We start from the raw sequence: 57,671 nt of genomic DNA on the forward strand, positions 1-57,671 counted from the left end.
CCTCAGACAACCTCAGACAACCTCAGACAACCTCAGACAACCTCAGACAACCTCAGACAACCTCAGACAACCTCAGACAACCTCAGACAACCTCAGACAACCTCAGACAACTATGTGAAAGGCTTTTGAAAAAAATTTCCTCATTGAAAATTTTTACAAGGTATTTTTTTAGATTATAGTCTGTTTTCCACCTAAAATGATGATTTTATCACCTGAAACCAAAGAAAAATGCATGTCACCTTGCTGCTTTGTTGGCTTTCCCCAAAATGACAAAGCCACGCCCACCGGTCTTCAAACAATGCCAATCGATAAACAATAGTCTGTAAACAATCTGACTTCTTATCTAATGGATTTGACTGAGCTTCCCCTTCAAATGCAGCCTTGTCTAGAGTTATTCTACAAAAAACGCTGCTTTAAGAATACGCACAGACGAAAAACATCCCAATGCATAAAGTTTTAACCGCATCTCAAACAATGGTATTTTACGACACAACGGGATAAACCATTGTTTTACAGATTTTCTCGTATCACTCTCATTCTGTTTCAAGAAGTTTCCTAACAAGTAAAAAATGCCATCTAAGAGAGTTCAATTACTCACCATGTGTTAAACGCATCGCCAATCTGCTCTAGCCAATAAAATGCCCATTTTGAAAGAATGAACGCTTTTTGCATACACGCTCTACCCAAAAGAAGGAGAGCACCATTTTGCCTTTTCTCTCTTTAAATAAACATATCCATTGATCTCTTCCCGCCACCTAAAAGGACGAAGATTTTAGCCCCACATCGGTTTGAAACAATCCAACTACTCTGAAGAGATTCCGTCTGCTGCTCACCTTATATAATTCACTTGCATAAGGCTTAACGAAGCACCCCATCCCCTGAATAGATGTCTCTTCAATACTTAAATGGATCAAGTATTGTATGTCTTATTTTCCTTATATCACCATATCACCAGCTTCAATAATAGTGTTTTAATGACGGTGTTTTACGGTATAACAAGATAAAATTTTATCCATGGGCTTTTTGTCATCGCCCACCAGTGCTTTAAACCCAGCACCTTAAACAATGTATCACGATACCACAAGAGGGAGCCTTTTGGATAAAATCTTTATTCCTCAGAAAAAAACTCTATGAATAAAGGAAGATTTTTTGTTCTCTTTTACCCCTACCTTCAATAATTACTGTCTTGATCCTCTAAAGAACAATAGGCAAACTTACCTTTAGACATCCAACAAAGGCAGCACAAAAAATAAAATAATAAAGAGAGTTCAGTTTTTTTCTAAAGCGCCTCAAAACTTTCTGCACAATATATTCTATAAGACTTTATATTCTATAAGACTTTTTCTCATAACAGATATTTTGCTCATTTTTATCTTTCTCTCTCAAAGCTTTCATTCTCAGGCTTTGACAGCATAAACCACCGCCATATTGACGGGGCGTGTTTCATCCCCCCCTGTTTTTTGCAACAAGACCTTATGTTCATGCTCTCCCGCAGCCTTCGTTAACCGATCTTTATTGTAGACTTGAGCCAGATTTCTATAATATTCACCGTGATTCATATCCCAAACTACCTTGTCAATCATTGGATAACTATGCTGGTGGTTACCTGTTGAATCTGTTTTTCCTTCATGGGTATGAGATTTAAAAGACTCTTCTTGTCGACTTCCCAAGCGACGTCCTTTATCAATTGCTTTTCCACTATCGAGCCCCCGTAAAAACATTCCACGCAAATCGGGAACATTGAATGTTGTTCTCCCGTCTCCTTTTCCCCACGTTTCCCCCAAAACAGCAAAGAGATTGGCATAGTTCTTTCGCGAATATTCTTTACCATCACAGAGTAACCATCCAGAGGGTATTTTTTCTGTAGCAAAAGTCCCAATAAATCCAGAAGAAAAAGTTTCAGGCAAAGGAGGAAAGGGCGGAATTTCAGGAAGTTTTATAGTAGGATTGGTTAAAAACCATCCATCAGCATTTTTTCCGGCAATATCACACGTATAGACGATTTCATAAAGCCCCCCCTTTTGAATTTCCCCCCCTTTTAAAGGCATAATACCCTCTGGCGTTGCCATATAAGTTGGTCTTGGCGGCAATTGATTTAAAGAAACATTTGTTATTCCTCTGTTGACGCCTTGTGCTTTAAAGCGCACAACAATGCCATCCATATAAGTCTCAAAAAAAGACTTTGTCGCCAAACGAAGTGATGTCCTCTCGTTTTCCACATCGACAGTAAACTGTGTTTCAATCCCGCCCCCATTATCCAACAAATATTCTTTGATGCGTTGCATCATAGCGCGAGCACTATCATTGACTGTACTTGGCGGTTGCCCTTCTGCCCAGTTTATACTCTCATCGACATAAGCATTTTCTGATGCGATAATTGACCAATCATAAATCGAACTCATAGAAGATACTCTTTTTTCAAAAAGGGAAAACGAGCAAAAAATGAAGAAAAGAAAGCCGCAATTTTATTTTTAGATGCCGGTATTTTGTCCATTTTCAGTCCTATTTTGTCATAATCAACATGCAATAACTTTGTTTTTGCATTGACATAAACAGCTTCAGGCTTCACACGCAATACGTCTTGCGCCATAACGCCCTGATAACGTTGTGGATTTCCTTTATAATTAAAGATATAAAGTGGATATCCCTTTTTCTGCCCCACAGGGATAATATTTTCTTTTGCTCTCACATCACAAAGCCCTAAAATTCCTCCTACCAATCCAAGTACTTGCTGCGCATCACGCAATGGATCTTTTGTCACAGAAGGCATTGTCGTAGATTTTCCTGAAGTCGTTCCGTAATTTCCAGCAGCCTGTGTTCCTATCTGTAACAAGCTTTGCAATCGGTTCCAATCTTGATTATCTTTTTCTGACCATTTTTGGCGTTCAGCATCTAAGATATTTTGACGATTTACATCTTGAATCATGCCCCCTTTCAAAGCATTGCTTTGCACATTACTCTGTCCTTGATAATAGCTATTTGCCGCATTAACCTGATCATTCTGAGAGCGATCAATCATCTGGTTTGCATTCATCATATTGTTAATATCTTGATTATATTGCTGTGCTGCAGCATTTGTTGCTAAAGCGCCTAGTTCATCGGCCAGCACACCGGTGTGAGCCCCAGAGCCATAACGTCCTGCCCCAGACATCGACTGATTAATTGCATCGGAAGTTTTATTCAGGGCATTTTGCAATGCAGTATTAAATTTACTATTGCTTCCAATCCAGCTTCCCTTAGCCATACTGGAAAGATTTGTAGCGCTGTTGGTTGGTGCATTCAACCATTGCGTTACCGTTGGATTGTTATAGAGCCCTGCTGCTTGTTGTAAACCGGTCAGAGCATTTTTTGTCATATCGCTAAGACCAGCGACTCTGTCTCCCTGATAAACGTTGCCGCCAATTCCTTTATTATAAAGTCCTAGTGCATCAGCACTGGCTTGTTTAAAAATATCAGCCGCCCAAGCAGGTGGAGCATTTGTTTGTGTTGTTGTCTGCACTTGAGGTGTGGTTTTTCTACTCATGGCTTGAGAACCTTTCTATATTGAATAAGATTACGAGAATATCCGTGATGAGCGAGCCTTTTCGCCCATCCAGTTCTTCCAAACATGTGCATTTCTTCAGCATTAATTGTTCGCGCCCATTTTTCGACTTCATCAATCAATTTGACCAATTTCAGCCCTCCCTCTCCAGCAAGATCTGAGAGAACGACGCATTTTTTCCCTGTATGGGTTATTTCAACTTTGGTTATTGCAAAAGCACTAAATTGGATTTTATTTTTTAAGACCAGCCACAATTGTGCTTGTCCTGTAGCGATTTCTTCAGCAATTTTTTCCAGACAAACATCATCAGGAAAGCGCTGAGCATATTTTTTCAATGCAGCATTGAGTGCCTCTTGATAGGGAGCGATTTTTTCCCATGGCCATTGCTCTGTCAAATGAGCAGAATACAAATCTTGACTCTCTTGCATCATAACTTTGGCTCTTTTAGCTTTATCACTCATCTCCCCTTAAATAACATCCCCCTACGCATTTCTCACGTTCCATACTTACCGCACAACTTTCAAAAAGAAGAATAAAACAAAAGAAAAGAAGCCCCATCATCCCTTTGTCATAACAAATAGGAAACTTTCTTCTTTATAAAAATAAGCCATTGTGCAGACTATTTTTCCTTTATCGCAGAAAAGCATGAAGCATAACGCACCACCTTGTTCCTTTGTTTATAGAGGCTTTGGCCTATCGCATACCGGCTCGCGTCAATTCCACATCAAATCCAGTGACATGAGTCCAATTCACCCCTTCAGGAATGCGCAATTTAAAGCGATAAAACCGTGCCCTTGCGCGACAATGAATTTGTCCAGTATTATAAGAAGGCTGTTTTTCTGGCAACCAAACAGTTTCCTCTTCAAGAGATTGTCGAAAGCGCATTCCCACAGACAAATAAAACTTTCCACTATTGACTTGAGGCATAATATTTTTCACCCGTGTTATCATGCCATTTGTCTGCCCCATTTCTTGTGATGTCACAACACAAGCCATAGCCCCCCCAGAAAACGAACCCAGTCTCCCCTGTTGATCAAATGCCCCCAGAATAGGCGATTCATTTTTCCAAGCTTTACTATCGAGAGAAAAGGACAAATCATCAATATTCTTAGTCACAAAATCAAGACCTTCTAGGGTTGTTCCTGCTAAGAAAATAGGCAATATCATTTTGATATCCACGAGAGCTTTTGTCCATTTTTGCAATCCCCAATCATAAATGAGCAAGATACGTTTATGAAGGTTCTCATCAGAATCAACCATCCAATAAACACGATTATACACCCCATCGATAGCCGCAGACATGGTATACAGATTATCCTGCCTTGATTTTGCGGTCATCGTTCGATCGACTTTTTCGAACCCAATAGGGATAATCTGTCCCTCATTTGTTATTTGATAAAAACCGCCCTCATCGGCAAAGAATGCTAAATCGCCTCTACAAACAATCGATTCAGCATTTTTTGCACCTCGTTTATCGTGAATTTTTTGGAAACTAAAAATAATCTTAGAGCCAGGGATAAAAGAACCAGCATAGATTGCAGAACGCATAAAGATAATTGGATTTGTTGTCTCGGTTGCCCCTTGGACGAATCCGCCATCAGGAAAATCTTGATAATCGCAACTTTTTTTCCCCACGGTCCAAAATTCAGCATCATTTAATCCAGACCAATGAACCCGCCTTGGATGCTCGGTTAATTTCATCAAACAAACGAAATCTCCCCAGATTCGAACAATCCCTGCTTGTGGTGGATTTCCCCCTAAATTTCTAAATTTTTTATCATGATTAATATCAATCACTTGTGGTTTATCATTGGCATTCACTGCAATGATAAAATCACCAAATAAAGCAAAAGACCACGGAGCATCAACATTAGCAAGATAAGATTTTCCTTTTTGGCTAATATCCTTCCACTTCATTGTTGTATTATCAAGCAAGAATATTTTTTCTCTTGTCCCAACAATAATAGAAACCCCATTTTTTGTTTTAACCGCAAGAGCACCTAAAATTGGCTCAGGACAAGGCTCTGATAAAGGTTCAAAACTTGGCATAGGAATATAGGAGCCATCAGCCGGTAGCACATTAACAAGTTCATCGGTAAAAATTCCATTGATATCCGCCACATCGGGTCGATAATCAGCGATTGGGAAAAAAGCCATCAAGACCCCCATAAAATCTTTGAAGAGCCTAGTGCCATTCAAAACACCAAGGCTTATTGATAAAAAACCACAAAAGCCCTTAAAACTCTAAAGGCATAAAATTCAACAAAACACACAACCTTAAGTTGATCAACGCATCGAAAAAAAGATACCATAAATAATGGCATACCCAGCGCCATCCACCAGCGCCCGACCAAAATCAACCGCCCGCAATCACCCCAACAACTGGGAAAAAGCCTTTAAACTCTCCATAAATCTTTGAAGAGCCTAGTACCATTCAAAACACCAAAGCTTACTGATTGAAACCACAAAAGCCCTTAAAACTCTAAAGGCATAAAATTCAACAAAGCACACAACCTTAAGTTGATTAACACGTCGAAAAAAAAAGATACCATAAATAATGGCATACCCAGCGCCATCCACCAGCCCTTCACCATCAATCCCCAGCGCTTATCCAACCATAAGGGACAAACCAGCCATAAACGATTTGGAACAAAGCCTTTTAAAAACTCATTGGGCGAATCTTTGAGGAACCTTTTCGGCGCGATGTTTCAATGCGCAAAGCTTGAAGCTGTTCTTGAAAATCTCTGAAAGAAACGGCGGCATATTCAGGATCTTTAAGAATATTTTTATAAAGTTCATATTTTGCCCGTGCTTTAATAAGATCAAAAGCATAAATCAACCAAGGATTATCGCTTTCTTTCAGCTGTTCATCGGCAAAATGAACAGGAGCATAAGAAAGCTGCATAGTTTCCACATGTTCTGGTGTTGGAAAGAGTCCTATTTTTTGATCAAGGCACGTATAAAAGAATGGCGTTCCTAGCGCAGGATGCATACCATATTGTTGATGCAACACTTCCAAGGGCTTAAAGAACAACTTTGTTGGTGTTGCATTCTTTGTTGCTAAAAAGACGCCTTCCAAGCTCTTTTCTGATTCAATAAAAACTCCCTCTTCTTGCCCATACCATGTTTTACCACTTTGTGTTTTAAAGGTCCTTTCTCTTTTTTCATTAAAGAAAAAGGGTTCGCATTCACACACACGCAAAGCCGTAAAAATTGAATCTTGAATTTGCAGGGAATATTCCGCTGTTGTATCGTCAATTTCATCTTGAATAAGCGCGACCATATAAGCAAAAGTTTTAGAATGGTCTGAATGTGTAAGGTTTAGATTTTTGGGATCAGTGTATAAAGTGGTCATAATCCTGTCCTTTTTCTGGAAGCATTTTAAATTTTTCCCCCAACAGATCCCTCTTGTTGGGGGAAGTTAGCAAACATTCGCTTTAAGCAGGTGCTCCATAAGTTGGGATGACAATAGTGCCAAAATCCTGAGCCCCTTGCGTACTTCCTGGCAAGGTAAAGCAAGTTTTTTTCATACCCATAATGGTTTTTGCCGCGACCCCGAATTCTCTTTCATAATCGAAGAGTTCTTCCACCAATTTATAGCGTGTCGCCCCTCGATCTTTACCAAAAGCAATCACAGCACTCTGTGCACCAAGGAGAACAGCACGACGCACATTTGGTACAGCTTTATTTGCCGTCCCAGATTCGACTCCTTCGGTAATATGTTCAGCTTCGCGCAAAACCACTCCATTATACATGCCCAAAGATCCATCATAGAGCGGATTTTTGATACGACTTCCACTATAGATTGCCTTGGTAATGTCGAGCCATTGCCCCGCATCTGTATTGGTTCGCAATTGCGTCACTTGGGTTGGATGAAGATAAAGCACATAGACATTTTCCCCATCAATCCGCACGGGTCTAATTTTTGGATTTGCCAATTTAGCTCGTTCAACAGCTTTATCAATGAGCTTGAGATCAAAAACATCGTCTTCTTTTAAGTCCTCATCTTTTATTTTTCCATTAGGGCGCACGATGCGTTTATCGGTTGGCGCCGTTGGTGCATTAAAACCATAATGGACAGGTTTAAGAGTAATCGTACGTCCCTCAAAGTTAATAGCTTTTGCAGTATATCCACACACTTGAATGAAGAACATCATACTCAGACGATCTGCATACCAATCAACCAAACCATTTTTTGCCTCGGTACGCAAATCATGGAGAATTCGTTGTTGATCAATCGTTCCCTCATTTTTGACACGCACAGCATGAACGAGTTCATTAATTGCCAAGCGATCATTGAGAAACTGTAAGGCTTCTTCATTGCCTTCCAATGTCTGCCCTTCACTCACCCCATCGCCTAGCAACTGCACACGCAAATTAAAGCTAATGGCATCCCCACTTGCTTTCGTGGTTTCATCCTTTAATTGTACGATACTGTTTGAATCATTTCCAATCAACGGTGCAATCGGAATTGCTTTTGAGACTTCTTGGTTTAGTAATTTAGACCATGTGCGCACTGCCATTGGGTCATTAAGTCCGATATAAGTTACAGTCATTTTATCCTCTAAAAGTTTTATTGACATAAAAAACCCGGCAAAGCGCCGGTTGTTAAAACACCACATTTCATTTCAAATGGTGAATAGGTTGTTCGTGAGTTTTATCTAATTTCTGTTAGCGTCTGCCTCCCCCTTATAAGAGCTCTCCTCACCACATCCGTGCTTTGAGAAATCCCCCGCATTCCCTGCGCTAAAAGCCTCTCCAAGTTCCCGCAAAAAACACCCCCCGCATTTTTATTTTTAAAATTCTCTTCCCCCCATTAAACGATTAAAAGCAGCTTTATTTTTAGGATCAGAAACCCAAGCGCTAAACTCTGCTTCTGACATTTTATCAAGCATCTCCAAAGAAATCGGCCCATTTGGCGTCAAGCCGTTATAAGCAGCAAGTGTACGTGCAGAATTGTGTCTTTCCTGTAAATTTTCATCCATGTTATTGGGAACATTTGTGTAGCCAATTTTTTGTGCAATAGAGTAAATCACTTCAGCCGGATTTTGATTTTTTTGCGCACAATCGCGCAAGATCTGCTTCAACTCATCGCCAATCAACGCATCAATATTTTTGGGATCTGCCATCTCAGGATAGAGCGAAGCGCAAGCTGCCAACTGTTTAGCCCGCGTTTCATAAATAAAATCAGCTGCTTGATCAAAATCATGATGCTTTTGTTTAACACTTGCAACAGACTGCTGAAAAAACGCATGCAACTGTTCTGCTTCGCGAGCCAGAGAAGGTTGTTGTTTTTCATTAACAAGTCCTTGTTTTTGGAGTGTTTTTCCCAACCATTGCATATAGCCCATAAAGTCTTTTTGCGGATCTGGCGGAGCATCTTCTCCCCCTTGAACCTCTTTTCCAGCCTTTTGCGAAGAATACTGTTTTTGATGCGTTTGCCCTTGAAAATTATCTTCAAGAGTTTTTTCTTCTCTTCCAATTTCACCGTCTTCTCCCTCTTGTGTTGAGAGCAGATAATCCTGTTTCAATTGGTTTTGTTCTGCCGGCGTTAAGTGTTCTTGATCCATGACATTAGCCTTCTCTTTTTTTAACAATAAAATTAAATTTTTCAGATAAAACAGCCTGAGAGCATTTATCCCCTTAATGCTTACCCATCATTTTGGCTCCAACATTTCCCCCACATGGCTCCCCCACCATGACGACAAAACACTATCGAACATTTTCCCCAATACACACTGTCCAATAAAACAGCTCTTCTGAGATAAAGAGAGGCGACATTGCACGACATAAGCAACATGGGTAACTATGGAAATTGTTTAGATAAGCAACTTCTGATAGATGAAATTCATCTGAAAGAGCGCATCATAAAGCATCCTATTGTTGAGCCTTTACTGTCTGCAACATCTGCATTATCTGCTCTGTTCCCATATTACCCCCCATCTGCGCTGAGGCATTTTGCTCTTCTTGAAGAGAATTTTGCGCCTTTATCGCAATTTTATGAATGAGTGAGGCTGGTAAAGGCGAATAGCGTAAGAGATCGAGCATAATCTCAGGCGTTGCAAAATTTTGCATCAAAGGAAGCAGTTGCATGATCAGTGCAAAAGTACGCTCTTTTTCATTAAGACTTGTTGGCGCATCATCCACAACAATATCATATTCCAAACTTGTCACCATTTCGCGTGTCAGTGGAACATACTGGGCATTTTCATCACCAGCAATACGGACCAGCCGCCCATCGGACAGATAATTTTGAATAAGATAGAGAATAATTTTCCCCTGTCGTTGCCGATATCGACGCAACCCATCAAAAAAGGAAGCCAAAAGATTAAGTGACGATTGTCGCCGTTGTTGTTCAAGAACGCCAGGCTGATTGACAGCTCTTGTCCCAATAAATTCAGAAGACAACCCCGTCACCTGTTCGAGTGCGCTCTTTGCTTCATTAAACAATTGGAAAAACCCTTGCGGAAATTGTGCCACGGGTTTAGGCTGAATTCTTCCCCCAGACACAGCACCACTTTTCAACCAAGTAATACTATCGGCTCTAGCCCAACTCTCGAGGGCTTGTCGATCATCATCAAAAGCATCGCGTTCTGCCATAATTCCGCCTTTTGATTGGCTATTGAGCAAATGCATCACTTGACTAAAATATTTGTTTGCCCACCGTTGGGGATCTTTTGTAGGGCGCACAAGTCCGTAAAAGTGCCGGCTTAACTTATCAAAAGTACCGGTAATACATTCCCATCCCAATTGATTGTGTGGGACCAAGGGCTTATCAGGCGCTTCGAGCAGCTTTCTGCCCAAAAATGCCCGTTTGACAATTTTTCTGTTCAACCTTGTTGCTTGAACATGAGGAAAGGTTTTGCTTAAATTTTGGAAATCCTGCTCTGAATAATCGATAAACTTTCCACTTTGAGGCTCGAGAACTTTATAAATCACCTCGCGTTCAAACCAGCGACATTCTACCAATGTCACCATTTTAGGACGTTGATAGGTCCCTCCCTCTTCCCACTCTCCTTGATATCCCCTCTCAGCTTGATAACTTTGTGTCATCCCATTGCTGGATGAATGTAAAAAACTCTGATGTTTAACCCAATCAGCATTAAGATCACTCCAATGAACATTAGGAAACATTTCCTGAGCCACAGCAAGAGGTTTTTCATCAATATACCACAAGCGTTGTGCATCAATAAGATTAGGCTTGACAGCACTCGCATCCCACACCATTTTCATAGGATCTAAGCGTGCAATAATTGGTTTTCCCTGTGGATCTTCTTCATAATCAAGGCGTGTATCTGTCCACCCCATTCCGCAAATAATTGCATCTTGAAAGGCATCGGAATCTTCGTATTCCCCATCGGCTTCATCACGAAACCACTCAGCTGCCCCTGTCAGAATCTGGTTTGCAAAGGCTGCTCCTTCTTGTCGTGGAATAAATTGAACTTGTCTTTTATTATTGCGCTCAGCCCCAATCACGGCATTAATTAAAGGCGCAATACGGTTAAAAGTCATGACCGGTCTGTTTTGTTCGTTCAAGACAGCAAGGTCTTGCTCATTCCATTGCCGTCCATTATAAAAATCGTAATCTTCTTGGGCATTTTTTCGCCATTTTTCGACATGGGCAATATCATCCTGATACCACCCCACGAGTTTTTTAAAGAGTGCTTGATTTTCAAGCGTTTCGATTTGATCAAAAGAAGAATCTGTAGAAATATTCATTAAAAAGCCATCCATGAAGTTTGAGAATGGTGAAACGAGCGATAAGGTTTTTTTCGCGCTCTAGCATTTGGTTGTTCATAAGCCACACACATCAGTCCAAAGGCATCGGCCCCATGGCTAGCCCAATCATGTTCAGCCCCTAGTCCGATATTGCGCTGTTCGTCGCGCTTTTCATGATACCAAGCGAGTGCTTTTCTGCCCGCACATGTCGTTTCACGATTAAACCATAGTGCAGGAAACAATCGCCTTACGGCTTCGATACGCATTTTCACAGCGCCTGTTCCTTGATTAGGAATCACTTTAGTTTGAAACCCAGCTTGTTGAAGGGCACTTTCAAAACTCACATTATAAACACGATCTTTTGTTGCGCCATCATGGGGCAAAACCATGAGAGCCTTTTCATATCCCCTTTGAAAGACCCAGCCCACATGCTCTGAGAGAGGCTGTCCTTGGGCTTCATAATAATCGAGCACTCGAATTTCCCGTCCAATAAATTGCGCAACCCACAATGCGGTAGCATCAGCCTTTGCTCCTGTTCCCCCGATATCCCAAAAGATTCTCACCTGCATCAAAGGATCACGTGGAACGGTGGTAATCCGCCCTTCCATTTCAGCTTCGAGAAGACATTTCTGATAATAAGCCCCTTGGACAGCTTGGAGATATTCGCCTTCCCAAATATGGTTATACTGCTCTGGTCTTTGCTGCAAATCGTCCATTCGATCACGATTGAGTTTTTCAGGAAATTGCGGATTATCACGCCAATTAATTTCTGCCCCTTTGATATGAGGATTATCGACATTTCGGAAACGTTTTTCCACGGGTGCATTTTCATGGCACGGGTTCCATGTGACCCATAATTCTGCATTCCAATCTTTTCCTTCTTCGCGCAAAGTTGGAATGAGGGTTTGCCAAGCAGTTTCTGTCACGGGCTCGGCTTCATCGACCCAACAAAGGAAAACGCGCCCCATTGATTTAATACTTGCGATATTGCGATCAAGCCCAGCAAACACATAGACAATCCGTCCATCTTTTGATTTAATATACTTATCGCCAATGTCATAATAGTCTTGTAAAAAAGGATAAGATTCGATAGCGCGTTTAATTTCTTCCAAAGAACTGTCATTGAGAGAATTTTGAAATTGCCTTGCACAAAGAATAATCCCGCGTTCTCCAGCCATTCCATGGCGATATCCCACAACAGCCGACATCAAAGCAAAAGAACGTGTTTTTCCAGAGCCCCGTCCTCCCCAAGCGGCTCGCACATCTGCTTTTCCAGTAAAAACAGGAATAAGCTTTGGAATAAGAGCCACTTGAGCCGTTTTCTGCTCTATTTTTTGAGAAATTTTCTGAACAATTTTCATTATAAATTTTCATACTTTAGCAATAATTGCGCTTCACCCTTTTGCTTATCCCAAGTTTAATTATCCCAGAACAATTGAAGGAAAAGAGAAATTGGAACGAAAAACGCCCTTCTCAAAAGCAGCGCTTTATCTTCTCTTCATCCTAATACGCAATGAATTTCACTTTTTTGCATGAAGCCCCCCCTTTGACCGCGTTGACCGCTTTGACCCCGCATATACACGATATGCGCCCCCCAAGGGTCCTTAAATCCCAAGGGTCCCCACCCCTCAAACACCGCGCCCTGTCATCCCCCAACCAAAGCACGGCATCCCCCCACCAAATCATAGCCTCAACACATGGCTCTCAGGCATATCCAAAGCCCAACATCCTCCAATATCATGCCTCTCAAGCATCACCAATCCTCACACTTGTCTATCCCCCAAGATACCCCCACCAAAACACATGCATCCCGCAAGCATAATACTTCTCTCAAGTTTCACGCCCTTCGCCCATCAAAACACTATCCCATATCCACCACACAAACATCCTGCACCAAATCTCCTCCAACACATGGCTCTCAGGCATCATTCACCCAAGCCAAGTATCACGAGCGCCTACAAGCACGATAGCCTCTGCTTCAATCCCCTCAAGACAAGCAATCACCAAAGCAACCCCCTTCCAAGATGTCACCCCGCATCATCCACCTCAGCCTAACATTTTTCAATATCACAAACCTCCGTTGCTGAAGGATCACGCTTCTCCGGTTCAATACTTTTTGCATTCACTGGTACAATCTCAATACGCGAAACTGTTTTAACCTCCCCTTCTCCAGTCCCCTGAAGAGGCAACACTTTTGCAAGCAGCGAAAAAAACGGTACGGGATTATTCAGAGCATGATACTGAAGATAAGACACCAGCCCATCTTCACCATAGTGATAGCCCGCCTGCTCCGCCGCTGTCAAAAGAGCTTCATTAAATCGCTTTGTTGTTTTATTCAAAGCCCCTTTTTTCCGCCCTCTTCGACGTAAGGGAAGACAATGTTCATCTACCATCATCATGTTCCTTCCAACTAAAGAGAAACCAAAACCTCAAACACAAAAAAATGACATGAAAATCAGGAATGAAACCTCAAAAGCAACCAGCAATTAAAAAAATGGGACACACCCTAAAAGATAAAAAACACGCACAAAGCACAAAGCCTCTGCTCCTTTTTTACAGATCAACGTTTTTACGCTTTTACATCATTACAGAACAAAGCCAAATGAAACTCCCAAACCATTACCCCGCATCGCTCTATAAACACGGGTCTGTCAACAATCTGATTTCTCGTCTATCAGATTCCCCTGCTAATTATTTCATATGGCTATCCCACACTTCAAAGATTGGTGTTTCATCAAACACGCCAGATAAGCTCTGATCTACAATTTGACTTCAAAAAGCAAATTTTCCTCTGCAGGATAAAGCTTCCACCCCGCACCGGTTTTAAACTATAATCCAACCTCTTACCCAATAAATTCCCCTACTAACATCAGATTACTTACCCTACTAACATCAGATTACCGCCCCCAAACATCCCTATTTTACAGTATAACCGTATAGCAAACATTTTAATTTTCTTGCCAATCTTCTGAAACTACTTTATTGATGAGCTTGTGTTTTTGATCGTCCACGCAACGGTCAAATAGGGATTTGAAAGCCCGAAAACTCAAACGTTAATTTACCCCACTTTGTAGGTATCTCGGAGTTCCGGGAGTTTTTGCTATGTCCAAGTGCTTGTCAGCACTAAAAGCAAAAAGCTGATTCGAGTTCAGTATTTTCAACCTCCCGGAATACCAATGCGAGGGCGCTCGCCCCCAGCGGGGGGCTTAAAGTGCCAACTAAAAATCCAGATTTCGCACTTTTTTAAAAAGTACCCAATCTTATAGTCTTTGAAATTATTTTGATTTTTCTTGCCAATCCCTTGAAATTACTTTATCACTCAAAGGATATTTTGGTCGTCTACGCAGCGATCAATAAGGGATAGTAAAGCCCTAAGCTCTAGCGTAAGAATGAACCCACTTTGTGGGTGTCCCGGGATTCCGGGAGTTTTTGCTATGTCCAGGTGTGATAAGCACTAAAAGCAAAAATGCTGACTAGAGCTCAGTACTTTACTACTCCCGGAATACCAATGCGAGGGCGCTCGCAACCGGAGGGGAGCTTGAAGTGCAAATTAAGAATTCACATTTCAACGACATTTCAATAGGTAAAAAAATCCGTCACAGACGCATTTCAATGGGGCTTTCTCAAAAGGAATTAGGAAGCCATTTAGGTGTCAGTTTCCAACAAATCCAGAAATACGAAAAAGGCTCCAATCGTGTAAGCGCAGGGTGTTTGCTCGAAATTGCTAAAAAACTAGCAGTTCCTATTACCTTTTTTTATACTGATATTTTTGCAGAAGAAGATATTCCCACAAAAGAAACTCTCCTACAGCGTGATCAAGACACATACAGCGAAAAAGAACACGCACTTTTGAAAAACTTTAGAGAACTCCAGCCGAAAAAACAAAAAGCAGTTTTGTGGTTGATTTCTGATTAGACAAAAGCACACCTATCGACATCCCTCGCCAATATCCCCCTCTGCCTAAAGCCTTGCCCGCCTGATACCACCACATCTCAAAAAACGGTTTACGGCACCGGTTTACGACATCATAGGATGACAAACTTCAAAATAGGATAACAAACACCAAAACCTTGGGAAAATATCCCCACCCCTCTCACAGAATTCTATCAAGAGATCTCTCTGATTTAAACGCACAATTCCGATTGTATCATTATGATACCTTTTTACATTTACCTTGTCAAGTTTTTATATTTTTCTTTTTATATTTTTGTGTTTTTCTTTAAGGGAGCCACATCCCTCAAAACACCTCTCTTGCAAAACGCCGTTCCAGCAAAACGCCTCTCATAAAAAACACAATGTCCAAAACAACAAGAGCTAAAATAGGATTTCCCCTCTAAATAGGACTACCCCTAATAGGATTACCCCTCTAAATAAGATTACCATTGTATTTCTCATTCACCCACTTATTAAAAAAACATCTCTCAATGCTTCTCACACCCATTTCACGGATATCCCCCATACAAATATAGACGCAAATATAATTGTTAAATTCCGCATAGAATATAAAAGCCAACCACGATTTTTCTCTCTTCACATCTCTTTACACATCCCCCTTTCAATCTGTTCACAGCTATTCCCAAACTCTCCTCTCCAACCAACGCACGAACAGTACTCTTCATTTCCCCTCCAGTTTGCATAATTCTTCGCCTCACCCCCTCCTTCTCACCACTCCATACCATAACAATATATTGATTTATAAGGATAATTTAGCATCATTGATATTGATTGAGAATTCCAAACATCGTAAGATTCTCTCATTTCAAATCTCTCCCATGTTGAATCAATCAAAATCATTCGCTTGCACGTCAAAAGCGGGGAGAGCCCGTGTGGATAAAAAACGATTCAGAAAGGAATAAAAATAGCTCTTATGAACCGTCTCAAGTGCCAAGGGCTGTAACCAACACCCACGAGCTAGCAAATATAATGATAGTGCCGGCTTGCTTCTTCATAAGCGTAAAGATAGGGGAGCTCAATGGATTTATCATTATACCATAACAAAAAACACGCACAATACATAAATCCATAAGTCCTCCGCTTCACTTTTACAGATTCACATTTTTACGCTTTTACATCTTCACAGAACGAAACTCCCAAACCACCCCTCCGCACCGCTCTGTAAACACTGGTCTGCAACAATCTGATTTCTCGTCTATCAGATTCCCCTGTTGATTATTTCATATGGCTATCCCACACCTCAAAGAAGACTGTTTCATCAGACAAGACAAATAAGCCCTGCCCTAAAATATTCCCCCCTTTCTCTCCTATCACACACTTAACACCCCTCTTCATCCCAGCTTTCTCCGCTCCATTCACAAACGCGTCCCCCTAGTTCTCTGACCACATTCCATGCCATGATAAAAGCATACACAAAGCACAAATCCCCCGCCTCACTTTTACAGATTCACATTTTTACGCTTTTACATCTTTACAAAACGCAGCCAAACGAAACTCCCAAACCACCACGCGACAATTTGATAAAAACAAAACACCCTTCAACAATCTCAAACAACAGATTTCCGTAAAGAGTTCATATGAATTTGATTGTTTAGATCTGACTATTAAATTGGCATATAGAGCTGTAGAACAGAAAGTAATTTTCTATAAGACAGAAATGATAAAAGCGCTATATAACTGAGACAGAACATGAAGAATTGCGAACAGATAAAACGATACCTCTTTTCATTACAATACTGAAATTGTAAACGAGACGACTGGTAATTGTCAGCTGAATATATAATTTTCACATCTGTAAATTTTTATTGATTAATTCAATCCCAACATTTCCCCTGAAACACATTTCTTCATTATCTACTTCTTTGAGACAAACCGGCAAAGGGGTTTCATCTATTATAAGTACGGAAATAATAACGGGTTACTCCAACCTCATCATAAGAAACCATAGACAGAATACCTGTCTTTATTGGCATTATTTGATAAGTCAAGATTACACCATTTTGCTGTTTGTTTGGTTGATCTGTATAGATCACGTTATATCTATTCCGTCGCAAGAGATCAATAAATACAGGAGTAAAGTTGTCTTCTGTTTTATTTTTTTTCACAATAAGTGTTGTTGTAGCGGGCGGTAAAGGTTTTTTAAGATTACGGACAAAATCGTTAGCAATTAATTTTACATCATCTTTCGTAATATTTGGACTGACATAATTTGATGAATAATTACTCATAGATGCACAACCAGCCACCAAGACAAGAGGCAACGGAAATAAATATTTAGACATCTAGACTTCCCCTATAAATTGTATTTCCTTTTTTGAGAAGCTCCTACACCAGAAATAAGAGCATCCTTTCTAAGAATAGCCTTAACAACATATTTCTTTCCAATCAAGCATTAGTTAATCACTTTCTCGCTTGTTAAAAAAACGACCATCATCTCTAATAGTACTCAAAGCTTACGCTTAACATAAAATATATATATATTAAAAGTACACAAAACATATGTAAAGAATGTAGTATACATATAATATATTTATACTTATTTTCATGATTTTCTGTATTACATATTATTTAAGACAGATTTATCATTAAAGAAGTACAGACATTGGATGATTTTCCAAGCAATAAAAATGATATTTTTTATCCCCATAACATTGAAATTATCACTTGCTCGAAGAGTAATTATTGTTTGAATATTTAGGTTTTTACGGGCCATTTAGATCCCGACTTCCCCACTATCTACCAATTTGTACCGATATTGTTTCTTTTGGTTTTTCATTTACGCTCATCATTAGCTATTTTATGTGTTTTTTGAGACAATTGTGAAGCTCTACCCCAAAACAACGAATGAAATTTCCAAAACACCACGCAACAATTTGATAAAAACAAAACACTTCACAACTTAAATTCCACTGGCAAGCTTATCCCCACCCCTTTTCATTCTTTCTCCATCCCAAGGAGGGTATCTACCCCTCACACATCATCCTTCATCCCTTCGCACCACCACCTCTTATCCACACTCTCCTAACCTATCCATGCGCACTCTCTTCATCTTCTATTCCCCCTTTTTCCCCCCCATTATACACTTAACAACTGAACAGCACTCTTCCTCCCAACGTCCCCCTCCATTCAAGAAAACTCTTCCCCCAATCCTCGCACCACATTCCACGCCCAAAAAAGCCCAACGTGACCAAAAACACGCACAATATATAAATCCACAAATCCTTCGCTTCACTTTTACGGATTCACATTTTTACGCTTTTACGTCATTACAGAACAAAGCCAAAGGAAAGGCTCACCACCCCACGCTGCTCTATACACACTGGTCTGTAAACGAACAAAGCTTTTTGCCCAGCCAATCCGCTCCCCACAGTCTTCAGACACCCCTCCTCAAACGACAGGACTTCATCAGGCTCAACAAATCAAGCCCTGCCCTCAAATATTCTAGCTCTTCACTCCCCCTCAAAGAGCGATGTTTTTACATCATGAACAGGATAATTAACGAACCGTCTTAGAAAAAAGAAACGGCATGGAGATATTAAATATATCAATGGTCGTCATCTACTGTCGTATTAAGAGATGTTGTATCTTTATTTTTCTTAATTTTTAAAATGCCAATCATTCCCGTGGAAATAATTAATGCAGACATAGCTAAAAAGGAGCTTAACAATCCCACGAGTGCAAAAAGTCCAGCAATAAAGCCAGACACTGCTTCCGCAGAGTTCGCTAAAGTTGAAAAAGTTCCAAAACTCATACCAAAATCTTCACGACGAGAGTATAATTGAATAGCTGAGACTAAACTAATATCCACAAATGCACCAATAAATCCTAAAACAAATGCTAACACGAGAAGGAGTTTTAAATAAAGTTCTGCAGCTAAGGGCATAACAAACAGAATAACCCCATAAAGAAGCCAAAATACCATGAGTTTCAACGATGTAATCTTGAATATAATTTTATGATATAACAAACCACCAACAATAGTTCCAACAGCCATGAGAGAAAAAATATAACTAACAAGGCTTTCCTCTCCCCCTATGGAGAGAACAAAAGCTGGAATTAAAAATCTTAAAATTGCACCAGTAAAGAGAATAGCAAACGACGAGCCAACGAGCGTAATAAATAAATTATTATTTTCTTTAGAAATATATTTAAGATAGGAAGCTGTTTCTCGATAAATTTTTATAAAATTGAATGATTTATTCTCATTTGAATTTAAATTCATGAGATTAAATAACACTATAATAGATATAAAATAGGTAAAAAAATCAAAAATGAGTACTGCCGATTTATTTGCTAAAAAAAGCAGTAGGGAACAAACCAAAGGACCCATGACGGATGCAATTTCCTCTATAATTTGTGCAATGCTATTGGCCTTTGTCAGATCCTTTGCTGAAAACATTCTGGGAATAGCAGCTTGAAAACTTGGTTGGAAAATACTTCTTCCTATCGTTGTACATATTGCTGCGAAAATAAGAACAATAATATGTGCAGTCCCTGTTATAGTGGTTATAAAAACGAATAATGAGGCTAATAATCTAACAAGTTCACTTAAGATTATATTTTTCTTCAAAGAAAAATTATCAGCTAACCAACCTCCTATAGGACCAAAAAAGAGAAAAGGGATAAATCGAAAAAAATACACAAGACCTGTAAAAAAGATGTTATCTGTTAATTCTAAGACCAGTAAAACAAAAACAACTTCATAAGCATAATCACCAACTTTAGAAATAAAGAGAGAGGAAAAAAGAGCTAAAGGACTCTTTTTTAAAAATAAATTCATATCAACCATCCGATATTAAACTTTTCTACAGTTAAAGTTGCACTCCCTTCAATACAATTGGTGATATGAACTTCAAAAGAGTTGTTTACTCTAACAAATTGCTTAATAAGTTAAGTGAAAATTTTTAAAGAAATACTCCTCTTGATATAAGCATTTAGACTAATATCAAGTAATATATTAATTTTTCTTTCTTATTTGCTTTAAAAAAAAGAAAGAATGTAAAAATTATGAGATCAAAATCTGCTATATTATTATATTGACTTCCAGCCCACATCTCAAAGAATGAAAATTCCCAACCAGCACTGGTCTACAATCCCACTTCAAAAAGCAGCTTTCCCCACAGAACAAAGCTTACACCCAACCGCCCCTCAAATGACAACACTTCGTCAGGCTCAATAAATCAAGCCCACTCTCCTCCTATCCATGCGCACTCTCTTCATCCTCCATTCCCCCTTTTCTCTCCCATCACACACTTAACAACTGAACAGCACTCTTCCTCTAAACTTCCCCCTCCATTCACGAAAACACTTCCCCCAATCCTCGCACCACTCCATACCATGACCAAAAACACGCACAATATGAATTTGTGAATATTTCGTCTTTTTTGTAGATAGAATTACTTATAGGTAACAGTTTTAACATCATAGCTGGGTACATACTGTTAACATCATATACTTCAATTCCATTATATATATGTCCCCATTTCTTGATTTAAAAAACAAAGCCCACCTTTATATGCATTTTTTAATATCTCATCATCATTTAATTCTAAAGTAGGTGTTAAAAAGTTGCTTTTGTAATTCCCGATAAATTTTTCATTACAGGGCTTGGTAAAGTATCGTATTTTTTTTAAAATATCCTTTTTTAATAAAATGTCTTTTAACCATATCTTTTATGATATCATCTTTAGCTTTTGAGAAATTATTTTTTTAAATCAGTCTTTTAGAACTTCTATCTTTAACAATATTTCTGTTTAATTTTGTTATTATATTTATTGTAGTGAATTAACTGATTTTCAGTTTCTGGATACGCTTTACAATAAAAAGCACTATTTGGAATTAATTCATTATATTTATGGGCACGAACAGCAAAGTTTTCTTTTTTTGTTTAAACTTTTTTTCTGCTTGCCATTTTTTTAATTCTCTGCTAGCCTCACACACATTCTTAGTAGTGACGGTTTCCGAAGGTGCGATTTCCTCCATCGCCCTTATACCTAATGAATTACTAAGATATGAACATGCATAATTTATATGTGGTTTTAAGTTTTGCATATCAGTTTTTTTGACATTGTTTCCCCAATGTTGAGAATTTTTTCCACTATTGAAGCCCTCTGTTCCCGCAGAGGGCTTATTTTATAATAATGTGACAAGTGTAACTGTATCATCTATTTTTTCTTGTAATAGATTAATAAATTTTTCAGTGTTAAAATATCTGTTTAAAATTTCATAATCTTTAAACTCATAAGTTTTTTGTTTCTGGATTAGAAAATTGAACTTGCATTCTTATTTTAAAGTCAAATCTCATTAGCAATACCGTGTATTTTATTACATAGTAAGCTCTATTATTGTTACTAGATTTAGTTAATTTTACTGATAAATTAGACCCATATTTTGACTGGTAGTTCCAAATTTAGAGACAATATCAAAAAAAATCTCGAATAGCTGTTCTTGCTATAACAAATAGAACTTTTTTATCATCAAAATATAGAACTGTTTGTACAGTATTAGTCTTTTTTCTGTACTAGGAAATTCTGCTTTACTAGCTGAATAACCTAGTACTTTAAATTTAAAATCATCTTGACTACACATAAATCCACAAATCCCCCGCTTTGCTTTTACAGATTCACATTTTCACGTTTTTACATCTTCATAGAACGAAGCCAAACGAAACTTCCAAACCACCACTCCGCACTGCTCTGCAAACGAACAAAGCTTTTTGCCTAGTACCCTTAAACTTCAAATCTCCCTCAAACAACAGCACTTCATCAGGCTCAATAAATCAAGCCCTGCCCTCAAATATTCCAGCTTTTCACTCCCCCTCAAAGAGCCGTGTTTTACGGCACAATAGAATAGAAAATTTTTGATTTTTCTTGCTAATCTTCTGAAATTACTTTATCACTTAAAGTGTAATTTTGGTCGTCTACGCAACGATCAATAGGGATTAAAAACCCGAAGACTTGACACATAAATTTATCCCGCTTTGCGGGTATCCCGGAATTCCGGGAGATTTTGCTATGTCCAGGTGCTTTAGCACTAAAAGCAAAAAGCTGAGTCAAGTCAGTGTTTTTAACTCCCGGAATACCAATGCGAGGGCGCTCGCAACCGGAGGGGGCTTGAAGTGCCAACTAAAAATCCACATTTTATCGACATTTTGATAGGCAAAAGAATCCGTCACAGACGCATTTCAATAGGGCTTTCCCAAAAAGAATTAGGGAGCCATTTAGGCGTCAGTTTCCAACAAATCCAAAAATATGAAAAAGGCTTCAATCGTGTAAGCGCAAAATGTTTGCTCGAAATCGCCCAAAAACTAGATGTCCCCGTAAACTTCTTTTATGCAGACCTTGCCACAAAAGAAGATCTTTCAACAAAAGACACTCTCTTACACCTTGATCAATGCACCTATAGCGAAAAAGAACACGCACTTTTAAAAAACTTTAGAGAGCTCAAATCTAAAAAACAAAAAGCAATCTTGTGGTTGATTTCTGATTAAGCAACAGCGCAACGATCAACATTATTCCATTCATATCCCCCCCTAAGTCACATTCAAACCAGCTCCCCACACCCCCTCAAAGAGCAATATTTTACGGCAGATAAACGGCATTTCTCTTTAACGCTTTTACGCACAAAGCAATAAAGCAATAAAGCAATAAAGCAATAAAGCAATAAAGCAATAAAGCAATCCCGCTTGTGACTTCACTCATTACATTGCAAGAAAATAGTTTTCACTACAAACAGAAATAAAAGAATCCTACGATATTCGAGAACACTCATTTAATATGCAAAAACACCGACCACTCCCTTTGCTTTGCAATAAAACACCCGCTGTCTCATCGTGAATTTTTCTAAATCAGCACGCCTCAAAGAGCGGTGTTTTATCACACAATAGGATTATCACCGCCCTTTATAGCGTGAATTTCTCCAAACTTAATCTTCAGGCAAAAACTCCAATCGATCACCTTGTTTTATAATTTTCACCGTTGTTTCATCGTGAATTTTTCCAAACAAGATATTTTCCGCCAGTGGGTCTTGAATTTCTTTTTGGATAATCCGTTTAAGCGGACGTGCACCATAGAGAGGATCATAGCCTTTATCGGCAAGAAATTTCCTCACCTCTGGCTCGATTTGCAAAGTTATTTGGCGTTCATTGAGCAAGTTTTGCAAATGTTCTATCTGAATATCGACGATCGCTTCCATATCGTGGCGTTGCAATCTTTGAAAGAGAATAATCTCATCAATACGGTTTAAAAATTCAGGACGAAAAGCCGCTTTGACGACATTCATGACATCATTTTTTGCCTGATCAGTTGTTTGTCCTTCAGGCAAAGCAGTTAAAAATTCAGCACCAAGATTAGAAGTCATAATCAGCAAGGTATTGCGAAAATCGACGGTACGTCCTTGACTATCGGTCAAACGTCCCTCATCGAGCACTTGCAACAAGAGATTAAAAATATCAGGATGTGCTTTTTCAATTTCGTCGAACAGAATGACCTGATAAGGTCTTCTGCGTACGGCTTCGGTCAGCACGCCTCCCTCTTCATATCCAACATATCCAGGCGGCGCCCCAATAAGCCGCGCCCCAGCATGTTTTTCCATATATTCAGACATATCGATGCGCAACATGGCATTGGAGTCTTGGAAAAGAAAAGCGGCCAGAGCTTTGGTTAATTCGGTTTTCCCCACACCAGTAGGACCCAAAAACATGAAAGAGCCAAGCGGACGATTGGGATCTTGCAACCCTGCGCGCGCGCGGCGTACAGCGCGAGAAACAGCTTGAACAGCCTCCCCCTGACCAATCACACGTTTGCTAATTTCATCTTCCATCCGCAACAGCGCCTCCCGTTCTGCCTCCAGCATTCGATCAACAGGAATACCGGTCCAGCGTGAAACAATCCGTGCCACATGTTCAGCAGTGACCGTTTCTTCAACGAGATGATTTTGTTGGTCATCATTTTCAGCGATGCTCAATTGTTTTTCGAGTTCAGGGATAACGCTATAAGCGAGTTCTCCAGCTTTTTGGAATTGTCCATCACGCTGTGCAATAGCCAAAGCATTACGGGCTTCTTCGAGTTGTTTTTTCAAATCAGCAGCATGCCCTAATTTTTGTTTCTCAGCCTGCCAAGCCGTTGTCATCTCAGCGGACTGTTGTTCCAATGTTTTCAGTTCTTCCTGCACGCTTTGCAAACGTTCTTTTGCTGTTGGCTCCACGTCAGTTTTCAAAGCTTCACGTTCAATCTTCAATTGTAAAATACGCCGATCAAGTGCATCAAGTTCTTCCGGCTTTGAATCGACCTGCATCCGCAACCGTGCCGCCGCTTCATCGATAAGATCAATAGCTTTATCAGGCAAGAAACGATCCGTAATATAGCGGTTAGACAAACGCGCCGCCGCAATCAAAGCACTATCTGCCAAGCGCACTTTGTGATGTTGTTCATATTTTTCTTTAATACCGCGCAAAATAGAAATAGTATCCTCTAAAGAAGGTTCAGGCACAAAGACAGGCTGGAAGCGGCGTGCAAGAGCAGCATCTTTTTCGACATATTTTCGATATTCATCCAAAGTCGTAGCCCCCACACAATGGAGTTCTCCGCGTGCGAGAGCAGGTTTTAGCAAGTTGGAAGCATCCATAGGCCCATCGGATTTTCCTGCCCCCACGAGATTATGCAATTCATCGATAAACAAAATGATCTGACCATTTTCAGCTTGCACCTCTGCCAGCACCGCTTTGAGGCGCTCTTCGAATTCCCCACGAAACTTTGCACCAGCGATAAGCGATCCCATATCGAGCGCATGAAGCTGTTTATCACGCAAAGTTTCAGGCACATCGCCATTAACAATGCGCAATGCCAACCCTTCCACAATAGCTGTTTTCCCCACCCCAGGCTCCCCAATCAGCACAGGATTATTTTTGGTACGCCGTGAAAGCACCTGAATAGTGCGGCGAATTTCCTCTTCCCGCCCAATCACAGGATCAAGTTTTCCTTCACGAGCATCTTTTGTCAAATCACGAGCATATTTTTGCAAAGCATCATATTGGCTTTCGGCATGGGGGCTTGTTGCTGTTTTTCCCTTCCGCAAATCATTAATAGCCTGATTAAGCGCTTGCGCTGTCAACCCTCCACTTGTGAGAACATCAGCGGTTTTTGCGGTCTTTTCCATGATCAGTGCTTGCAACACACGCTCCACAGTCACAAATTGATCACCGGCTTTTTTCGCCAGATCTTCAGCCATGTTAAAGACTTTTGCCAACGGCTGAGACAAATAGAGCTGTCCATTTCCCCCTTGCACTTTTGGCAAAGCATCAAGTGCTTCGTTAAGCGCCTTTCGAATAAGAGTAAGATCACCACCCGCTTTTTGGATCAGTGATGCTGCCAACCCTTGAGAATCGTCTAACAGCACTTTCAACAGATGCTCCGGCACAAATTGCTGATGATCAGAAGAGAGGGCACTATTTTGTGCTGATTGTAAAAAACCTTGCAACCGTTCGCTATATTTTTCCAAGTTCATTTTTTTTCCTTAAATCTCAAGCCACCGCCGCACTTTAAACTCCCCCAACATTCCACAAAAGAGACATCTTCAAAGGACCGACCAATCCCCACCAAACACCGCAAATGACGCCGCATGAAGAAGAACCGTAGTGCTAAAAAGAATATGGGTCCTCACAAGCCCTATAGCAAGAGGGAGAGAAAGGCGCACTGTCATTATTTAAATAAAAACTGCAACTCCCCTATAACCCCACCATCACAACCCCACCACCACAACCTCACCAGCACAACCCCACCATCACAGCCCCCACCATCACAACCCCACCATCACAGCCCCCACCATCACAGCCCCACCATCACAGCCCCACCATCACACCCCCCACCAGCACAGCCCCACCAGCACAGCCCCACCAGCACAGCCCCCACCATCACAACCCCACCATCACAACCCCACCATCACAGCCCCACCATCACAACCCTCACCATCACAGCCCCACCATCACAACCCTCACCATCACAACCCCACCATCACAACCCTCACCATCACAGCCCCACCATCACAACCCTCACCATCACAACCCCACCATCACAACCCCACCATCACAACCTCACCATCACAACCTCACCATCACAGCCCCACCATCACACCCCCCACCATCACAGCCCCCTCCAGCACAGCCTCACCAGCACAGCCTCACAAGTAAAACCACAACATCAGTACATCATTATTAATGAATTGAATTTAAATGAAAGCAAATACACCTTTTGATTTTTAAAAAGCGTATTTTACGACATGTAGTTAAGAGTGAAATAAAAAGTATTTATTATATTTTCTATTTAAAATAGATTAAATATACTTCTATTTATGGAATCATTTCAAATTTATTAAATGAAATTAGGTTAATTTGTACAGTAAAGTAAAAAATATTCTTATAATTATTCTATTTTGTCTCATAAGCAAGCCAAGCTACGCTGTTTTTGCTGGTAAAGTTGTCACGATGCAACACACATGGTCTCAAAATAGGTCATTTGATACATTTTCTTTTTTTCAGCAAATAACTTATGATGGTGGACCTCATTCCATCTATTTCTGGGGAAACGAGTTTCAATTCAAAAATGGAAAAAGTGGCTATATTGGTTTATTCAACAGAGGCACCCGCACCATTCACTTTTCTATCCGGAATGCCACGGGATGAAAGAGTGAGAAATGTAAACATTTTACCCATGAGGGCTCAGGAGTACGCTGTGATATTGAATTTCCTTGGAAAATTGGACATCGATATAGATTGGATGTTTCCAAGAATGGAAATCTAGTTACAGGAACAATAATCGACCTTATAGCTGATAAAGCAACAATAGTCGGTGTTATCGAAGTTCCAAAAACTTTTGGCAAACTCTATAAATCTTCGAGTTTTGTTGAAGACCATTCTCGTTGGAAGAGGCATCTTTCCTCCTGTTATGTGTTAAGTCCACAAAGTTCCACCTTTTTCAGCCCTATAGCTGATTACAAATACCAAGCGTTCATAAATGCCTCTGCTGAAGGACACTGTAAAGATCCTCACGTCGTCCAAATATTATGTAAATTCAGTGCATGAATAGTATAAGCGACCTTGGAGGTTTAGCCTCCCCCACAGCTGAGCCGAAAGTCCCCATTTCCAATGGGAAAGACCTCTCTGCACAAACTATTTCGGATAAATTGAAAAAAGAAGAGCTTGTCGTCGTTCATTTACAAGATGGTGCTTGGGCACCCAATATCTTTTTCCCACTCCCCGGCCCATTTATGTGGAAATCAATCTTCGTAGACAACCGCGCAGCTTCAAGTTCCTCAATTCGTACCGATCATGAGATACGAAAAGTAACCACAGGCCAAAAAATCATGTATATGTCTGATGGAAAAACTTGGAAAATTATGAAAGCAAACTAAGCTTTTTCTTCTTGATAAAACATAAATTCCTCACGCCCCTTTGAAAACAAAGGGGAGGTGAGGTAGCTTTTTTCATTTCCCCACCACTGTTTTTCTCCATTTTCTAGTTCCTTTTTCCGCCCCTTCTCTCATCCCATACCCTTTAGCTTACCTCATCACCATGCTTTCCAGCACATTTTCTCCACTCTCACCCTCCTCTCAAAACCACAACACCCTTTTAATAGAATCCTCACCTCCCTCTCTATCATCCTTACACCATCCTTCACGCATCCCTTTGCACCACCCGCCTCTTATCCACCCCCTCTCTTTGTCCATACGCACTCTCTTCATCCTCCATTCCACACACCCCTTCCTCGCCGTCATATACTTACGACTTAACACCCCTCTTCATCTCAATTTTCCCCCCTCCATTCACAGTCTCTTCACCCCCCATTTATCTCACCACATTCCATGCCATGATAAAAGCATACACAAAGGACAAATCCTCCGCTTCACTTTTACAGATTCACATTTTTACGCTTTTACATCTTTACAGAACGAAGCCAACGAAACTCCCAAACCACCACCCCACGCCACTCTATAAACAATAGTCTGTAAATAATTCAAATGCTTGCATAGCAAGTTTCCACCACTGACCACCCATTCGTTTCAGATCATTCCCCCATTTCCCCCTACACACTCTTCTCCAACCAACGCCCCTAACAGCATTCTTTCATTTCCTTTCCAGTCTGCACACCCTCCAGCTCGCCAATCCTGTCAACACATTCCACGCCAGACAAAAGCCAAACATGACAAAAACACGCACAATGCATAAATCAAATCCATAAGTCCTTCGCTTCACTTTTACAGATATACATTTTTACGCTTTTACATCTTTACAGAACGAAGCCAACGAAACTCCCAAACCACCACCCCACGCACCACTCTGTAAACACTGTTCTGTAAACAATCTGATTTCCCGTCTATCAGATTCCCCTGCTGATTATTTCATATGGCTATCCCACACCTCAAACGAGACTGTTTCATCAAACACGCCAGATAAGCCATGCCCTAAAATATTCCCCACACACTCTTCTCCAACCAACGCGCTTAACACCTCTCTTCCTCCCAACTTCTCCTCCATTCACAGACTCTTTCCCCATTTATCTCACCGCATTCCACGCCAGACAAAATCCCAACATGACCCGAAAACATGCACAATGCATAAATCCACAAATCCTCCGCATCATTGTACGGATATACGTTTTCACGCTTTTACACATTCACAGAATGCAACCAAATGAAAGGTTCACCACTCCGCAGTGCTCTATAAACAATACTCTACAATTTAACTTCTTACCCAACACCCCCTATAAACTTCAGATCACCCACTCCTCAAACGAAACTGTTTCATCAGACCAGACAAGGAAATCCAGCCTAAATATTCATCACACTCTAAAAAACACCTTGATAAATTGATATGCCTGATATCACCGCCCCTCCAAATAACGCCGTTTTATGACATATTGATTTTTCTTGCCAATTTTCTGAAATTACTTTATCACTTAAAAGATATTTTGATCGTCCACGCAGCGATCAACAGGGAAAACAAGCCCTAAGCTCTAGCGTAAAAACAAACCCGCTTTACGGATATCTTGAGATTCCGGGAGATTTTGCTATGTCCAAGTGCTTACCAGCACTAAAAGCAAAATGCTGACTATGATTCAGTACTTTTACCTCCCGGAATACCAATGCGAGGGCGCTCGCAACCGGAGGGGGGCTTGAAGTGCCAACCAAAATCCACATTTTATCGACATTTCTGATTAAGCAAAAACGCGATTTATAATCCATATTTCACACTTTTTTAAAAAGTACCCAATCTTATAGTCTTTGAGATTATTTTGATTTTTCTTGCCAATATACTGAAATTACTTTATCACTTAAAGTGTGATTTTGATCGTCCACGCAACGGTCAAATAGGGAGTTGAAGACCCGAAACCTAAACATAAATTTATCCCACTCTGTGGGTTTCCCGGGATTCCGGGAGTTTTTGCTATGTCCAAGTGTTCTCAACACTAAAAGCAAAAAGCTGATTTAGGTTCAGTATTTTCAACCTCCCGGAATACCAATGCGAGGGCGCTCGCAACCGGAGGGGGGCTTTAAGTGCCAACTAAAAATCCACATTTTATCGACATTTTGATAGGCAAAAGAATCCGTCACAGACGCATTTCAATAGGACTTTCCCAAAAGGAATTAGGAAGCCATTTAGGTGTCAGTTTTCAACAAATCCAAAAGTATGAAAAAGGCTTCAATCGTGTAAGTGCCAAATGTTTACTGGAAATCGCCCAAAAACTAGATGTTCCCATGAGCTTTTTTTATGCAGACCTTGCTACAAAAGAAGATATCTCAATAAAAGACACTCTCTTACACCACGATCAAGAAACCTATAGCGAAAAAGAACACGCCCTTTTGAAAAATTTTAGAGAGCTCAAAGCGAAAAAACAAAAAGCAATCTTGTGGTTGATTTCTGATTAAGCAAAAGCACAACAGTTAACATACCCCCTGCCTAAAATTTCCCATACTTGATATCACCACACCCCTCAAAGAGTGATATTTTACGGCATGTAGGATAATTTATACTATAGCTCATTTTCTGTTTCCGTTATTGCTTCAAGCCAAGCTGATTGAGGATCAGTGGCTGGGGTTGAAAGTTTAACTATTCGTAGCATAACAGGGTTCAATACAGTGCAATCGTTACTCAAAACCATGTCTCCGCTTGAGTTTATGAGACGGTAGAACAGTGTCAAGAAGGCAAAGCCCCGAAAAAAACATATGAGCGGTTAAGTAAAAATCAAAAGATTGAGCTTATAACGTTGAAAAAGCTGCTCTATGTTGGATTATCTCCACGTCCTCTAAATCTCAGAAAAATGATTTACAACACATGTTTCGTTGATGAGCCAATCATTCAGAATGAATAATGAACAAAGAACGGCTTACCAATATCCTGATACCCAATAAACAGAATAACCCACTCAATCCAGAAAAAAGGAACAACTGCCCAGCCGAAGTGTGACCTAAAACAAACGCTCCAACAAAGGGAGCCACCAACATAGCTAAATTTTGTATAGACTGCACCCATCCAGAAGCCAACCCAATCTGTTCATTGAAATTGGTTACCAGATAAACATTAGAAGATATGGAAAAGTAGGCACTAACCATTCCAACAAGAAAAGAACAGAAAAACAAAGTTTCAATACGGAGTAAATCCAAGTAAAAAAAGCACACTGAAATCATTACAAAACAAACCATTGTTGACATTGCAGGCATTAACAACTCTGATATTTTGCCTGTAAGGGGTTTATGCTTTGATTGTTTCACTCTCCAAAACCCATATAAAAAATTACCAATCCCTGAAGCAGATACCAACATCCCAAGAGCCTGTTTATTCATTTTCAGTGCATTAAGGATGACAGGCAACTGATTATTCACCATAAAGATCATGGCAAAATACACAAACATCACCGCCACATAGGCATACCAAGTTGTCCCATAAAGCCTATGCTGTGATTTCATGGTGTTCGCTGTTTTTACTATGAGCGACGAGACAGGTTGTGCACCAATACAACAAAACACTATAAAGCCTAGCAACGTCAGAAATCCAGAAAACAATAAAGTATACGTATCTGACAAAAACGCAGAGAGCGTACTCCCCAAAGCAGGTCCTATCATCTTCGCCATGCTATTGATCATGTTAAGCACAGAATAGTAACGTGTACGTTCTTTTTCAGGCACAGAATTTGCACTGAGAACGAAAATTGCTGGAATGGCTAGACTATTGAATGTCGCTCGAATAACTGCCAGTATAATAAATCCCTGCAGACTCGTCGCCATCAATAAAACGACAGTACATAACGCCCGTAACAACAACGATGCACGCAACCAATGTATCATATAACGATGACTTACCAACATTCCAATTGGCTTAGACAGAACGATACCCGGTAATAATGTTGCCGCTCCAATGAAAGCGACATCATATTGATCAGCTTTCCAGATGAACACAGATACGGTCAAAATCACGATATAATCAATCCAGCCCCCAAATGACACCATGCCATTACCCAGCAAAAGCACCAACAAGCGATTGTTTGTTGCCCCGTCTATTTGCACTAAAACACGCCCCCCTCTTTTTCCTTAGCAATACTGATTGGATTATCAATTCTTCCCTCACACCCTAAAGGCATCAACGACCTTCCGCAACAAAGCAATTTATAATTACAAAACCACTGGTGCTAAGTCTTAGATATGTATTAAAACTTTCATCATTGATTGAACTTAATCTGCGTCTTTGCGAATGACGACAATAACCAAGCCGTTAATCCAGCTCTTGAATCCATTTACGATAATCCCGCGCGCCCTCACCTTCAGCTCCAACACGAAAAACGCTCTGAGCATTCTCTCCTCAAGAGGACTCTTTATTCTTCTTCATCACTTTTCTGCGGCGGGGGCGGTAAAATATAAGCGCCTGAAAGCCAACGATTAAGATCAATGGCTCGGCACCGTGTGGAACAAAAAGGATAGGCGTTTTGTTGTGACATTTGACCACAAATAGGACAAGGATGCGGAGGACGAGTCTCTTTTTGCAAATTTAGCTCTTTTTTTTCTTGGCGCACCTTTGTCATCTGCTCCTTCATTAACTTTTCTTCTGTTCCTTTTTTTTCATTTTTGCTTTTTTCTTTTTGTTGCTTTTCACCTTGCATTGATCTTGCCTTAAAGTTTTTCTAATGCGTTTCTTCAACCCAATGAGTGAAAAGTGGATAGTGATAAGCGGTCAAGAGATCGACTGTTTCAGCCAAAGGCAATCCCACAACATTAGAATAAGAACCCGTGATATAGACAACAAAAGCACCGGCTTTTCCCTGAATAGCGTAGCCACCAGCTTTCCCTTGCCATTCACCAGAAGCAAGGTAAGCCTTCATCATGGAAGAAGTTAAGCGTCTAAAACGGACACGACTTTCAACCAATTTTACGGTTATTTTTCCACGTTCATTGAGCGCACAAACGGCGCCATAGACCTTGTGCGAACGCCCAGAAAGGTATCGCAAACATTCATAAGCCTCGTCTTCACCCTCTGGTTTGGGGAGAATGGTGCGCCCCACAGCCACCACCGTATCAGCAGCCAAGATAATCATTTTCTGTTGAGGTAATTTTTCTTGACCATTCTGCAACTCTTCTTGACCATTCTGATCGTACCAGCGCAAAATTTCTTGGGCTTTCAGCGCTTTTTCTTTTGCCAAACGTTTGGCAAGATTTGCAGGATGTTCTTTTAATTTTGGCGTTTCATCAATATCGCTTGCACAAACCTGCTGAGGATCAATCCCTATTTGTGCTAAGAGCGCTAAACGTCTTGGCGAAGCAGAAGCAAGCACCAAATGAATTCCTTCTGTAAGAGCATCTGCCAAACGTTTTTTCCCCCACTCTCTTATATTTTTCATTTCCACCCCTTCACAATCGACTTCCCTCTCGCCCCTTTTACGCGCCCCCTTTTTAAGCGCCATTAATCTCCTTATCTTTTTTCCGCATTGATTTTACAGTTTTTCAATGCCATTCAAACACTCCCCTTTTTTCACTCATGAAAAGCAAGCTTAAAAACTGTTAAAAAATAATAGAAATAATATGATGGCTTTTACAAAAAAGCGCAAGCCACCCCTTAGGCTACTTATAGCGATATGTAATGCGCCCTTTTGTCAAATCATAAGGTGTCATTTCCACCATGATTTTATCACCTGCCAACACGCGAATACGATTTTTCCGCATTCTACCAGCAGTATGCGCAATAATTTCATGATCATTTTCCAGTTTCACACGAAACATTGCATTCGGTAAGAGTTCAGTAACGATACCAGAAAATTCTAAAACTTCTTCTTTTGACATAAACAAACATTTCCTTTACAGTGCACATATTTTATTAAGCTGTGCGTTATTTCCAGCGTTCATATCCTATTTTCTTAAGTTTGTGAATAAAAATTCAACAAAAAGAGAAAGGTTTTTCAAGTTTACTCTCTCATGCGCTCAAAAAACATCACCACACATATCACCACACACATTGAGGCTCAAAACTTTCTCTCCACCAATTTTTCCCACCCATTTCCTCCAATTTTTAGGATGATCTTGATTTCAGAGTGACGAGAAATTGCGCTAAAATTTCTCCCCCTCAAGCGTTTTCCCAATGCCTCTGACTATCTCCACGACTTACAAACAATCCTCATCCCTCCAACTTTTCCTCACCTTCCGCCTTCCACACCCTAAACATGCGCCATTGGGATAAATGCAAACACCTCTCCCCATCCAGAAGCCCCCTCCTTTTTTCAAAAACATCCTTCACAAATCCATCCACGACATGCTCCACAGCCCTCTCCACTCTCTATGCATTTCCCCGCACAGCCTGACCCATTTTTCCTCTCTCCACACATTTCATCTAAGCTATCCTCTATTTATGTTGCACTCCCAGCTTGAAAACACGATCCCTATACATTCCGTCTCATTAACCACAACACCCCCTAACGACATAAATCCTTTTCCTTTTTTGCACATTTCCGTTTTTACGCTTTTATACATTCACAGAAAGCAGCCAAATGAAACTTCCACACCACCACCCCCGCGCTGCTCTGAAAACAATGCTCTACAACCCAGCTTCTTACCCAACACCCCCACGCACTTCAAATCACCCCCCCCTCAAACGAGACTGTTTCATCAGACCAGACAAAGAAATCCAGCCTAAAATATTCATCACACTCTAAAAAACACCTTGATAAATTGATATGCCTGATATCACCCCCCCCAATAACGCCGTTTTATGACATATTGATTTCTCTTGCCAATCTCCTGAAATTGCCTTATGAATGAATACTGTAACTTTGGTCGTATACGCAACGATCAATAGGGGATCAAAAACCCGAAACCTAAACATAAATTTATCCCACTTTTGTGGGTTTCCCGGGTTTCCGGGAGTTTTTGCTATGTCCAGGTGCGATGAGTACTAAAAGCAAAAAGCTGATTTAGGTTCAGTATTTTTGACTCCCGGAATACCAATGCGAGGGCGCTCGCAACCGGAGGGGACTTGAAGTGCCAACTAAAAATCCAAATTTTATCGATATTTCTATAGGCAAAAGAATCCGTCAAAGAAGAATTGCCATGGGACTTTCCCAAAAAGAATTAGGAAGCTATTTAGGCGTCAGTTTCCAACAAATCCAAAAATACGAAAAAGGCTTAAATCGTGTAAGCGCAGGGTGTTTACTCGAAATCACCCAAAAACTGGATGTTCCCATAAGCTTTTTTTATGCAGATATTGCCACAAAAGAAAATCTTTCAACACATGCCGCACACTATGATCAAGAAACATACAGCGAAAAAGAACACACCCTTTTGAAAAACTTTAGAGAACTCAAAGCGAAAAAACAAAAAGCAATCTTATGGCTGATTTCTGATTAAGCAAAAGAGTAACAATTGACATTATTTGCCAATATCCAACTCCCCCTATAAACTTCAGATCACCCACCCCTCAAAAGATGATGTTTCATCAAACGCGACAGATACGTCCTATTCTAAAATATTCTTGCCCCTTCACCACCCTAAAGTAAGATCACTGAAAGCACCGATCAATCCCTCTTCAAAAAGCAACTTTCCCCCTCCCTTCATAGACTCTTCATCCTCCCACCACAATCTTTTCACCACATTCCATGCCATGCTAAAAGCATACACAATGCACAAATTCTCCTCTCCTTTTTCACGAATATACGTCTTCACGCTTTTACACATTCACAGAATAAAGCCAAATAAAATTCCCACACCACCAACCCCGCACTTCTCTGAAAACAATGCTCTACAACCCAGCTTCTTGCCTAGCCAATCTCCCCCACGCACTTCAGATCACCCACCCCTCAAACGAGACTGTTTCATCAGGCCAGGCAAAGAAATCCATCCTAAAATATTCATCACACTCTAAAAAACACCTTGATAAATTGATATGCCCGATATCACCGCCCCTCCAAATAACGCCGTTTTATGACATATTGATTTCTCTTGCCAATCTTCTGAAATTACTTTATCACTTAAAAGATATTTTGATCGTCCACGCAACGATCAAGAGGGAAAACAAGCCCTAAACCCTAGCGTACAATTGAACCCACTTTCGTGGGGGGCCCGGGATTCCGGGAGTTTTTGCTATGTCCAAGTGCTTACCAGCACTAAAAGCAAAAAAACTGACTAGGGTTCAGTACTTGTGACTCCCGGAATACCAATGCGAGGGCGCTCGCAACCGGAGGGGGCTTTAAGTGCCAACTAAAAATCCAAATTTTATCGACATTTTGATAGGCAAAAGAATCCGCCATAGACGCATTTCAATGGGACTTTCCCAAAAAGCATTAGGAAGCTATTTAGGCGTCAGTTTCCAACAAATCCCAAAATATAAAAAAGGCTTAAATCGTGTAAGCGCAGGGTGTTTACTCGAAATCGCCCAAAAACTGGATGTTCCCATAAGCTTTTTTTATGCAGATATTGCCACAAAAGAAAATCTTTCAACACATGCCGCACACTATGATCAAGAAACATACAGCGAAAAAGAACACACCCTTTTGAAAAACTTTAGAGAACTCAAAGCGAAAAAACAAAAAGCAATCTTATGGCTGATTTCTGATTAAGCAAAAGAGTAACAATTAACATTATTCCATTCATATACCCCCTTAAGTCAAATTCAAACCAGCACACCACACCTCTCAAAGAGCAGTGTTTTACGGCATAATAGAATAGAAAGATTTTGATTTCTCTTGCCAATTTTCTGAAATTGCCTTATGAATGAATACTGTAAGTTTGGTCGTATACGCAACGACCAATAGGGAACTGAAAACCCGAAGACTTGACACATGAATTTATCCCGCTTTGCGGGTATCCCGGAATTCCGGGAGATTTTGCTATGTCCAGGTGCGCTCTAGCACTAAAAGCAAAAGGCTGAGTCAAGTCAGTGTTTTCAGACTCCCGGAATACCAATGCGAGGGCGCTCGCAACCGGAGGGGGGCTTGAAGTGCAAACCAAAAATCCAAATTTTATCGACATTTTGATAGGCAAAAGAATCCGTCAAAGAAGAATTGCCATGGGACTTTCCCAAAAAGCATTAGGAAGCTATTTAGGCGTCAGTTTCCAACAAATCCAAAAATATGAAAAAGGCTTAAATCGTGTAAGCGCAGGGTGTTTACTCGAAATCGCCCAAAAACTGGATGTTCCCATAAGCTTTTTTTATGCAGATATTGCCACAAAAGAAAATCTTTCAACACATGCCGCACACTATGATCAAGAAACATACAGCGAAAAAGAACACACCCTTTTGAAAAACTTTAGAGAACTCAAAGCGAAAAAACAAAAAGCAATCTTATGGCTGATTTCTGATTAAGCAAAAGAGTAACAATTGACATTATTTGCCAATATCCAACTCCCCCTATAAACTTCAGATCACCCACCCCTCAAAAGATGATGTTTCATCAAACGCGACAGATACGTCCTATTCTAAAATATTCTTGCCCCTTCACCACCCTAAAGCAAGATCACTGAAAGCACCCGTTCACTCCCTCTTCAAAAAGCAACTTTCCCCCTCTATTCTCCCACACCCTCTTCTTCTCTCTCATCAACGCACCCGCCTCTTCATCCAAACTTCCCCTCCCTTCACAGACTCTTCATCTCCAAACCCTCTCTCGTCAATGCACCCGCCTCTTCATCCAAACTTCCCCTCCCTTCACAGACTCTTCATCTCCAAACCCTCTCTCGTCAACGCACCCGCCTCTTCATCCAAACTTCCCCTCCCTTCACAGACTCTTCATCCCCAAACCCCAATCTTCTCTCTACATTCCATGCCATGATAAAATCACACACCACACATAAAATCGCAGCTTACTTTTTTGCACATTTCCGTTTTTACGCTTTTACGTCATTACAGAAAGCAGAAAATCTGTAAAAAAAGCATTATACAATAACGTTTTCAACAACTGTCTTTAAAATCTCGCCTCCCTTTTCATTTAAATCCCTCTATTTTCACTTAAATCATAGATATAAACCGCCCTATTATTTGCATTGACCAGCATAAATTTTTTCGACAACTTCTAGCTATCAAAAGGATTTATAGGAAGCATTTTACGACTTTTAAAAGATTTTTTATTTACATCCAGTGCTTTCTTGTAACGTACGAGAGTACATTTAATTGATTGACTATAAGAAAATTTGAAATGAGAGAACCTTTTCGTTTTTCTCATTCAACATCCGCAATGATAACTTATCCTTATAAGTCACCGTATTTTTTCGTAAGACAAAACGCACAAAACACAATATACTTGCGTTGCATATTCACACGCTTGTTTTAAAGACAGATCTCTCAACGCTCATCACACCCATTTCGCCAACGCTATCCATGATAGGAATGCCAAAATCCCCCCCCATGAAATGTATAAAATCCATTCAGCCCCCCCTATCTTTACGCTTATGGAGGAACACACTGGCAGCATCACAAAAACTCTGCCAGCTCCCAATGTTGCGGACAGCCTTCAGTTCAAGAGCCAATTCATTAAAGGCATGCCTTTCTTGTACAGTTTTGACCCACATGGCCCACCCGCTCATGATGTGCAAGCAAGTAATTTGAATTGATTCAATATGAGAGAACGGGTGATGAGAAAATCTTATTATATTTCAGCGTTGTGCTTCACGTTGGAAATGATAACTTATCATTATAAATCAACATCTTAATAAAAAAGAGAGTCATCCAGACGCTTTATTTTTTCTAAAAAAGGCTTCACACTGAAAAGAAAAGATCTAAAAATTAGATAAAAAAAAAGGTTTGCCTCTAATAAACAAACCTCTGCAGAAAATTATTCAGATAATTTTCAAAATTTTAAATTAATCCCTCTAAAAGCAGCAAAGATACTTCAGAAGCATCAAAATGAATACAATAACTTATTTAACGCAATGTTAAGAAAAATCAAGAATAAAAATTTTTTATCGTTAATGCACCTTTAAAAAACGAAGCTTTTTAACCCACGCAGCTCAACAATCTGGGATTGTTCTAAAAACACCTGCAACCAATCCTTTTATCTCCCTCAAAAGACAGTATAAAAGGTTCACAGAGCAAGTCTTCGCTTAAAAAAACATCAATCGCAAGCGCTCATAAAAGCCAGTGTTGGCATAAAAGATCAGATTATCGAATAATCTTGCTAAAATGTCTTCCCAATCAATAAAAAAGAAGCGGATTTTTTAACATTTCCGCCTCTTTAACAATAAAATCACGATGAGGGATTATTAAAAATTCAAGACTGTGAAGGGAACCAATTTGATAACAATTCATACCTTACAGGATCATCAGCACATTGTCCACCACCACATTCCAGTATGGTAGAAATCAAATTTGCCGCAATCAAAAACACAAATAAAAAACTTGCCGTTTTACTCAAAAATGGAAAAGGAGAAAATTCTTTGAACTTATGTGCCAATTCGCCTAAAATCATGACAAATGAGACAGCAAAGATACAAAGGACAGAAATAATGAAAGCCCAAGTATAAAAATGCAATCCAAAGAACGTTGAACCATATCCCAAATCATCAGGTGTTATATGCAAAAACACTTGCCGTGCTGCAACGGCACTCGTTACCATACAACCGAGAATAACCATACCATAATGGGTATTTTTCACCTTATGGTGAATATTGAGCAAGAACCCACAACCTGCCAGCATCAATCCAACGCGCTGTAGCAAACAAAGGGGACAAGGTAACTCAAACTTTACCAATTGATAATAAAAAGCCACCACCAAGACAATAGATAACCCAATGAGTCCTAGCGTATTCATAAAGATGACGAAATGAGGGTTTTTTTGTTCAACTTGTTCCATGGCTATTCTCTCAAAAAGATAAATTTAAAGTAGAAGTTGCGTGATGATTGAAAGTGAGAAGAATGACAACGAATAAAATTGCCCACAAAGCATAACTTATATTTTTTTTGCCATACACAGTCGTTATTGCAGTACCTAAAGCGATTAAAAATGGAAAAAACATAGCTTTAAATCTCCTTTACATCCGGTGTTTAACTTTTAATTTATTTCAGCTTCCACCATTATTACAAAATTGGGCAAAAAAGAGACCATGGATTTATTATTCACAATTCGTCATTCACTTTATCTTGTCATTATATTTAAGTGAAAAAAAAACGCAGAACCATATAATCGCTAAGAAACACATCTTAACAAAAACACAAAAGCGTTGATTATTCGCTTCCCTTTATATCAGCTATTATTAAAAATATATCAACGATTACAAAGAGCATATTCCCCCACTCAATTAATAGAATCACTTGAACAGCAAAATAAATAGCCTTTGAAATTAAGAGAGCGACATCTCTTTTTTCTCAAAAGAATATCCTCACTTTGCAACGCATTTTCGCCATAAAAATCTCTTTTTCTCATAAGCAATTTTTCAAATTGCAGCAGATTTTATAATATATGGTGACCATGTTTATTTTAGCAAATAAAAATGAGACATTTTTTAAAACTTACAATCAATGGCTTTCCCCCGATGTATTTTTTCCTCTTACCTTAAATAAACGACAATCCCGCAGCTCAACAGCCTCATAGGTCCCACACCACCCCTTAACACCCCCCTCAAAATTCATCCCTCCCCCTCAAAAGAAGTGCTTCATAACCTTCAATACTTTAATTTTTCAACTCTCGAGATCCCCCTTTAAATTTTTAGCTTTCCATCTTATTTGAAAAATAACTGTTTCTCTGTCATCAATTGGCTTTGCAAAGAGAATATAAAACTTTTAAAAAAATAATGATAAAGAATCGCATTGAACCTTTGAAAAGGATGGTGAATGATGAAAAAATCATGTGATGTCGCGATTTTAATGGGGAGCCAATCGGATTGGCAAACGATGTGCCATAGTGCAGATATTTTGACGAATCTTGGTATTTCTCATAGTTCGCATATTGTCTCAGCACACCGAACTCCTGAACGCCTTTATCAATTTGCAAAAGAAGCAAAAGACGCAGGGTTTAAAGTTTTAATTGCCGGTGCAGGGGGTGCAGCGCATCTTCCTGGTATGCTAGCAGCCCTTACGCCTCTTCCTGTTTTTGGCGTTCCAGTGCATTCTCATTCTCTTTCTGGTCAAGATTCTTTGCTTTCAATTGTGCAAATGCCAGCAGGGATACCCGTTGGCACATTAGCAATTGGCAAAGCAGGCGCAATTAATGCAGCACTTTTAGCCGCAGCCGTTATGGCCATTTATGATCATGATCTCGCCCAGCGATTACAAGATTGGCGTCAACAACAAACAGCCAATGTCGCCAAAACGCCTGTAACGGAGGTTTAAAATGGCACCGTTTTCCAACACCACCCTCTCATCCAACACCACTCTCTCATCCAACACCACCCCCTCATCCAACACGCCCCTCTCATCCAACACGCCCCTCTCATCCAACACCACCCTCTCATCCAACACGCCCCTCTCGTCCAACGCCCCCTCACCTAACATATTACCTCCAGGCAGCGTCATTGGTTTAATCGGGGGCGGACAATTAGCACGGATGCTCGCCATAGCGGCCGCAGAATTAGGGTTTCGAACAGTTATTTTTTGCCCTGAGGCCGATTGCCCAGCCGCTCAAACAGCAAACAGCCATATTGTTGCCTCCTATGACGATACATCAGCTTTAGATCATTTTATTTCTCAGTGTGATGTTGTCAGCTATGAATTTGAAAATCTTTCGCTTCAAACGGTTCAATATGTAGAGAAGAGTAAGCCTGTTTATCCTTCTTCCAAAGCATTAGAGATCACGCAAGATCGACTTTTTGAGAAGCAATTTTTACGTGATCAAGGGATTGGAACCGCCTCATGGTATGCTGTTGACAATTCTTCTTCTCTTCTTTCCGCTCTCGATGCCTTAGGCGAACGTGGTCTTTTAAAGACGCGTCGTTTTGGTTATGATGGGAAAAACCAGATCAAACTTGACCGCCCCAATGAACAAACCCTTGACGAAGCCTTAAGGACTTTTCAGGAGCAGCCTTGTATTTTGGAAGAAATAGTTCCTTTTTTATCAGAAATTTCAGTTCTCTCGGCTCGCACAAAACAAGGGGAACATATTTTTTATGATTGCCCTGAAAACCAACATAAAAACGGAATTCTTCATAAATCCTTTGTTCCATCCCATATTCCACTTGACGTGCAAAAAGCAGCCCAAGAAATCAGCCTAACAGTAATGGATGCCCTCGATTATGTTGGTGTTCTTTGTATTGAACTTTTTGTCTTAACGGATGGTCATCTTTTAGTAAATGAACTCGCGCCGCGTGTCCATAATTCTGGTCATTGGACACAAAAAGCATGCATAACTTCACAATTTGAACAGCATATCCGTGCTATTTGCGGTCTTCCCTTAGGCAGCACATACCGTCATAGCGATTGCCAAATGACAAATCTTCTTGGGAACAATTTAAGCACGTTAAAATATTTTCTCACGCAAGAGCGCACCTCAATCCATTTATATGGCAAAAGCACTGTTCAACCCTACCGCAAAATGGGGCATGTCATCCAATTAATGGGACCAGCGAGCAAATCTTAACGCTCACATATAAAAACGCTTTTTCACCCAAGTGAAGACAGAAAAAGCACCCTCTCCCCTCACACCGATATCCAGCGGCTCAAATCGCGCACACCCCTGACCTTTTAACTTTCCCCTGACATGGGGGCTTCTCCCCCCTTCACACCCTCCTACAAGCCCTGCTCTTTTAAAAACATCACCTCTTCTCGCCCACAAACCGTTTCACATCTCATCCCCCCTCAAAAACAAATCTTCACTCCACACCGATTGACTATCCATGCGGCTCAACAAACGCTCCCCAACCCCTTTCAACCCTTCTTTCCCACCCAAAACTCTGTCCCCCTTTTTTCTCAAAAACATCATCCACTCATCCAACATCACCGCCTCATCCAACATGTTACCTCTAGGCATCATTATTCCCCATGATAGAGGCAGCCCCTTCATTTTCCTTTTAATCCCAATCTTTAGGAAAGAGACTGATCGATTGCGCCCATAGATACCAATCCACGATGCGCTTTTATTGCCTCTAGCCTCTCTTCTTATGTTTATTTTTGCACAAAAGCATTTTCACAAAAGCATGAGTTTTGTTTTCTCATAAAATCGCTGAGAGGTAAAACGTATTACTCTACCCAAACAACTCTCGCAAACGCAGCCCAATATTGATCAGAAGATAGCCCCTCCAGCATAGCAACTTTCCTCTCTCTCTTTTTTCCTTAACGGATAGAGGACCTTCTTCTTTTGTTCATCCGCTCAACATCTTTCTCGAAAAAGTCTCCTCAACGTCCCCCAACGGCTTAAATTTCTTCTTTACAAATCAATTTTTCTTCTCTCACGCTCCCCCTCTTTTCAGCGCATCCATTTTCCTACCTTTTAATCCTGTTAAAACAATGAATTATAAGGCGCATCACCACCGTATAATGCTCATGGGTTTTATGGCATATCTTTATTGCATCCCGCACAGTTCTTTATAAACTCCCTTATCGTAAGCGTACTTTGTTTACGCATACTCTCACCCACAAAAGACTCTCTGTAACTCTCTATCCTGCTCAACAATGACATTCATCAAGACCATCAGACCCGCACACTTCACGAAGTTTCAATTTTTTTCGCGCTCCAAGCTTCTTTCAAGAGCACCTAACAGCACCCTTAATTGACTAAGTATAAATGTTTATTTTATTATCCTAGTAAAGCTAAATTATACTTTTTAATACTATCATTGCCTTTAAAACGCTCATTTAGCGAAAAAATACTTCATTTCTAAAAATAATGAAGCAACTTTAAATGAGGCACAGCCTGTTCCTCCCAAAAAAAACGGAGAGGGGGTCCATTCAGACACATGCTATTCCTCTTTCTTTTAATCTTTCGTAAACCCATTGTTCTCGTAACGAAAGTCTTCGCAATAGGCTTTTTATTAATGACAGGAATTCTTTGTATAGCATGCCTTATGGGAGGAAGAGAGTCACTGCCCCTATCGATCGGGATCCCAATGATCATTGTGTCAGCTCTCTTTGGCATTGGCAACATGTATATAAATTGGTATTATGACATACTTTTATTACGTCTATCGCCAGACAATGTGAACCTTTCACTCTTTCAATAAACATCATCATAGATCACCCTTGGGAAGGTCAAATTTTTCTACAGCATGGATATTAAAAGGAATTCAAACCATCCACATTCAAGAGCCAAAGTGTATTCTCAGTATACTGGCTCTCTCACCGGATGGTTTGAATTCCCCATCCGCTTGACAATATCCAGCAATCCACCCCACGTAGAAATACACGTAGAAATAATTGGGTTGCAAAAAATCATAAGCTATTGACTTCAAAGAGAAATTTATGCAGAATCTTTCACTCTAATAGCACAAATTTAATCCCCCATTAGAAGTTCCAAGCGCGCCACTCCGTTCCTGATCTCCACGTTAAAGATATAATTACAGGACGTGATTACAGCACTAAGCTTATCCATTCCCAAACATCCTCTCAGCCCTCACGTAAAATAAAAAGCCTCAAACAGAAGACACTTGCGTTGCCAATTTACGCACTTGTTTTAACACGCGCTTATTTTAGAGAAACACTTATTTTAAAGAAACACTTGGCCAATGCACATTGCCACCACTTCACAACAGCCCCTCATCATAGAGTATAAAAGCTCTCGATAATAGCTTAAACATTTATAGTGCACCACCCCTTCTTCAAGCTTATGAAGCGTAAACGCCAGCCTCATCACACCGTTTTGCCAGTCCCCAATGTTGCAGCACTCTCTTGCACTTGAAAGCATTTATAAAAGACCGTTTTATTCCTTACTCTTCAAGTGTTTTTACCCATACACCAATCCCGCTTGTGATATGCAGGCAGCAAATGCTATGGTTAAAGATACATAGATTTGTAATGAGAAAACCATAACACTATGCGAGACTCTTAAGTTTGCTATGTCTACTATGAACAGTAGAAATTGATCCTTATCAATTCATCCCTTTTGTCTTCATCATGCAATTTATTTTCTAGGTTTTAAGAGCAAACTTTAAGAATATCCTCACACACTAACAAAAAACACATCATGGTATAAATTTTACATAAGCCTTCTACACCGCCTAAACGATGATATTTTACGGAAAAACAGGTTTCTCTTCTCACAAATGAGAAGCTTTTACTTGTTTCCACTTTTTATTCTTCTTTTTTGCGAGAATATTTTTTACCTTCAAGGCAACCATTAACCCACCATAGGAAATGTATAATACACCCTTGACAAGAATAAGACTTCTTGTTAAATCTTTCTTACTTTTTTTGCAATTTTCACTTATTCGTTGTGCTAATGAAGTGGTTAATGCGTACCTTAAGAGTGCGCTTCTCTTTTTGTGATCACAGTGAAAAAGTGTGTCGTGTGATGTTATGATGCAAGTACGATATCGCAATGCAATGTTCATAGTGTGAGCAGTGTATTGGGGTTGTAATATTGTATTTTCGTGTTTTAATGTTGTATTATAGTATTGTGTTACGTAAACTGTTTAACGGTGAATATGATGAAAATTAAAAATTCGCTTAAAGCACTAAAGGAGCGCCACCGTAACAATCGTTTGGTGCGTCGTAAAGGTCGTATTTATATTCTTAATAAAACGAACCCACGTTTTAGAGCGCGTCAGGGCTAATTCTTTTAGGGTTAATGTTTTTATGCCTACTTTTTGTAGGCTTAAAAATTTTTCTTAAGTTTTTTTGGTTATAAGTCCGTTGGTTACGAGTCCATTGTTTGATAATATTTGGTGATTTATCTTTTGGGGGCTTGTTTTTATGGATTCTTCTATTTTTCTAAAAGCTTTTCGATTTTTTCAGCTGCGTTTTTTCTGTATTTTCCAGCACATTTTTTTTCTTTTTTTTGTTGGCATTTTTTGTTTTGTTCCCTCTAGCTATGGGCAAAATCCTCCTTCGCTTCCTGAAGATCGTCCTTCTCCACAATCGCTTTTACCGTTAGATGATCTTATTCCCAATTCTCCTGCCCCTTCCTCAATGCCCTCTGATTCTGATTTGTCTGCGATTACTCTTGAAGATTTTGACAAAGAGCAGCTTTCCCATGTTGACAGAGTTAAACAACGCAAAGAAGCCAAAATTTTACGTTTACTGAAAGAGTTGAAATATTGTGCTGATGTTTCTCAAGCGAAAAAGATCAGTCAACAACTTCAACTTTTATGGTCGCAATCGGGGAGCGATACAATTGATCTTTTAATGTCATGGGCTGAAAATGCGATCAGTAGCGACGATTATGGACTTGCGCTTGATTATATTGATAATGCTCTTGCACTTTTACCTACTTACGCTGAAGCTTGGGTAAGACGTGCTTGGATTCACATTCAACTAAACGACTTCAAGCTTGCCATGCTTGATCTCAACCATGCTCTTGAACTTGAGCCGCGCAACTATATAGCTTTTTTTGAACTTGGCGTTACCATGGAAGCAACAGAGCGTCCAAAACTTGCTCTTAAAGCTTATGAAGCAGCATTAGAGTATTACCCACAAATGCGCAGGATTCAAAAGCGCGTGCAAGCTCTGTTAGACGAACAAACACCACAAGCTCTTTGAAACCATTCAAGAACGAGACGCTTTACGACATCCTTTCAAACTTAGATAAAACGCAAGCCGGCTTCACATTCCACTCAATAAACTAAAAGCCCCCTGCTTATAACCACGCCATCACCCCCCACCACGCAATTGACAATGTCTTTTTTGAATTTTGACCTGTTTTTTATTGAAGGCAGCTTCCAAACACTTCCAATATACCCTCTACAGAATTTCTTCTCATAGCAAGCAAACGCTTCACACCTGAGTCTTCTTCACACCACCTCTTTTTTTTACATCCCTCCATCATGGATAAAAAATTTGTAAATACGATCCTCAAAAAATATTTTTTGAAAAAAGCTTAAAACATCGCTAAGCACCTTTGATAAACTGTCATCGTCTTTTTTTATTTTTATGAGCTTCAACCATAGCGGAGCACATACCGTATCGGCTCTCCTCCACCCCTCAAAGTTGATAAAACAGCACTGAAATATTCCCTACAAGGAAAAAACTTCAAAGACGCAATGTCAGTTAAACAAACATCCTTGAATAAGAAACTTTTCCCCTTCAAAGCTCCTCCAAGCATTCCCGCGAAACATAAAAATCAAGCGATTGCCAATAAACCGTTCTGCGTCACTCAATCACTCACCCCCACTCATATTTTTTGCTTTTTTTACTTTGAATAAAGCGTTCTATATATCATACAGCCATTTCCAGCAGCCACCAGCAAGATTGTAAAACCATCTTGAAAAAACTTTATGAAAAATAAGAGATTGCGGTTATTTTATCTCTAGCAGAAACTCTGAAATTGTTTTATATTAAGGAGGGTGTTCTGCGCTTCTCGACAGGAAATAACGTATTCCTGAGACCTTAATGATCTCCAAGGGAGCTGTCCCTGATCAAGCCCGTGGGCTTTTTCATATGGCGCCCACCTATTTGTATAGGTTCCCGGGATCAGCTTTTTCCATCGGCTGTTGTGGATCACCCTTTTTTACATCAATAAAATTTTTCCAGATAAAAATTGAGAGCGACCTTTTACATAAGACTAATGACGATACTCTCTTTTCAAAAAATAAAAATTACGAGGGGCTTTATTTTATGAAACAGACAGCACTTACAAAAATAATCCCTCTGTGAATCTGCTTCATCCCTTCGTACACAGCAGCGCAAAAGCGGCTTGTCGCACCAAGATACCCCCTAAAGAGCACACACTTTTTTCATGCTTTTTTTCATGAGCACAGCTCTTATCTTAACAGAGATTTACAAAACGCCAACAATAGATAAAATACCAGCATCTTATAAAACAACTGGCGAGACAATGACACAAAATCCCCTCTGTGAATCTGCTTCATCCCTTCGTACACAGCAGCGCAAAAGCGGTTTATCGCGTCGTGATGCTCTTTTAATAGAAGAGCGCACACTCTTTTCGCAGCGTGCTTGTTGCCACTTTATTGAATACCTTGAAAAAAAGGGGACAGATTTTTCACGCCTCATTTTGGCAGGCTATTGGCCCATTAAATCGGAAATTGACCCGCGTCCTTTACTGGATGCTGTAGCATTACGCGGCGGACGTTTAGCCTTACCAGCAGTACTTGATCCCACCACCATGGTTTTCCGTGCATTTTCGCCCAGCACGATTTTAGAACCCATGCGCTTTGGCACCTTTGGTCCCAGTGCCGACAATGGTGTTGTTGTCCCCAATAATATTATTGTTCCACTTTCTGCGTTTGATCGTCAATGTCACCGTCTTGGCTATGGAGGAGGATATTATGACCGTGCGGTTGAAGCTCTTGAAAAACAAGGGCATCAAATGACATTATGGGGCATAGGATTTTCATGTCAGGAGGTTTCCTCTATTCCCGCAGCAGAACATGATCTACAGGTACAGGGAATTTTTACAGAAAAAGGTTTCTTAAAATGTTAAAATATGATTAAAGTGCCTATGCGTTTTTTATTTTTAGGTGACATTGTTGGTAACACAGGCTGTAAAGCTGTTTTTGAACACCTTCCTCAACTGATTAAGAAGTGGCAGCTTGATTTTGTTGTGGTAAATGGTGAAAATGCCTCTGGTGGTTTTGGTCTCACACAAGAAACGTATCAAGATCTTTTGATAGCCGGTGTTGATGTTGTCACCACGGGCAATCATGCTTTTTCTCACAAAGAAGCATTGCAGTATGCCCATGAGAGCGATCGTTTTTTACGCCCTGCCAATTTTTCGAAAGAAACTCCCGGAAGAGGTGTTGGTATTTTTACGGCAAAAAATGGAGCCCGTGTTCTTGTCGCCAATCTGTTGGGCAGCGTTTTTATGCCGTTCAAAGTAGAAGATCCATTTGAAACAGCGGAAAATATTCTGCTTGCCTGTTCATTGATGGAGCAAGCCGATACGGTTATTTTTGACTTTCACGCAGAAACGACAAGCGAGAAACAATGTTTTGGCCATTTTCTTGATGGTCGTGTGAGTGTTATCGTTGGCACACATACGCATATTCCCACGGCTGACGCGCAGATCTTAGAAGGTGGGAGCGCCTATTTAACAGATGCAGGCATGTGTGGAGATTATAATTCATCTCTTGGAATGGATAAAGAAGAACCCTTACACCGTTTTCTTTATAAGACGAAGCAAGATCGTTTTGAACCGGCGTGTGGTCCCGCCACCCTTTGTGGTTTAGCGGTTGAGATTTCAGATCGCACAGGTTTAGCAGAAAAGGTCTCGGCGGTACGGATTGGTCCTCATTTAAAGCCTGAAGTTCCAGATTTTTGGTAGCTTCTTTTAAGCCGCCCCTTTGATGATTACTCTCCACTGTGCGCCCTTTGGTGATCGCTCTCCACTGTTTCCTTTTGAGAACTCTATTTGGCAAGACGATTTTTCAAACCCTTCCCAAATCCTAAAAACACCCCACCCCCCAATTTGCCTAATACAGCAACTTTTCTAGCACAAATAAGTCACTCTTTTTAAAAAAATAAAAGATAAAGGATAAAATTTTTCGTGATTGTTAAAACGATGAGAAGGAGGTTTTATTTCGACATTTCTGCGGGGGGGGGGGAGGGAGAAATGCTAACCCCCTTCTCTGAAAAAGGGTTTATATAATAATTTATTATTTAGCAAGAGCCTCTTTAATCTTTTTTTAATTCTAACGAAAATTTAATCTTAAAATTGCTTTCTGCTTTTTAGGTTTGAGCTCTCTAAAACTTTTCAGGAGCTGGTATTCCTCTTTACTTCCGATCCTTTCATCATAAGGATACAAGACGTCTTCTTTTGTTGAGAGATCAGCGTAAAAAAAGGAAATGGGAACATCCAGTATATCAGCAATTTCTTGTAAACGCCGCCCCTATACGATTAGAGCCTTTTTCATATTTTTGGATTTGTTGAAAAGTCACACCTAACTGGCTGCCTAATTGCTTTTGCGACATTCCGATCATTGTTCTTTTAAAGCGAATTTTTCTGCCTATCGAAATATCGTTAAAGTGTGGATTTTTAGCTTTCACTTCAAGCTCCCCTGCCGAGAGCGAGCGCCTCTTATGCGTATTCCGGGAGTCAAAAACACTGAATCCGAGTCAGCTTTTTTGCTTTTAGTGCTAGAGCGCACCTGGACATGGCAAAAACTCCCGGAATCTCGCGATACTTATAAAGCAGGCTAATGTCTCAGCTTGAATTCTCAGGCTTTAGGTTCCACCATTCAACCACACTGTACGACGAGAACCTTGGCTCTTGTTCATAAAATAATTTCAGGAGATCAGCAATAAAAATTAAAACAGTGTTTCTTATCTCATGAGACAATCAAACACAAAATTGCTTTCTGCTTTTTAGGTTTGAGCTCTCTAAAACTTTTCAAAAGGACTTGCTCTTCTTTACTTCCGATCCTTTCATCACAAGGATACAAGGCGTTTTCTTTTGTTGAGAGATCAGCGTAAAAAAAGGAAATGGGAACATTGAGAATGTCAGCAATTTCTTGTAAACGCCCCGCCCCTATACGATTAGAGCCTTTTTCATATTTTTGGATTTGTTGAAAAGTCACACCTAACTGGCTGCCTAATTGCTTTTGCGACATCCCCAGCATTGTTCTTTTAAAGCGAATTTTTCTGCCTATCGAAATGTCATTAAAGTGTGGATTTTTAGCTTTCACTTTAAGCTCCCCTGCCGGTTGCGAGCGCCCTCGCATTGGTATTCCGGGAGTCTGAAAGTACTGAGTTCGAATCAGCTTTTTTTGCTTTTAGTGCTAGAGAGCACCTGGACATGGCAAAAACTCCCGGAATTCCGGGATACCTACAAGAGTAGGTTCATTTTATGATCGAACTTTAGGGCTTTCAGACCCTACTGATCGCTGCGTAGACGACCAAAGTCACCCTTTAAGGTATAAAGGAATTGGAGAAGATTAGCAATAAAATTTAAAACAGTCTTTATTTGTATTTTTTATAAGAGGCACCCCACCTCTCTTTTTTGATTAAATTATATACGAACGAAATGAGCGCTATTTACTTAAAAATTATAAGATCATAATCAAGAGAAGCTAGACGTATTAGCTAGACGTAGTAAAAACCTTTCATAGGCATCATTAGCAAACAAGCAAAGAAATATCATGATGATACCACCAATGACCATTGCTGTTTGGTGTTCATAGGGTGCAACTCTCGCTGTGTATCCCCAAAAAAGAAAAAATAGGAATAAAATCAAGCCACCAGCAAAGAAGTTTAAGAAGGCAAAAACTGATTTACGAATAAATAACAGAATAAGGAAGATTGCGTAAAGCAACTTTTTAACTATCACAGCCAATATTCTACGTATTATCTTGAACACCCCACACATTATAATTGATAAGATACTCTTTTTATGTCTTGATTTTTTTGGTGTTTGTCTTCTTAGCAGAAAGATCGTTTATGACTTTCTCCCATTTTCAAGCCACTGTACTATAAAAATGTACTATAAAAATAATTTATCTCTAATTATATCACCCCAAAATACAATAATGCTTTATTCATTTTAACTAAAAAACAAGTGCTTTATTAAGAAGAAAAGCTATTTTCATTAGCAAGAGCTGTTAAATCCTTACGTCTAAAATAGATAGAGCGTCCACAACGGATAGGGAGCTCTCCTTGCACGAGAATAATCTGTTCGTCTTTTCGCATTTCTTGTGTTATTTCATGTGGATATATTAAGGGTCTTTGTCGCAAACTTAAATGCTCTGTTCCTTCTATACCTGATGTTCCCAGAGTTATGCTTGAATCTTTCACTTCAATGGTCATTTGACCACATGCCTTAGATATATTTTCAGCAGTTTTAATATCTTTTATTGCGGCATAGCTTACAAAAGCACAATTTTTAAACCATGTCATAACGCCTAACGAACCGAAATAACGTTCTATTTGCTCTACAGACTCGTAAAAAAGCATGAGAGATATGCCATATTTGCGTCCATAATCACGTGCTTCTTCTAAAATGTTCATATATCTTAAAAGATCAGCATTATCTAAAATAAAGAGCGCTCTTTTTGCATAATTACCATTAGCAGCTTCCATAGCTCTGAGAAAAGAGCCAACAAGGACACGCCCAACACCTGGATAAGATTTTAAAATTTTTGAGGGGATATTTAAAAAAATATCGATATCTCCTTTTGTTATATCATTAGTTTTAAAGTTATAACCACTGATAAGATCTGCATAATTAGAGAGGGAAAGCCATTGTATATCTTTTGCAACAGTAGAATAGACATCTGAGAAAGTTTGTTCAATCATGTTTGTAAACACCCCAAGAGTTTCACGAATAAATTGGGATGGCGATGAAGCCTGTAAGGAACGCAATTTTCCAATCACAGACGGTTCTGGCATTGACATGATCGTATGAAGGGTTTTTAAGTTTTTTTCCTGTAATGTGTATTCATCAGAAAAGACCACATGCGCAAGTATTCCTGTTAACAAATTATGTGCCTGTGATACAAAGAATTGGTCTGTCGAAGTTGATTTGTAGTTTTCAGAAAGAAGGAGTCTAGCAACTTCAACCACACCCGCTTCTCTTTCATAAAGGGGGAGATTTTCATCTAACAGCCAATCTAAAGGATTAAAAGTTTCTGTTGAAGAACTATGGGGGTCAAGAACGTATACTTTTCTTTTAAAATCCTCCCTTGCGTCTTTAACTATTGGAGCGATTTCAGTTGAAGGATCAAAAACGATCAGTGGACCGGAATATTTGAGACAAGTTGGAATAACATTACTGGTTGTTTTATAACCACCAGAACCAGCAAAAAATAACATATGGGTTGAATCAAAATCCAGTTTATATGTCAACAATGGCTGGCGACCACCTTTTCCCCATGTTGTTTTGTCTTTAGGATTAAAAGGGACATCTTTAACAATATCTTTGTCGACTCTATAGCGCTCTCCTATGACGACTTCACCATCACGAGGAAAAATCTTTTCAAGGCGTTTCATACTCATCCATTGAACACCACCAAAGATCGTATTTTTTGAAATTTTCAAAGGTGAAGCTTTAGGTAATGATAGTTTTATCGTGTAACCAAGGATAATAACGCCAATAACAACACCCCCTAAAACCATCCTATCAAAGAAAGGAAAAACATCCGCCCATGTCATATTATCTTGACCTACATAGGGACTTAGTCTGATATATTCATTTGCACTATAATAAGTTGCAAACAAACCAAAGATGATCATGGATGAAATAATGATATTTTTTCTGGTATGCCTTTTTTGTAATAAGATGAATGAAGAACATGAAAGTGCAATAAGGATTAAAATATCCAGTGGCTTTGATCTTACAAACCAATAAGCATCAGGCGTCGTTCCATTTTCTGTAATGTTATTGATGGTTATATTGACCAAAAAAGCTACAATGATTGAAAAGATGAGTGGCAATGCTAAAAATATAATCTGTTTTTTGTCTAATTTATTGACCATTTCCCCCCTGCATACCAGAAAAAGCTTCTCTTCCTATTTTTTTCGAAATTTTTGAATTTTTATCAAGTTTTGAAACGTAAAGCAAACCATCTTAAGATGAAAGACTTATCTGCCTCTCTAAGACGGGCTTTTATAAAAAGCTCCCCTAAACTAATTTTTTCAAGAATTTTTCCAAAGTTTCTTTGATGCTTCACGCGCTATTTAAATTTCTTACTTAACTCTTTTACGACACTGTATACGCTTCTTAACAGAAAAAAAACCAATAACAATACGCATTAGTGTTCACTGAAAAAAAGCGCGGTTTATCATGTTGTGCCGTAAAACATTGTTGTTTAGAGCGGTGATATAAGGCATGTAAAACTTTCCATATTAAGTGTTTTTAGAGTGTGTAATAAATGGGCATGGCTTGCCCCGTAGAGCCTTTTTAAAGTGAACCACATGAGTTGGCTAGGAGTAGGTCACCCCCCCCGCCAACAGAAGCCGGACTGTTTACAGGGCAGCCCTTAAGTCAGGAATATGCATCCTTTAGAGCGTAGAGCGGGAGGAAATCAAACACAAAATTGCTTTCTGCTTTTTAGGTTTGAGCTCTCTAAAACTTTTCAAAAGGATTTGCTCTTCTTTACTTCCGATCCTTTCATCACAAGGATACAAGGCGTTTTCTTTTGTTGAGAGATCAGCGTAAAAAAAGGAAATGGGAACATTGAGAATGTCAGCAATTTCTTGTAAACGCCCCGCCCCTATACGATTAGAGCCTTTTTCATATTTTTGGATTTGTTGAAAAGTCACACCTAACTGGCTGCCTAATTGCTTTTGCGACATTCCGATCATTGTTCTTTTAAAGCGAATTTTTCTGCCTATCGAAATGTCGTTAAAGTGTGGATTTTTAGTTTGCACTTCAAGCTCCCCTGCCGAGAGCGAGCGCCCTCGCATTGGTATTCCGGGAGTTGAAAGAGCTGAAACTTGACTCAGCCTTTTGCTTTTAGTGCTCATCGCACCTGGACATGGCAAAAACTCCCGGAATCCCGGGAAACCCACAAAAGTAGGCTAATCTTATGTACTGAACTTTAGGGGTTTTGAATCCCTCTTGGCCGTTGCGTAGACGACCAAAATTACAGTGTTATTTATAAGGTAATTTCAGGAAATTGGCAATAAAATTTAAAACAGTGTTTGTTTTATGAGCTCCACCCCCGCCTCTCAAATGCTTATGCCCGCTCGTAAAAACTCCAAAACCATGAGATAAAACCCACTTTTATTGAGAGGACTAATAACCCTTTATTTTTGAGATCAAGCCTCCCAAAAGCACACCTAACAACATATCGCCCCCTCCCAAAGCCATTTTTGAGAGACATCTTACAGATTTACACTGTGATGCGTTGGATTTTTGCGCCAAATCGGACTAATTTTTCCTCCAATCTCTCAAATCCACGATCAAGATGATAGACACGATTGACGATTGTTTCTCCCTTTGCTGCCAATGTAACAAGATAAGAGGGCTGCAATCACAAGAGAAACAAAAAGCGCGCAAATCCGTCGCCATGATGAGGCCCCCCTTGCAAATTCTCTGTTTTATGAGATGCGCTACCCTCTAATCCATAGCGCTTTATCGGCGCCCCATTAACAATGCCATCCTCAGCTTTTAAAGAATGAAGATACTTTTTTGTTATGATTGTCTTTTATAGGTTTTCCATATTCGTTTTTTCATCAATTAAAGAGATTACATTGCCCTTTTCATCAGTACCCGTGCCCAAGAGTTATACTAAACTTCCGTGGATTGCGAGATTCTAAAGGATTACACTCCGGATTCTTGTCATGTACTATACACCATTCTATATAAGCAGGGTCATTCTGAAAATCTTCTGAAGCACCATAAAGAACTTTTTTTTCAAGTTGATTTACACCAGACTTTTTCCATGTACCTGCAATGGTTTGAGGCAATTGAGCTTGATAACATCCAATCATAATCAATAAAGCACTCAATAATTTAAAAGTCTGCTTCATTTCATTTTCCTTGAATAATTATAAACACTATAAAATACATAGATTATTTTATTATCATATTTTTATATTAAAAAACAATAAATATTGTGAACGTTTACTATCATTTTGAATTATTTTCTTTGGCAATGATAATACAAATAACACAAATACAAAAGAAACAAAAAGCGCGCAAATCCGTCGCCATGATGAGGCCCCCCTTGCAAATTCTCTGTTCCATGAGATGCGTTGCCCTCTCGCCCATCAAGCTTTCTAGACGCCCTCAAACGATTGAGTTCTTGAACATGCATAAAACGATTTTCGAAAATCGTCTCTGTAATATGCGCGGTTCCCTCAGCCCGTGTTATGAGCGCCATAAACGACATTTAGACAATGATACAAATCTTTTTTTGTTTTATGAGCTCCACCCGCCTCTCAAACACTTATGCCCGCTCGTAAAAACTCCAAAACCATGAGATAAACCCCACGTTTATTGAGAGGATTAACAAACCTTGTTTTCTGAGATTAAGCCCCCCGAAGAGAGAGATTAAAGAATACCCTCAAAGGGAATTACACTGTGATACGTTGGATTTTTGCGCCACAACGGACTAATTTTTCCTCTAATCTCTCAAATCCACGATCAAGATGATAGACACGATTGACGATTGTTTCTCCCTTTGCTGCCAATGCTGCAATCACAAGAGAAACAGAAGCGCGCAAATCCGTCGCCATGACAGGAGCCCCTTGCAAATTCTCTGTTCCATAGACAGTTGCTGTCTGCCCATCAAGCTTTATCGAGGCCCCTAAACGATTGAGTTCTTGAACATGCATAAAACGATTTTCGAAAATCGTCTCTGTAATATGCGAGATTCCTTCAGCCCGTGTCATGAGCGCCATGAATTGCGCTTGGAGATCGGTTGGAAAAGCAGGATAAGGTCCTGTTTTAATATCAACAGGCATAATTTTTGTGTTCTTTGGATTTCGCTTAACATGAATTCCTTGAGGTTCTATTTGAATCTCGAGTCCTGTTTTTTGAAGTACCTTAAGCACTTTTGTAAGATGATTAGGATTTGCATTTTTAAGAAAGACATCGCCTCCTGTCATAGCAACAGCCATTGCATATGTCCCCGCTTCGATTCGATCAGCAATGACGCGTATTTTTGTTCCTTTAAGTTTTTTAACCCCTTCAATTGTAAGCGTTGTTGTTCCTTCACCAGTTATTTGAGCCCCCATAGCATTCAGGGTTCGAATAAGGTTTGCCACTTCTGGTTCACAAGCCGCATTCTCAAGAAAGGTTGTTCCCTCTGCCAGTGTCGCCGCCATAAGCATTACATGGGTTCCACCAACTGTGACTTTAGGGAAACGATAGTGAGCACCTTTTAACCCCCTTGGTGCTTTTGCATGAACATATCCATTTTCGATCGTAATCTGTGCGCCTAAAGTTTTGAGTCCCTCAAGGATAAAATCGACAGGTCTTGTTCCGATAGCACATCCTCCAGGAAGCGACACATAAGCCTCTAAGCATCGTGCAAGGAGAGGTCCGATAACCCAAAAGCTTGCGCGCATTTTTTTCACCAGTTCGTACGGCGCACGTGTTGTCGCTATTTTTTGCGCAGTAAAATGAATTGTTCTTGAATTCACACACTCATCGTTAAACTCTTGTCCATCAACAGCATACCCAACACCATGATTATTGAGAATACGAATAAGCAGTTCGACATCGGCCAGATGAGGGATATTTTCTAAAGTGAGCGTTTCTTCTGTCAAAAGCGCCGCAATCATAAGAGGCAATGCAGCGTTTTTTGCCCCTGATATAGGAATGGTTCCTTTAAGCTTTTTCCCCCCAACAATTTGAATAGAATCCATAGTGTTTTCCCTCTTTTCCTTTGTGCCTGCCCTTCCAAAGGTTTTCCCCCTTCGGGAAGTTATGCTTTATTAATCGTTTTAGAACGCATTCTAAATATGAGAATAAATTATTGAGAAGTTTAGTTGCAAAGCTTCACTAAAAAACATTTTTTTGCATTTTAGGGCTTTTTGCATTTTAGAGCTCTGTTTGCGCTCTTTGTCGGCTTTGCTCTTTTCGACGTTTCAGGTTTTGACGCAATTGTTGCGCCAATCTTTCTTGACGCCGTTTTGCTTTTTCATTTTGATGATTCATTTCATTTTGTTTTTGTTTTTGATGCATTTGTGTCATTGCGCAACCTTTTAAACAGTGTTGAGCTTCTATCCAAGCAACTCATAACCTTAAATATTTAAGCATATAAGAAACATATGTCATGACATAAGATACGTTTTCTTGCAAGAATATACAAATGTTCTCTTGCCTATTTTCTGACAATATGGCACAAGACAGCGCAAAGATTGAAAAGGGGCTGCGGTAGCTCAGTGGTAGAGCACTCCCTTGGTAAGGGAGAGGTCGAGAGTTCAATCCTCTCTCGCAGCACCATTTTATTCTTCTTTTGTTTATTCTTCTCCTACCCCTCTCCTCTTTTCTATAAGCATCAATCACCTCCATTGATC

The 57,671-nt window shown here is 39.9% G+C and carries 48 protein-coding genes, 1 tRNA gene, 1 other RNA gene and 2 pseudogenes; 16 read left to right on the top strand and 36 right to left on the bottom strand.

From position 1 onward, the window contains the following. Positions 1–391: 391 nt before the first annotated feature. The 11 genes from ACFIK8_RS06190 to ACFIK8_RS06240 form a co-directional block, all read right to left on the bottom strand. On the bottom strand, positions 392–547 hold the full coding sequence (locus ACFIK8_RS06190) for a hypothetical protein (protein WP_375635645.1): 156 nt from the start codon (positions 545–547) through the stop codon (positions 392–394). Between the two features lie 850 nt (positions 548–1,397). Beyond that, entirely contained in the window at positions 1,398–2,402 is a 1,005-nt protein-coding gene (locus tag ACFIK8_RS06195; RefSeq protein ID WP_375635644.1) for a phage tail protein, read from the bottom strand. Continuing rightward, positions 2,399–3,523: a tail fiber domain-containing protein gene (locus ACFIK8_RS06200; RefSeq protein ID WP_375661508.1), complete on the bottom strand. Its 1,125-nt coding sequence runs from the start codon at positions 3,521–3,523 to the stop codon at positions 2,399–2,401. Before ACFIK8_RS06200 ends, ACFIK8_RS06195 begins: the two co-directional genes overlap by 4 nt. Then, positions 3,520–4,002 (bottom strand): hypothetical protein, encoded by a 483-nt coding sequence (locus ACFIK8_RS06205; protein ID WP_375628924.1) that lies wholly within the window; start codon positions 4,000–4,002, stop codon positions 3,520–3,522. Before ACFIK8_RS06205 ends, ACFIK8_RS06200 begins: the two co-directional genes overlap by 4 nt. A gap of 232 nt (positions 4,003–4,234) precedes the next feature. Next, positions 4,235–5,698: a hypothetical protein gene (locus tag ACFIK8_RS06210; RefSeq protein ID WP_375635642.1), complete on the bottom strand. Its 1,464-nt coding sequence runs from the start codon at positions 5,696–5,698 to the stop codon at positions 4,235–4,237. 502 nt (positions 5,699–6,200) lie between these two features. Further along, the gene (locus tag ACFIK8_RS06215) at positions 6,201–6,896 is read right to left on the bottom strand and encodes a hypothetical protein (protein WP_375635641.1); all 696 of its coding nucleotides are present in this window, start codon (positions 6,894–6,896) and stop codon (positions 6,201–6,203) included. Between the two features lie 82 nt (positions 6,897–6,978). Beyond that, positions 6,979–8,097 (bottom strand): N4-gp56 family major capsid protein, encoded by a 1,119-nt coding sequence (locus tag ACFIK8_RS06220; RefSeq protein WP_375669031.1) that lies wholly within the window; start codon positions 8,095–8,097, stop codon positions 6,979–6,981. 240 nt (positions 8,098–8,337) lie between these two features. Next, positions 8,338–9,111, bottom strand: coding sequence for a hypothetical protein (locus ACFIK8_RS06225; RefSeq protein ID WP_375635639.1), 774 nt, complete (start codon positions 9,109–9,111; stop codon positions 8,338–8,340). A gap of 307 nt (positions 9,112–9,418) precedes the next feature. Further along, on the bottom strand, positions 9,419–11,260 hold the full coding sequence (locus ACFIK8_RS06230) for a portal protein (RefSeq protein ID WP_375669032.1): 1,842 nt from the start codon (positions 11,258–11,260) through the stop codon (positions 9,419–9,421). Beyond that, the gene (locus ACFIK8_RS06235; RefSeq protein WP_375635637.1) at positions 11,260–12,621 is read right to left on the bottom strand and encodes a PBSX family phage terminase large subunit; all 1,362 of its coding nucleotides are present in this window, start codon (positions 12,619–12,621) and stop codon (positions 11,260–11,262) included. The genes ACFIK8_RS06230 and ACFIK8_RS06235 overlap by 1 nt, the downstream gene beginning before the upstream one ends. A 690-nt stretch (positions 12,622–13,311) precedes the next feature. Then, positions 13,312–13,656, bottom strand: a complete 345-nt coding sequence (locus ACFIK8_RS06240) for a hypothetical protein (RefSeq protein ID WP_375669051.1) — start codon at positions 13,654–13,656, stop codon at positions 13,312–13,314. A gap of 1,147 nt (positions 13,657–14,803) precedes the next feature. On the opposite strand from ACFIK8_RS06240, the gene ACFIK8_RS06245 reads away from it, so the two are divergent. Continuing rightward, on the top strand, positions 14,804–15,175 hold the full coding sequence (locus ACFIK8_RS06245) for a helix-turn-helix domain-containing protein (RefSeq protein ID WP_375669033.1): 372 nt from the start codon (positions 14,804–14,806) through the stop codon (positions 15,173–15,175). Positions 15,176–17,100: 1,925 nt separating this feature from the next. Here the strand turns inward: ACFIK8_RS06245 and ACFIK8_RS06255 are convergent. The 4 genes from ACFIK8_RS06255 to ACFIK8_RS06270 form a co-directional block, all read right to left on the bottom strand. Beyond that, positions 17,101–17,496 (bottom strand): hypothetical protein, encoded by a 396-nt coding sequence (locus tag ACFIK8_RS06255; RefSeq protein ID WP_375652794.1) that lies wholly within the window; start codon positions 17,494–17,496, stop codon positions 17,101–17,103. 976 nt (positions 17,497–18,472) lie between these two features. Further along, entirely contained in the window at positions 18,473–18,595 is a 123-nt protein-coding gene (locus ACFIK8_RS06260; RefSeq protein ID WP_273788452.1) for a hypothetical protein, read from the bottom strand. A 163-nt stretch (positions 18,596–18,758) separates the two neighbouring features. Next, complete coding sequence (locus ACFIK8_RS06265) at positions 18,759–19,994, bottom strand: MFS transporter (RefSeq protein WP_375669034.1); 1,236 nt, start codon at positions 19,992–19,994, stop codon at positions 18,759–18,761. Between the two features lie 516 nt (positions 19,995–20,510). Further along, positions 20,511–20,705, bottom strand: a complete 195-nt coding sequence (locus ACFIK8_RS06270) for a DNA polymerase (RefSeq protein WP_375669052.1) — start codon at positions 20,703–20,705, stop codon at positions 20,511–20,513. A gap of 1,626 nt (positions 20,706–22,331) precedes the next feature. On the opposite strand from ACFIK8_RS06270, the gene ACFIK8_RS06275 reads away from it, so the two are divergent. After that, positions 22,332–22,703 (top strand): helix-turn-helix domain-containing protein, encoded by a 372-nt coding sequence (locus ACFIK8_RS06275; RefSeq protein ID WP_375669035.1) that lies wholly within the window; start codon positions 22,332–22,334, stop codon positions 22,701–22,703. A gap of 434 nt (positions 22,704–23,137) precedes the next feature. Here the strand turns inward: ACFIK8_RS06275 and clpB are convergent, their stop codons facing one another. After that, positions 23,138–25,717: an ATP-dependent chaperone ClpB gene (gene clpB, locus ACFIK8_RS06280; RefSeq protein ID WP_375669036.1), complete on the bottom strand. Its 2,580-nt coding sequence runs from the start codon at positions 25,715–25,717 to the stop codon at positions 23,138–23,140. A gap of 1,228 nt (positions 25,718–26,945) precedes the next feature. Here clpB and ACFIK8_RS06285 point away from each other — a divergent pair. Next, positions 26,946–27,290, top strand: coding sequence for a hypothetical protein (locus ACFIK8_RS06285; RefSeq protein ID WP_375669053.1), 345 nt, complete (start codon positions 26,946–26,948; stop codon positions 27,288–27,290). Beyond that, positions 27,287–27,619, top strand: a complete 333-nt coding sequence (locus tag ACFIK8_RS06290; RefSeq protein WP_375655678.1) for a hypothetical protein — start codon at positions 27,287–27,289, stop codon at positions 27,617–27,619. The genes ACFIK8_RS06285 and ACFIK8_RS06290 overlap by 4 nt, the downstream gene beginning before the upstream one ends. A 982-nt stretch (positions 27,620–28,601) precedes the next feature. Here the strand turns inward: ACFIK8_RS06290 and ACFIK8_RS06295 are convergent. Continuing rightward, the gene (locus ACFIK8_RS06295) at positions 28,602–28,742 is read right to left on the bottom strand and encodes a hypothetical protein (RefSeq protein ID WP_375669037.1); all 141 of its coding nucleotides are present in this window, start codon (positions 28,740–28,742) and stop codon (positions 28,602–28,604) included. A gap of 1,019 nt (positions 28,743–29,761) precedes the next feature. Between ACFIK8_RS06295 and ACFIK8_RS06300 the strand changes: the two genes are divergently transcribed. Beyond that, the gene (locus ACFIK8_RS06300) at positions 29,762–30,133 is read left to right on the top strand and encodes a helix-turn-helix domain-containing protein (RefSeq protein WP_375669038.1); all 372 of its coding nucleotides are present in this window, start codon (positions 29,762–29,764) and stop codon (positions 30,131–30,133) included. A 426-nt stretch (positions 30,134–30,559) separates the two neighbouring features. On the opposite strand, the gene ACFIK8_RS06305 is transcribed toward ACFIK8_RS06300, so the two are convergent. The 6 genes from ACFIK8_RS06305 to ACFIK8_RS06330 form a co-directional block, all read right to left on the bottom strand. Next, positions 30,560–31,768, bottom strand: a complete 1,209-nt coding sequence (locus ACFIK8_RS06305; RefSeq protein WP_375669039.1) for an MFS transporter — start codon at positions 31,766–31,768, stop codon at positions 30,560–30,562. Between the two features lie 305 nt (positions 31,769–32,073). Continuing rightward, positions 32,074–32,358, bottom strand: a complete 285-nt coding sequence (gene yacG, locus ACFIK8_RS06310; RefSeq protein WP_015856851.1) for a DNA gyrase inhibitor YacG — start codon at positions 32,356–32,358, stop codon at positions 32,074–32,076. Positions 32,359–32,379: 21 nt separating this feature from the next. Further along, a complete protein-coding gene (locus tag ACFIK8_RS06315; RefSeq protein WP_375635662.1) occupies positions 32,380–33,093 on the bottom strand; it encodes a Maf family nucleotide pyrophosphatase in 714 nt (237 codons plus the stop codon). Positions 33,094–33,313: 220 nt separating this feature from the next. Beyond that, the gene (gene infA / locus ACFIK8_RS06320; RefSeq protein WP_004857577.1) at positions 33,314–33,532 is read right to left on the bottom strand and encodes a translation initiation factor IF-1; all 219 of its coding nucleotides are present in this window, start codon (positions 33,530–33,532) and stop codon (positions 33,314–33,316) included. A gap of 331 nt (positions 33,533–33,863) precedes the next feature. Continuing rightward, a complete protein-coding gene (locus ACFIK8_RS06325; protein WP_375655682.1) occupies positions 33,864–34,007 on the bottom strand; it encodes a hypothetical protein in 144 nt (47 codons plus the stop codon). 387 nt (positions 34,008–34,394) lie between these two features. After that, positions 34,395–34,568 carry a hypothetical protein gene (locus tag ACFIK8_RS06330; protein WP_375655684.1) on the bottom strand — a complete coding sequence of 58 codons (174 nt, stop codon included), beginning with the start codon at positions 34,566–34,568 and terminating at the stop codon, positions 34,395–34,397. 155 nt (positions 34,569–34,723) lie between these two features. Here ACFIK8_RS06330 and ACFIK8_RS06335 point away from each other — a divergent pair, with 155 nt between their 5' ends. After that, positions 34,724–35,089: a helix-turn-helix domain-containing protein gene (locus tag ACFIK8_RS06335; protein ID WP_375635624.1), complete on the top strand. Its 366-nt coding sequence runs from the start codon at positions 34,724–34,726 to the stop codon at positions 35,087–35,089. 132 nt (positions 35,090–35,221) lie between these two features. Here ACFIK8_RS06335 and ACFIK8_RS06340 read toward each other — a convergent pair whose 3' ends face one another. Next, the gene (locus ACFIK8_RS06340; protein ID WP_375652782.1) at positions 35,222–35,359 is read right to left on the bottom strand and encodes a hypothetical protein; all 138 of its coding nucleotides are present in this window, start codon (positions 35,357–35,359) and stop codon (positions 35,222–35,224) included. Between the two features lie 572 nt (positions 35,360–35,931). Here ACFIK8_RS06340 and ACFIK8_RS06345 point away from each other — a divergent pair. Both ACFIK8_RS06345 and ACFIK8_RS06350 read left to right on the top strand, forming a co-directional pair. Next, a complete protein-coding gene (locus ACFIK8_RS06345; protein ID WP_375669040.1) occupies positions 35,932–36,297 on the top strand; it encodes a helix-turn-helix domain-containing protein in 366 nt (121 codons plus the stop codon). A gap of 380 nt (positions 36,298–36,677) precedes the next feature. Continuing rightward, on the top strand, positions 36,678–37,043 hold the full coding sequence (locus ACFIK8_RS06350; protein ID WP_375652780.1) for a helix-turn-helix domain-containing protein: 366 nt from the start codon (positions 36,678–36,680) through the stop codon (positions 37,041–37,043). A 1,055-nt stretch (positions 37,044–38,098) separates the two neighbouring features. Here ACFIK8_RS06350 and ACFIK8_RS06355 read toward each other — a convergent pair. From ACFIK8_RS06355 to ACFIK8_RS06365, 3 genes are all read right to left on the bottom strand, one after another. Next, the gene (locus ACFIK8_RS06355; RefSeq protein ID WP_375652779.1) at positions 38,099–38,242 is read right to left on the bottom strand and encodes a hypothetical protein; all 144 of its coding nucleotides are present in this window, start codon (positions 38,240–38,242) and stop codon (positions 38,099–38,101) included. A 698-nt stretch (positions 38,243–38,940) separates the two neighbouring features. Then, entirely contained in the window at positions 38,941–39,522 is a 582-nt protein-coding gene (locus ACFIK8_RS06360; RefSeq protein ID WP_375635621.1) for a disulfide bond formation protein B, read from the bottom strand. Positions 39,523–39,532: 10 nt separating this feature from the next. Continuing rightward, complete coding sequence (locus ACFIK8_RS06365; RefSeq protein WP_012232294.1) at positions 39,533–39,685, bottom strand: DUF5993 family protein; 153 nt, start codon at positions 39,683–39,685, stop codon at positions 39,533–39,535. A gap of 814 nt (positions 39,686–40,499) precedes the next feature. On the opposite strand from ACFIK8_RS06365, the gene purE reads away from it, so the two are divergent. Beyond that, positions 40,500–40,997, top strand: coding sequence for a 5-(carboxyamino)imidazole ribonucleotide mutase (gene purE / locus ACFIK8_RS06370; RefSeq protein ID WP_015856858.1), 498 nt, complete (start codon positions 40,500–40,502; stop codon positions 40,995–40,997). 1 nt (position 40,998) lies between these two features. Continuing rightward, positions 40,999–42,240: a 5-(carboxyamino)imidazole ribonucleotide synthase gene (locus ACFIK8_RS06375; protein WP_375669041.1), complete on the top strand. Its 1,242-nt coding sequence runs from the start codon at positions 40,999–41,001 to the stop codon at positions 42,238–42,240. Between the two features lie 201 nt (positions 42,241–42,441). Here ACFIK8_RS06375 and ACFIK8_RS06380 read toward each other — a convergent pair whose 3' ends face one another. Continuing rightward, positions 42,442–42,630 carry a hypothetical protein gene (locus tag ACFIK8_RS06380; RefSeq protein ID WP_375669042.1) on the bottom strand — a complete coding sequence of 63 codons (189 nt, stop codon included), beginning with the start codon at positions 42,628–42,630 and terminating at the stop codon, positions 42,442–42,444. Positions 42,631–45,241: 2,611 nt separating this feature from the next. On the opposite strand from ACFIK8_RS06380, the gene ykgO reads away from it, so the two are divergent. The 5 genes from ykgO to ACFIK8_RS06405 all read left to right on the top strand — a co-directional run bounded on the left by ykgO (position 45,242) and on the right by ACFIK8_RS06405 (position 49,032). Beyond that, positions 45,242–45,367 (top strand): type B 50S ribosomal protein L36, encoded by a 126-nt coding sequence (gene ykgO, locus ACFIK8_RS06385; RefSeq protein WP_013545486.1) that lies wholly within the window; start codon positions 45,242–45,244, stop codon positions 45,365–45,367. A gap of 139 nt (positions 45,368–45,506) precedes the next feature. Continuing rightward, on the top strand, positions 45,507–46,292 hold the full coding sequence (locus ACFIK8_RS06390) for a tetratricopeptide repeat protein (protein WP_375669043.1): 786 nt from the start codon (positions 45,507–45,509) through the stop codon (positions 46,290–46,292). An 802-nt stretch (positions 46,293–47,094) separates the two neighbouring features. Further along, positions 47,095–47,255: non-coding RNA, 6S RNA (gene ssrS, locus ACFIK8_RS06395), on the top strand. A 331-nt stretch (positions 47,256–47,586) separates the two neighbouring features. Continuing rightward, on the top strand, positions 47,587–48,192 hold the full coding sequence (locus ACFIK8_RS06400; RefSeq protein WP_375644540.1) for a 5-formyltetrahydrofolate cyclo-ligase: 606 nt from the start codon (positions 47,587–47,589) through the stop codon (positions 48,190–48,192). 18 nt (positions 48,193–48,210) lie between these two features. Next, the gene (locus tag ACFIK8_RS06405; RefSeq protein WP_375652776.1) at positions 48,211–49,032 is read left to right on the top strand and encodes a TIGR00282 family metallophosphoesterase; all 822 of its coding nucleotides are present in this window, start codon (positions 48,211–48,213) and stop codon (positions 49,030–49,032) included. A 367-nt stretch (positions 49,033–49,399) separates the two neighbouring features. Here ACFIK8_RS06405 and ACFIK8_RS06410 read toward each other — a convergent pair. The 8 genes and pseudogenes from ACFIK8_RS06410 to ACFIK8_RS06445 all read right to left on the bottom strand — a co-directional run bounded on the left by ACFIK8_RS06410 (position 49,400) and on the right by ACFIK8_RS06445 (position 57,345). Continuing rightward, positions 49,400–49,855 (bottom strand): annotated as a pseudogene (locus ACFIK8_RS06410) (helix-turn-helix domain-containing protein). Between the two features lie 180 nt (positions 49,856–50,035). Next, complete coding sequence (locus ACFIK8_RS06415; RefSeq protein ID WP_375669044.1) at positions 50,036–50,392, bottom strand: helix-turn-helix domain-containing protein; 357 nt, start codon at positions 50,390–50,392, stop codon at positions 50,036–50,038. A gap of 877 nt (positions 50,393–51,269) precedes the next feature. After that, complete coding sequence (gene traG, locus ACFIK8_RS06420) at positions 51,270–53,177, bottom strand: Ti-type conjugative transfer system protein TraG (RefSeq protein ID WP_375669045.1); 1,908 nt, start codon at positions 53,175–53,177, stop codon at positions 51,270–51,272. 525 nt (positions 53,178–53,702) lie between these two features. After that, positions 53,703–54,107: a helix-turn-helix domain-containing protein gene (locus tag ACFIK8_RS06425; RefSeq protein ID WP_375669054.1), complete on the bottom strand. Its 405-nt coding sequence runs from the start codon at positions 54,105–54,107 to the stop codon at positions 53,703–53,705. A gap of 801 nt (positions 54,108–54,908) precedes the next feature. After that, positions 54,909–55,175, bottom strand: coding sequence for a hypothetical protein (locus ACFIK8_RS06430; protein WP_375669046.1), 267 nt, complete (start codon positions 55,173–55,175; stop codon positions 54,909–54,911). Positions 55,176–55,338: 163 nt separating this feature from the next. Continuing rightward, positions 55,339–55,531, bottom strand: a pseudogene (locus ACFIK8_RS06435) (UDP-N-acetylglucosamine 1-carboxyvinyltransferase); the annotation flags it as partial. A 190-nt stretch (positions 55,532–55,721) separates the two neighbouring features. Further along, positions 55,722–57,017, bottom strand: coding sequence for a UDP-N-acetylglucosamine 1-carboxyvinyltransferase (murA, locus tag ACFIK8_RS06440; RefSeq protein ID WP_375635613.1), 1,296 nt, complete (start codon positions 57,015–57,017; stop codon positions 55,722–55,724). A 175-nt stretch (positions 57,018–57,192) separates the two neighbouring features. Beyond that, positions 57,193–57,345, bottom strand: a complete 153-nt coding sequence (locus tag ACFIK8_RS06445) for a hypothetical protein (RefSeq protein WP_375635612.1) — start codon at positions 57,343–57,345, stop codon at positions 57,193–57,195. A 177-nt stretch (positions 57,346–57,522) separates the two neighbouring features. Here ACFIK8_RS06445 and ACFIK8_RS06450 point away from each other — a divergent pair. After that, positions 57,523–57,597: transfer RNA gene (locus ACFIK8_RS06450), tRNA-Thr, on the top strand. Positions 57,598–57,671: the final 74 nt, after the last annotated feature.

The organism is Bartonella sp. MR168JLCBS (genome assembly GCF_042194175.1).

Excerpts from the sequence above, each read along its gene's own strand:
- ACFIK8_RS06195 (WP_375635644.1), bottom strand. The coding sequence starts at position 2,402 with ATGAGTTCGATTTATGATTGGTCAATTATCGCATCAGAAAATGCTTAT.
- ACFIK8_RS06200 (WP_375661508.1), bottom strand. The coding sequence starts at position 3,523 with ATGAGTAGAAAAACCACACCTCAAGTGCAGACAACAACACAAACAAAT.
- ACFIK8_RS06205 (WP_375628924.1), bottom strand. The coding sequence starts at position 4,002 with ATGAGTGATAAAGCTAAAAGAGCCAAAGTTATGATGCAAGAGAGTCAA.
- ACFIK8_RS06210 (WP_375635642.1), bottom strand. The coding sequence starts at position 5,698 with ATGGCTTTTTTCCCAATCGCTGATTATCGACCCGATGTGGCGGATATC.
- ACFIK8_RS06215 (WP_375635641.1), bottom strand. The coding sequence starts at position 6,896 with ATGACCACTTTATACACTGATCCCAAAAATCTAAACCTTACACATTCA.
- ACFIK8_RS06220 (WP_375669031.1), bottom strand. The coding sequence starts at position 8,097 with ATGACTGTAACTTATATCGGACTTAATGACCCAATGGCAGTGCGCACA.
- ACFIK8_RS06225 (WP_375635639.1), bottom strand. The coding sequence starts at position 9,111 with ATGGATCAAGAACACTTAACGCCGGCAGAACAAAACCAATTGAAACAG.
- ACFIK8_RS06230 (WP_375669032.1), bottom strand. The coding sequence starts at position 11,260 with ATGAATATTTCTACAGATTCTTCTTTTGATCAAATCGAAACGCTTGAA.
- ACFIK8_RS06235 (WP_375635637.1), bottom strand. The coding sequence starts at position 12,621 with ATGAAAATTGTTCAGAAAATTTCTCAAAAAATAGAGCAGAAAACGGCT.
- ACFIK8_RS06240 (WP_375669051.1), bottom strand. The coding sequence starts at position 13,656 with ATGATGGTAGATGAACATTGTCTTCCCTTACGTCGAAGAGGGCGGAAA.
- ACFIK8_RS06255 (WP_375652794.1), bottom strand. The coding sequence starts at position 17,496 with ATGTCTAAATATTTATTTCCGTTGCCTCTTGTCTTGGTGGCTGGTTGT.
- ACFIK8_RS06265 (WP_375669034.1), bottom strand. The coding sequence starts at position 19,994 with ATGAATTTATTTTTAAAAAAGAGTCCTTTAGCTCTTTTTTCCTCTCTC.
- clpB (WP_375669036.1), bottom strand. The coding sequence starts at position 25,717 with ATGAACTTGGAAAAATATAGCGAACGGTTGCAAGGTTTTTTACAATCA.
- ACFIK8_RS06290 (WP_375655678.1), top strand. The coding sequence starts at position 27,287 with ATGAATAGTATAAGCGACCTTGGAGGTTTAGCCTCCCCCACAGCTGAG.
- ACFIK8_RS06295 (WP_375669037.1), bottom strand. The coding sequence starts at position 28,742 with ATGGAGGAGAAGTTGGGAGGAAGAGAGGTGTTAAGCGCGTTGGTTGGA.
- yacG (WP_015856851.1), bottom strand. The coding sequence starts at position 32,358 with ATGCAAGGTGAAAAGCAACAAAAAGAAAAAAGCAAAAATGAAAAAAAA.
- ACFIK8_RS06315 (WP_375635662.1), bottom strand. The coding sequence starts at position 33,093 with ATGAAAAATATAAGAGAGTGGGGGAAAAAACGTTTGGCAGATGCTCTT.
- infA (WP_004857577.1), bottom strand. The coding sequence starts at position 33,532 with ATGTCAAAAGAAGAAGTTTTAGAATTTTCTGGTATCGTTACTGAACTC.
- ACFIK8_RS06330 (WP_375655684.1), bottom strand. The coding sequence starts at position 34,568 with ATGTTTAGGTTTCGGGTTTTTGATCCCCTATTGATCGTTGCGTATACG.
- ACFIK8_RS06355 (WP_375652779.1), bottom strand. The coding sequence starts at position 38,242 with ATGTGGGTCAAAACTGTACAAGAAAGGCATGCCTTTAATGAATTGGCT.
- ACFIK8_RS06360 (WP_375635621.1), bottom strand. The coding sequence starts at position 39,522 with ATGGAACAAGTTGAACAAAAAAACCCTCATTTCGTCATCTTTATGAAT.
- ACFIK8_RS06365 (WP_012232294.1), bottom strand. The coding sequence starts at position 39,685 with ATGTTTTTTCCATTTTTAATCGCTTTAGGTACTGCAATAACGACTGTG.
- purE (WP_015856858.1), top strand. The coding sequence starts at position 40,500 with ATGATGAAAAAATCATGTGATGTCGCGATTTTAATGGGGAGCCAATCG.
- ACFIK8_RS06375 (WP_375669041.1), top strand. The coding sequence starts at position 40,999 with ATGGCACCGTTTTCCAACACCACCCTCTCATCCAACACCACTCTCTCA.
- ACFIK8_RS06380 (WP_375669042.1), bottom strand. The coding sequence starts at position 42,630 with ATGCCTAGAGGTAACATGTTGGATGAGGCGGTGATGTTGGATGAGTGG.
- ykgO (WP_013545486.1), top strand. The coding sequence starts at position 45,242 with ATGAAAATTAAAAATTCGCTTAAAGCACTAAAGGAGCGCCACCGTAAC.
- ACFIK8_RS06390 (WP_375669043.1), top strand. The coding sequence starts at position 45,507 with ATGGATTCTTCTATTTTTCTAAAAGCTTTTCGATTTTTTCAGCTGCGT.
- ACFIK8_RS06400 (WP_375644540.1), top strand. The coding sequence starts at position 47,587 with ATGACACAAAATCCCCTCTGTGAATCTGCTTCATCCCTTCGTACACAG.
- ACFIK8_RS06405 (WP_375652776.1), top strand. The coding sequence starts at position 48,211 with ATGCGTTTTTTATTTTTAGGTGACATTGTTGGTAACACAGGCTGTAAA.
- traG (WP_375669045.1), bottom strand. The coding sequence starts at position 53,177 with ATGGTCAATAAATTAGACAAAAAACAGATTATATTTTTAGCATTGCCA.
- ACFIK8_RS06425 (WP_375669054.1), bottom strand. The coding sequence starts at position 54,107 with ATGCGAGGGCGCTCGCTCTCGGCAGGGGAGCTTGAAGTGCAAACTAAA.
- ACFIK8_RS06430 (WP_375669046.1), bottom strand. The coding sequence starts at position 55,175 with ATGAAGCAGACTTTTAAATTATTGAGTGCTTTATTGATTATGATTGGA.
- murA (WP_375635613.1), bottom strand. The coding sequence starts at position 57,017 with ATGGATTCTATTCAAATTGTTGGGGGGAAAAAGCTTAAAGGAACCATT.
- ACFIK8_RS06445 (WP_375635612.1), bottom strand. The coding sequence starts at position 57,345 with ATGACACAAATGCATCAAAAACAAAAACAAAATGAAATGAATCATCAA.